The 47434-nt window shown below is 64.9% G+C and carries 42 protein-coding genes and 1 tRNA gene (1 of these 43 running past the window's edge); 24 read left to right on the top strand and 19 right to left on the bottom strand.

Going from position 1 to position 47434, the window contains the following annotated elements:
* Positions 1-463 (bottom strand): hypothetical protein (locus tag ACXJMY_RS07000; protein WP_456618575.1); only part of this gene is annotated, 463 nt, incomplete at its 3' end.
* Positions 463-882, bottom strand: a complete 420-nt coding sequence (locus tag ACXJMY_RS06995) for a hypothetical protein (protein WP_456618574.1) — start codon at positions 880-882, stop codon at positions 463-465. The genes ACXJMY_RS07000 and ACXJMY_RS06995, both read right to left, overlap by 1 nt.
* 437 nt (positions 883-1319) lie before the next feature.
* On the opposite strand from ACXJMY_RS06995, the gene ACXJMY_RS06990 reads away from it, so the two are divergent.
* The 10 genes from ACXJMY_RS06990 (at position 1320) to ACXJMY_RS06945 (ending at position 15382) form a co-directional block, all read left to right on the top strand.
* Positions 1320-2645 (top strand): UbiA family prenyltransferase, encoded by a 1326-nt coding sequence (locus ACXJMY_RS06990; protein ID WP_456618573.1) that lies wholly within the window; start codon positions 1320-1322, stop codon positions 2643-2645.
* A gap of 119 nt (positions 2646-2764) precedes the next feature.
* Positions 2765-3379, top strand: coding sequence for a ribonuclease D (locus tag ACXJMY_RS06985; protein WP_456618572.1), 615 nt, complete (start codon positions 2765-2767; stop codon positions 3377-3379).
* A 157-nt stretch (positions 3380-3536) separates the two neighbouring features.
* Positions 3537-4265, top strand: coding sequence for an LPS export ABC transporter periplasmic protein LptC (lptC, locus tag ACXJMY_RS06980; RefSeq protein WP_456618571.1), 729 nt, complete (start codon positions 3537-3539; stop codon positions 4263-4265).
* Between the two features lie 5 nt (positions 4266-4270).
* The gene (locus ACXJMY_RS06975) at positions 4271-5002 is read left to right on the top strand and encodes an LptA/OstA family protein (RefSeq protein ID WP_456618570.1); all 732 of its coding nucleotides are present in this window, start codon (positions 4271-4273) and stop codon (positions 5000-5002) included.
* Between the two features lie 223 nt (positions 5003-5225).
* Positions 5226-6212, top strand: coding sequence for an LPS export ABC transporter ATP-binding protein (gene lptB, locus ACXJMY_RS06970; RefSeq protein ID WP_456618569.1), 987 nt, complete (start codon positions 5226-5228; stop codon positions 6210-6212).
* A gap of 91 nt (positions 6213-6303) precedes the next feature.
* Positions 6304-7917 (top strand): RNA polymerase factor sigma-54, encoded by a 1614-nt coding sequence (rpoN, locus tag ACXJMY_RS06965; RefSeq protein WP_456618568.1) that lies wholly within the window; start codon positions 6304-6306, stop codon positions 7915-7917.
* 156 nt (positions 7918-8073) lie between these two features.
* A complete protein-coding gene (gene hpf / locus ACXJMY_RS06960) occupies positions 8074-8673 on the top strand; it encodes a ribosome hibernation-promoting factor, HPF/YfiA family (protein WP_456618567.1) in 600 nt (199 codons plus the stop codon).
* 230 nt (positions 8674-8903) lie between these two features.
* Positions 8904-9365, top strand: coding sequence for a PTS IIA-like nitrogen regulatory protein PtsN (gene ptsN, locus ACXJMY_RS06955; protein WP_456618566.1), 462 nt, complete (start codon positions 8904-8906; stop codon positions 9363-9365).
* Between the two features lie 322 nt (positions 9366-9687).
* Complete coding sequence (locus ACXJMY_RS06950) at positions 9688-11376, top strand: ShlB/FhaC/HecB family hemolysin secretion/activation protein (RefSeq protein WP_456618565.1); 1689 nt, start codon at positions 9688-9690, stop codon at positions 11374-11376.
* Complete coding sequence (locus ACXJMY_RS06945; protein WP_456618564.1) at positions 11324-15382, top strand: two-partner secretion domain-containing protein; 4059 nt, start codon at positions 11324-11326, stop codon at positions 15380-15382. The genes ACXJMY_RS06950 and ACXJMY_RS06945 overlap by 53 nt, the downstream gene beginning before the upstream one ends.
* Before the next feature lie 312 nt (positions 15383-15694).
* On the opposite strand, the gene ACXJMY_RS06940 is transcribed toward ACXJMY_RS06945, so the two are convergent.
* The 8 genes from ACXJMY_RS06940 to ACXJMY_RS06905 all read right to left on the bottom strand — a co-directional run bounded on the left by ACXJMY_RS06940 (position 15695) and on the right by ACXJMY_RS06905 (position 23139).
* Positions 15695-15967, bottom strand: a complete 273-nt coding sequence (locus ACXJMY_RS06940) for a BQ00720 family protein (protein WP_007598581.1) — start codon at positions 15965-15967, stop codon at positions 15695-15697.
* 51 nt (positions 15968-16018) lie between these two features.
* Entirely contained in the window at positions 16019-16444 is a 426-nt protein-coding gene (locus ACXJMY_RS06935; RefSeq protein ID WP_195801383.1) for an Hsp20 family protein, read from the bottom strand.
* Between the two features lie 283 nt (positions 16445-16727).
* Complete coding sequence (locus ACXJMY_RS06930) at positions 16728-17816, bottom strand: sn-glycerol-3-phosphate import ATP-binding protein UgpC (RefSeq protein ID WP_456618563.1); 1089 nt, start codon at positions 17814-17816, stop codon at positions 16728-16730.
* A gap of 20 nt (positions 17817-17836) precedes the next feature.
* The gene (ugpE, locus tag ACXJMY_RS06925; protein WP_456618562.1) at positions 17837-18685 is read right to left on the bottom strand and encodes a sn-glycerol-3-phosphate ABC transporter permease UgpE; all 849 of its coding nucleotides are present in this window, start codon (positions 18683-18685) and stop codon (positions 17837-17839) included.
* The gene (gene ugpA / locus ACXJMY_RS06920) at positions 18685-19566 is read right to left on the bottom strand and encodes a sn-glycerol-3-phosphate ABC transporter permease UgpA (RefSeq protein ID WP_456618561.1); all 882 of its coding nucleotides are present in this window, start codon (positions 19564-19566) and stop codon (positions 18685-18687) included. The genes ugpE and ugpA overlap by 1 nt, the downstream gene beginning before the upstream one ends.
* Before the next feature lie 45 nt (positions 19567-19611).
* A complete protein-coding gene (gene ugpB, locus ACXJMY_RS06915) occupies positions 19612-20928 on the bottom strand; it encodes a sn-glycerol-3-phosphate ABC transporter substrate-binding protein UgpB (RefSeq protein WP_456618560.1) in 1317 nt (438 codons plus the stop codon).
* Positions 20929-21316: 388 nt separating this feature from the next.
* The gene (locus ACXJMY_RS06910; protein ID WP_456618559.1) at positions 21317-22537 is read right to left on the bottom strand and encodes a CaiB/BaiF CoA transferase family protein; all 1221 of its coding nucleotides are present in this window, start codon (positions 22535-22537) and stop codon (positions 21317-21319) included.
* Between the two features lie 176 nt (positions 22538-22713).
* The gene (locus ACXJMY_RS06905; protein WP_014490914.1) at positions 22714-23139 is read right to left on the bottom strand and encodes an organic hydroperoxide resistance protein; all 426 of its coding nucleotides are present in this window, start codon (positions 23137-23139) and stop codon (positions 22714-22716) included.
* Between the two features lie 154 nt (positions 23140-23293).
* Between ACXJMY_RS06905 and ACXJMY_RS06900 the strand changes: the two genes are divergently transcribed.
* The gene (locus tag ACXJMY_RS06900; protein WP_456618558.1) at positions 23294-23752 is read left to right on the top strand and encodes a MarR family winged helix-turn-helix transcriptional regulator; all 459 of its coding nucleotides are present in this window, start codon (positions 23294-23296) and stop codon (positions 23750-23752) included.
* Positions 23753-23755: 3 nt separating this feature from the next.
* On the opposite strand, the gene ACXJMY_RS06895 is transcribed toward ACXJMY_RS06900, so the two are convergent.
* The 3 genes from ACXJMY_RS06895 to ACXJMY_RS06885 form a co-directional block, all read right to left on the bottom strand.
* Positions 23756-23992, bottom strand: a complete 237-nt coding sequence (locus ACXJMY_RS06895; RefSeq protein WP_456618557.1) for a GIY-YIG nuclease family protein — start codon at positions 23990-23992, stop codon at positions 23756-23758.
* A gap of 158 nt (positions 23993-24150) precedes the next feature.
* Positions 24151-24226 (bottom strand) — tRNA-Ala (locus ACXJMY_RS06890).
* A gap of 66 nt (positions 24227-24292) precedes the next feature.
* Positions 24293-24703, bottom strand: a complete 411-nt coding sequence (locus tag ACXJMY_RS06885) for a TIGR02300 family protein (RefSeq protein WP_456618556.1) — start codon at positions 24701-24703, stop codon at positions 24293-24295.
* 163 nt (positions 24704-24866) lie between these two features.
* On the opposite strand from ACXJMY_RS06885, the gene aroA reads away from it, so the two are divergent.
* The 13 genes from aroA to ACXJMY_RS06820 all read left to right on the top strand — a co-directional run bounded on the left by aroA (position 24867) and on the right by ACXJMY_RS06820 (position 37631).
* On the top strand, positions 24867-26204 hold the full coding sequence (aroA, locus tag ACXJMY_RS06880) for a 3-phosphoshikimate 1-carboxyvinyltransferase (protein ID WP_456618555.1): 1338 nt from the start codon (positions 24867-24869) through the stop codon (positions 26202-26204).
* Positions 26201-26839, top strand: a complete 639-nt coding sequence (gene cmk / locus ACXJMY_RS06875) for a (d)CMP kinase (RefSeq protein WP_456618554.1) — start codon at positions 26201-26203, stop codon at positions 26837-26839. The genes aroA and cmk overlap by 4 nt, the downstream gene beginning before the upstream one ends.
* Before the next feature lie 265 nt (positions 26840-27104).
* Positions 27105-28814 (top strand): 30S ribosomal protein S1, encoded by a 1710-nt coding sequence (gene rpsA / locus ACXJMY_RS06870; protein ID WP_456618553.1) that lies wholly within the window; start codon positions 27105-27107, stop codon positions 28812-28814.
* 327 nt (positions 28815-29141) lie between these two features.
* Positions 29142-30122 carry a signal peptide peptidase SppA gene (gene sppA / locus ACXJMY_RS06865; protein ID WP_456618552.1) on the top strand — a complete coding sequence of 327 codons (981 nt, stop codon included), beginning with the start codon at positions 29142-29144 and terminating at the stop codon, positions 30120-30122.
* A 172-nt stretch (positions 30123-30294) separates the two neighbouring features.
* Positions 30295-30600, top strand: a complete 306-nt coding sequence (locus ACXJMY_RS06860; RefSeq protein WP_456618551.1) for an integration host factor subunit beta — start codon at positions 30295-30297, stop codon at positions 30598-30600.
* Between the two features lie 73 nt (positions 30601-30673).
* Positions 30674-31066, top strand: coding sequence for a lipopolysaccharide assembly protein LapA domain-containing protein (locus ACXJMY_RS06855; protein ID WP_456618550.1), 393 nt, complete (start codon positions 30674-30676; stop codon positions 31064-31066).
* A 66-nt stretch (positions 31067-31132) separates the two neighbouring features.
* Entirely contained in the window at positions 31133-31792 is a 660-nt protein-coding gene (locus ACXJMY_RS06850; protein ID WP_456618549.1) for a phosphoribosylanthranilate isomerase, read from the top strand.
* Complete coding sequence (trpB, locus tag ACXJMY_RS06845; protein WP_456618548.1) at positions 31789-33006, top strand: tryptophan synthase subunit beta; 1218 nt, start codon at positions 31789-31791, stop codon at positions 33004-33006. Before ACXJMY_RS06850 ends, trpB begins: the two co-directional genes overlap by 4 nt.
* A complete protein-coding gene (trpA, locus tag ACXJMY_RS06840; protein WP_456618547.1) occupies positions 33003-33839 on the top strand; it encodes a tryptophan synthase subunit alpha in 837 nt (278 codons plus the stop codon). The genes trpB and trpA overlap by 4 nt, the downstream gene beginning before the upstream one ends.
* Positions 33840-33950: 111 nt before the next feature.
* Entirely contained in the window at positions 33951-34892 is a 942-nt protein-coding gene (gene accD, locus ACXJMY_RS06835) for an acetyl-CoA carboxylase, carboxyltransferase subunit beta (RefSeq protein WP_456618546.1), read from the top strand.
* Positions 34889-36232 carry a bifunctional folylpolyglutamate synthase/dihydrofolate synthase gene (locus ACXJMY_RS06830; RefSeq protein ID WP_456618545.1) on the top strand — a complete coding sequence of 448 codons (1344 nt, stop codon included), beginning with the start codon at positions 34889-34891 and terminating at the stop codon, positions 36230-36232. The genes accD and ACXJMY_RS06830 overlap by 4 nt, the downstream gene beginning before the upstream one ends.
* A gap of 24 nt (positions 36233-36256) precedes the next feature.
* A complete protein-coding gene (locus ACXJMY_RS06825; protein WP_456618544.1) occupies positions 36257-36997 on the top strand; it encodes a metallophosphoesterase family protein in 741 nt (246 codons plus the stop codon).
* A gap of 205 nt (positions 36998-37202) precedes the next feature.
* The gene (locus ACXJMY_RS06820; protein ID WP_456618543.1) at positions 37203-37631 is read left to right on the top strand and encodes an SRPBCC family protein; all 429 of its coding nucleotides are present in this window, start codon (positions 37203-37205) and stop codon (positions 37629-37631) included.
* A gap of 200 nt (positions 37632-37831) precedes the next feature.
* On the opposite strand, the gene trxA is transcribed toward ACXJMY_RS06820, so the two are convergent.
* The 6 genes from trxA to tsaE all read right to left on the bottom strand — a co-directional run.
* A complete protein-coding gene (gene trxA, locus ACXJMY_RS06815; protein ID WP_007598398.1) occupies positions 37832-38152 on the bottom strand; it encodes a thioredoxin in 321 nt (106 codons plus the stop codon).
* Between the two features lie 67 nt (positions 38153-38219).
* Positions 38220-41729, bottom strand: a complete 3510-nt coding sequence (gene addA, locus ACXJMY_RS06810; RefSeq protein WP_456618542.1) for a double-strand break repair helicase AddA — start codon at positions 41727-41729, stop codon at positions 38220-38222.
* A complete protein-coding gene (gene addB / locus ACXJMY_RS06805) occupies positions 41723-44869 on the bottom strand; it encodes a double-strand break repair protein AddB (protein WP_456618541.1) in 3147 nt (1048 codons plus the stop codon). The genes addA and addB overlap by 7 nt, the downstream gene beginning before the upstream one ends.
* Before the next feature lie 176 nt (positions 44870-45045).
* A complete protein-coding gene (locus ACXJMY_RS06800; protein ID WP_456618540.1) occupies positions 45046-45768 on the bottom strand; it encodes a nucleotidyltransferase family protein in 723 nt (240 codons plus the stop codon).
* A 125-nt stretch (positions 45769-45893) separates the two neighbouring features.
* On the bottom strand, positions 45894-46211 hold the full coding sequence (locus ACXJMY_RS06795; RefSeq protein ID WP_456618539.1) for a PilZ domain-containing protein: 318 nt from the start codon (positions 46209-46211) through the stop codon (positions 45894-45896).
* Positions 46212-46297: 86 nt separating this feature from the next.
* Positions 46298-47434 carry the 3' portion of a tRNA (adenosine(37)-N6)-threonylcarbamoyltransferase complex ATPase subunit type 1 TsaE gene (tsaE, locus tag ACXJMY_RS06790; RefSeq protein WP_456618538.1) on the bottom strand. The gene runs 396 nt beyond the window's last position, so 1137 of the gene's 1533 nt are visible here — the last part of the coding sequence; the start codon falls outside the window, past its right edge; the stop codon is at positions 46298-46300.

The following is a 47434-nucleotide window of genomic DNA, read 5'->3' as shown; positions in this document are numbered from 1 at the left end:
GGCCAGTTCCGCCCTTTACGGAGTGACAGGCGACAATGGGAACACTGAGAGAATGCGGACGATAGGGGCTATCATCCAAGCTTATCCGCGAATCGATTGATCCCAGGAATGGGAGCGCAACTCCATCAATGTCAGTGCGAACTTCGATCTCAATTGGGAGCTTTTCGGCATATGCTGGGCCATCCAATCGCAAGTAAGGCGAAGCACCATTCGCACCGTTTTCCACTCGGGATGGGAATACGCTGGCCAACCACTTCAGGATGGTTTCCTGATTCACGTTGTTTTGGACTTCAAGGATTATGCCCGTCCAATCAACCTGTGCTCGTACAAGACATTTCGGTCGCTGGTCCCACTCTGTCGAGACTGGCTCCAAGGTCGAAAGCTTACGAGCGACATCGATCCACGTGATCGGCTCCCGTCCGGAAGGTGCTCGTTCTGCTTGTTCTTCAGCTACGTCGGTCATTAGAGCCTTTCACGCACAAACTTCAAAACGCACTTTAACCACGTTACGACGTCAGCGTGCATTTGTATCTTGTCGCCGTATCTCCACGCTTCATGGAGATGTCGGACATTGATCGCGTCACCAGACTTGAGTTTTAGAGTCGATGGTCTGCTTGGAAGATCTTTTGGCGCTATCTTCAACTCTGCAATTAGATAATCTAATCGATGACCAAATGAACGCGCCGAACCACGAGCGCCATTGTCGTCGGACGCCAATTTCAGCGAATTGACCGACATGTACAAGGCCTTGAGACCGCATTCTGCAGCATAGAATAGTATGAGCGCGTCGGCATCCGGATCGTTGCAAGAGGTCGTTGCCGCCAATTCGATGGTCCGCCTTCTCAAGGTCTTGAACGTCGGGTTAATCAGGTCGTCGCTCATAACTTCTATTTCAAGCGCTTCCCTCGAGGAATGACTGAAACACGCTGCGAGGTGGGAAGCAAAGATGCCGCAGCCAAAGGTTGAAGAACTTAGTGTGATGTGGTCGATTGGGTAAGTAGAAAAAGGGTAGATTTTTCAAAGCCTAACTAGATGGCTCGTCCTCTCCTAGTCAATATTGTTTTTAACAACTGGAGCGAGGCAGTCGAATCGAACCATAGGCAAGAATCGGGTTCGAATTCATCTTGAATTCGCATGATTCGGCGACTCGGCGCCGGTCTGGACGGTCCGGCTCGCGGACATCCCGCACCCACCCCGCTAAACCGAATTAAGCCGCCTTTAGCGAATGCTGCCCTAGGCTCGCGGCCGTCCATTTCCCTGCTCCCCGGCCGCCCCGGCCTTTGGGCCGGTCATGTTGCGGTAAGTCAGAGCGTTTTCGGATGGAGCAGCCTGCCTGGCAGTACGAGTCTAGCGCGCCCGAGCCGTCGGCCATCCCGGCGCCGGCCCGGACCCTCGTCATTGATCTCGAAGGCGCGCTGCTGCGCTCGGAACTGCTGATGGAGGCGCTGTTCTCCAGCCCCGGCCGCATGCTTGCCCGCTTCGGCGCGGGCGGACGCCCGGGCATGGCAGCGCTCACGGCTATTCTGGCGCAGGCCGACATCGACTACGCCCATCTGCCCTATGATCCCGGCGTGCTGAACCAGGCGCTGGCGGCGCGGGCGCGGGGCGAGAAGATCTATCTGGTCGCCGGGCGCTTCGCCGATCATGCCGCGGGCATTGCCGCGCATCTCGGCTTCGACGGCGTCGTTACGCCGGCGGATCTCGTCGCGGCCGACAAGCTGCCGTTCGATCGCGCTTCGATCGCGCGCATCAGCGAAGGCAGCGGCAGCCGCGCCACCCTGAAGACCTGGGCGAAGGCGCTGCGGGTCTACCAATACGCCAAGAACACGCTGGTGTTCGTGCCGGCGATCACGGCGCATCAGATGGGCTTGGCGACGCTCGGCTCTGCGCTGCTGGCGTTTCTGGCGTTCTCGGCCTGCGCCTCGGGCGCCTATCTGATGAACGATCTGCTCGATCTCGCAGCCGACCGCCAGCACCCGACCAAGCGCCATCGCGCGCTCGCGGCCGGTGACCTGCCGATCTCGTCGGCGCTGCTCGCGATCCCTGCGCTGTGGCTGTTCGCGGTCGCAGCCAGCCTCTGTATCTCGCCCGTATTCCTCGGCGTGCTCGCCGCCTATCTCGTCACCACCATCGCCTATTCGCTCGTGCTCAAGCGCAAGATGCTGGTCGACGTGGTGACGCTCGCCGGCCTCTATACGCTGCGCATCGTCGCGGGCGCCGTCGGCGTCGGCGTGGTGCTGTCGGAATGGCTGCTGATCTTCTCGCTGTTCGTGTTCACCGCGCTGGCGCTGATCAAGCGCTTCAGCGAGCTCAGCATGCGCCAGGGCGCGGGCCTGGCCGATCCCTCCAACCGCGACTACAGGATCACCGACCTGCACGTCATCGCCGCGATGGCGGCTGCGAGCGCCATGAACGCGGTGACGGTGTTCTCGCTCTACGTGTCCTCGTCCGCCGTGACCCCGCTGTACAGCCGTCCCTGGATGCTGTGGCTCCTGAACCCGCTGCTGCTGTACTGGTTCGGCCGCGCCCTGATGATGGCGCATCGCCGCGAGATGCCGGACGATCCCATCATCTACACCTTCCGCGATGGCGCCAGCCGCATCACCGTGGCGGCGATGATCTGCATCATGCTCTTGGCGATCTGACGGCCTGCAAAACGCTGCTCCGGCGCTTGCGCAGCCCGCCGCCAGTGGATACATCGCGGACAATCCCGATTAGCCTGTTGTGCCGACGCTACCGATTCGACCCGAGGTTTTGAAACGCCATGACCGTACGCCTGCATCGCGGCGACCTGCCCGACCTCACACGCTACACCGGAGCGGTGGCGATCGACACCGAGACCATGGGGCTGAACCCGCATCGCGACCGGCTCTGCGTGGTGCAGCTCTCGCCGGGCGACGGCAGCGCCGACGTGGTGCAGATCCCCAAGGGCCACACCGACGCGCCGAACCTGAAGGCGCTGCTGGCCAATCCCGCGATCACCAAGATCTTCCACTTTGCGCGGTTCGACGTTGCGGTGCTGTACCAGACCTTCGGCGTCATGACCGGGCCGATCTACTGCACCAAGATCGCCTCCCGCCTGACCCGCACCTATACCGACCGCCACGGCCTCAAGGACCTCGTGCGCGAGGTGCTCAATGTCGACCTCTCCAAGCAGCAGCAGTCCAGCGATTGGGGCTCCGACAGCCTGACCGAGCCGCAGCTTGCCTATGCCGCCTCCGATGTGCTGCATCTGCACGGCCTGCGCGAGCGGCTGGATGCCATGCTGGTGCGGGAGGGCCGCACGGGGCTCGCGAAGGCCTGTTTCGACTTCCTGCCGACCCGCGCCATGCTCGACCTCCAGGGCTGGGAGGAAGAGGACATTTTCGCGCATTCCTGACACGTCGGGCGGCCGTTAGGCTGGGGCGGGCGCCCCGTTTCGGACACTTTCGTAACGGCCTGTCGCAGGCTGCATAATTCGGCGGTGCCGGGTACAATGCGCCACTTTCGATTGGCGCGTTTGACCCGAGAAGGCGAGCGACACCTCAGGAGCCCAGGTGAATTCGGCCCACTACCCAACCTATGACGCCGCGCTTGCGGCGCGGTTTGCCCGCGCGGCGCGCCACAGCCGCCTGGTGCGGATTCTGCGCATCGCGGTGCCGGCGACGGTGGTGGTGGCGATGGCCTCGATCGTCGCCGTCTCGACCTTTCTGAACCCCTTCCAGATCCCCCTGAAGCTCGACGCCGGAAACCTCGTGGTGACCGGCACCAGGATCACCATGGAGTCGCCGCATATGTCCGGCTTCACGCCGGACCAGCGGCCCTATGAGCTCTGGGCCAAGACCGCAACGCAGGACATCACCGACCCCGATCATGTCGATCTCGCGGATCTGCGCGCAAAGGTGCTGATGGAAGATCAATCGACCTTGTTCCTCGATGCCCGCACCGGCCGGTTCGACAACAAGCAGCAGCAGCTCGACCTGCACAAGGACATCTTCCTGCGCACCTCGACCGGCTATGAGGCGCGGCTGAACTCGGCTTTCGTCGACATGGGCAAGGGCACGGTCACTTCGGACGAGCATGTCGACGTCAAGCTGACCAACGGAACGCTGACGGCGGATCGGCTGCGAATCACGGAAGGCGGCGATCTCATTCGCTTCGAGGGCAATGTGGTGATGCACCTGGACAAGCTGGATGATCCCGCCGCCGCCCAGCCTGTGCCGGCCGAGCCCGCGCCGCCGGCAAAGACGCGCACGCTTCAGAACAAGTCTGCCAATTCAAGATGAGTTTCATGACGACTTTTTTTCCGCGCAGCGAACACAAGCGGAGCGCCATCGTCAGCGCGGCCGCGCTCCTCGTCGCGCTGGTGGCAACGGGCGCGGCGCTCGCGCAGAGCACGATGCAAGGTGTGCCCAACGCGATGCAGGGCTTTTCGCAGAACCGCGATCAGCCGATCCAGATCGAAGCCGCCTCGCTGGAGATGCGCGACAAGAAGAAGGAGGCGACCTTCTCCGGCAATGTGAAGGTCGTGCAGGGCGACACCACCATGACCTCGAAGACGCTGGTGGTGTTCTACGAATCCGGCGGCGACAAGCCGGCGACGCCGCAGCCCGCGGCTGCGCAAACCGCGGCCGCAAAGGGCGCGAAGTCGGCGCCGATGCAGTCGGCGACGCCGGGCCCGGGTGGCAGCTCCTCGATCAAGCGGCTGGAGGCGCGCGGCAATGTCGTGGTCACCCAGAAGGACCAGGTCGTGACCGGCGAGACCGCCGTGTTCGACACCAAGACCAATCTCATCACCATGCTTGGGGGTGTGGTCTTGACGCAGTGCAAGAACGTGCTGCGCGGCGACCGGCTGGCGGTCGACATGACGACCGGGGTGTCGCGTGTGGAGTCCGACAGCGGCAGGGTGCAGGCCTTGCTGCCGCAGGGCGGCGGCAATGATTGCGGATCGGGTAGTCCGGGCGCTCCGGCCAAACCCGGCGCGGGATCGCCCCTGCAATTGCCCGGTGCCGGCAAGAAGTAAATTTCAAAAGGAAGTTCAAAGGCTTGATCTGGATGCCCCCGATCCGAGGTTGAAGCTTGCCCGGCGAGACTGTATTTAGCGCGCAGGGCTTTCGAAGCGGGGTTCGCCGCTTTTCGGGCGTGTTTCACTGGGCATGAGACATCCCTTAATTCATGCTGCGTCGGCGAATCCTGAGGCCGGCGCGGCAAATCGCGCGAGCTTCGCGAAAGGCTAGAAGGCGGGGATGGTCGATCTCTTCAGCATGTTCCGTCGGCGCCCCGCCAAGCGCGGCCGGCCAGGATTTGCACGTCAGGACATTACCTCGCTCGGTGACAGCGTCGGCGGCCTGGTGACCAGCCCGCTGCGGGACGCAGCCCCAGTCGCCCGGGATCAGCCGGGCTACGCGCCGGACCAGTTCCACGCCGAGCCGCCGCGGCCGCGCCAGCCGCCGGCTCAACCGGCCAAAGCCGGCACCAACGGCTCAGGCGGGCCGCAGCTCCTGAAGCGGCCGGGCTTCCTGGCTGTGCATAGCGTGGAAAAGAGCTTTGGCAGCCGCCAGGTGGTGCGCGGCGTCAGCATCTATGTCCGCCGCGGCGAAGCCGTCGGCCTGCTCGGTCCGAACGGCGCCGGCAAGACCACCGTGTTCTACATGATCACCGGCCTGATCAAGGCCGATCGCGGCGCGATCGAGCTCGACGGCCACGACGTCACCAAGCTGCCGATGTATCAGCGCGCGCGACTCGGYATCGGCTATCTKCCSCAGGAAGCSTCGATCTTYCGCGGYCTCACYGTCGAGCAGAACATCCGCGCCGTGCTCGAAGTGGTCGAGCCCTCGCGCAAGAAGCGCGAGCAGCAGCTCGATGCGCTGCTCGACGAGTTCAACATCACCCGCCTGCGTAAATCGCCGTCGATCGCGCTGTCCGGCGGCGAGCGCCGCCGCGTCGAGATCGCGCGCGCGCTGGCGACGCGTCCGAACTACATGCTGCTCGACGAACCCTTCGCCGGCATCGATCCGATCGCGGTCGGCGACATTCAGGACCTGGTCCGCCATCTCACCAATCGCGGCATCGGCGTGCTCATCACCGACCACAACGTGCGCGAGACGCTCGGCCTCACCGATCGTGCCTATATCGTCTATGCCGGTGAAATCTTGACCGAGGGCAGCCCGGATGAGATCGTCAATGATCCGGACGTTCGCCGCCTGTACCTTGGCGAGGAATTCCGCCTCTAGCCCTTTTTTCGAATTCGTCAAGGCGTGTACATCGGGCTTGGACTAGGATAAGCAAAAATCGGACCAATTTTTTGGGAACGGTTCTTGCTTCATGGCGCTCACGCAGAGATTAGAGTTCCGGCAATCGCAGTCGCTGGTCATGACGCCGCAGTTGATGCAGGCGATCAAGCTGCTGCAATTGTCCAATCTCGATCTCACGACCTTCGTGGAAGAGGAACTCGAGCGTAATCCCCTGCTGGAGCGGGCCAATGACGAGGCCCCCGCGGGCGAGGCCCCGGCCGAGGCCGGCCAGTTCAACGATTCCGACGGCGGCCACAACGACGAGCCGGGTGGCGGTCCGGGCGAGGCGTTCGAGCCGGGCCAGGAAGAATGGATGAGCAAGGATCTCGGCACCCGCGCCGAGATCGAGCAGACCCTGGACACCGGCCTGGACAACGTCTTTTCCGAGGAGCCGGCCGAGGCCGCGGCGCGCACCGCCCAGGATGCCGCGCCGACCACCTACACGGAATGGGGCGGCGGCGCCTCCGGCGACGAGGACTACAATCTCGAGGCCTTCGTCGCGGCGGAAACCACCCTCGGCGATCATCTGGCCGAGCAGCTCTCGGTGGCCTTCAGCGGGCCGGCGCAGCGCATGATCGGGCAGTATTTGATCGACCTCGTCGACGAAGCCGGCTACGTGCCGGCGGATCTCGGCCAGGCCGCCGAGCGGCTTGGCGCCTCGCAGCAGGAGGTCGAGCAGGTTCTCGCCGTGCTGCAGAAATTCGACCCGCCCGGCGTCTGCGCGCGCAATTTGAGTGAATGTCTCGCGATCCAGCTGCGCGAGCTCGACCGCTACGACCCGGCGATGCAGGCGCTGGTCGAGCATCTCGATCTCCTCGCCAAGCGCGACATCGCGGGCTTGCGCAAGGTTTGCGGCGTCGACGACGAGGACATCGCCGACATGATCGGCGAGATCCGCCGCCTCAACCCCAAGCCCGGCATGAAGTTCGGCTCGGCGCGTTTGCAGGCGATGGTGCCGGACGTCTATGTCCGCCCGGGTCCGGACGGCGGCTGGCACGTCGAGCTCAACAGCGACACCTTGCCGCGCGTGCTGGTCAACCAGACCTACTATTCCGAGCTGTCGAAGAAGATCGGCAAGGACGGCGACAAATCCTATTTCACCGACGCGCTCCAGAACGCGACCTGGCTGGTGCGTGCGCTCGACCAGCGCGCCCGCACCATCCTGAAGGTTGCAACCGAGATCGTGCGTCAGCAGGACGGCTTCTTCACCCATGGCGTGGCGCATCTGCGGCCGCTCAATCTGAAGGCCGTCGCCGACGCCATCCAGATGCATGAATCCACGGTGTCGCGCGTCACCGCCAACAAGTACATGGCGACGAACCGCGGTACTTTCGAGTTGAAATATTTCTTCACCGCCTCGATCGCGTCGGCCGACGGCGGCGAGGCGCATTCCGCCGAAGCCGTGCGCCACCACATCAAGCAGCTGATCGATTCGGAAGCACCGTCCGCGATTCTGTCCGACGACACCATCGTGGAACGGTTACGCGCCTCGGGCATTGATATTGCCCGCCGCACGGTCGCGAAGTACCGCGAAGCCATGCGCATTCCATCCTCGGTGCAACGCCGCCGTGACAAGCAGAGCGCTCTTGGTAACGTCCTCTCGACCGCAATGTCCGATCGCTCCCGCAACACCGAGCCGGCCTGATTGCGCTGGCGCCAAATCGCGCTACTCTCAATCTCCCATCGAGACCGATCCATGCGCCCGCATGATCCGGACCCGGAGGGGCGCGCGAACGCAGAATGCGCAGCGGTTCTCCGCACGGATCATGCGCAGCCAAGAACCTAACCAAGCGAGGTTCACATGACTCTCCGCGTTTCGGGTAAGAGCGTCAGCGTCGGCGAGGCCCTGCGCGGCCGCGTGGCCGACCGCACCGACGAGGTGCTGCGCAAATATTTCGACGGCAATTATTCCGGACACATCACGCTGAGCAAGGACGGCTTCGGCTTCCGCACCGATTGCTCGCTGCATCTCGATTCCGGCATTACGCTGGAGGCCGATTCCAACGCGCCCGACGCCTATGCCAGCGCCGACCAGGCGCTGCTGATGATCGAGAAGCGGCTCAAGCGCTACAAGAGCCGGCTCAAGGATCGCTCGGCCCGCAAGGCCCATGTGGCCTCTGCGGCGCTGGCCGCGCTCGATGCCACGAGCTACGTGCTGGAGGCGCCCGGCGAGGGCGAGGACGAGGACGACGTCGCCGGCTACAACCCCGTGATCATCGCCGAGGCAACCACATCGCTCAAAATGCTGTCGGTCAGCGAGGCCGTCATGGAACTCGACCTCAGCGGGGCGCCCTGCCTGGTATTCCAGCACGGCTCGAGCGGCCGGGTGAACATCATCTACCGTCGGGCTGACGGCAATGTGGGCTGGATCGACCCGCCCGGCCCCAAATCGGGCAGTTAGGCCCGCGCAGGGGCCCCGTAGCACCCGCAGCCCTTAACAATGACCGGGGCAAAGCCGCACGCGGGAGTTGGCACCGGGATTGCGTTGGAGTAGAAGCGCCCCACATCAGGACGTACCTGGACCTGGGCTAAGTCCGCCTCCTGCTTCACCTTCTTGACGCCGGCCGGGCTCGGTTTGACCGAGCAGGCCAATTCGGAACCTGACGGTTTAATTCACCTCGGAAACCATCCATGCCGATTACCGATCTGGTCGCGCCCGAGGCGATTCTCCCGGCATTGAAAGTCAACAGCAAGAAGCAGGCGCTTCAGGAGCTCGCGGCGAGGGCCGCCGAGCTGACCGGGCAGAACGAGCGCGCGGTCTTCGAGGTGCTGCTGCAGCGGGAGAAGCTCGGCACCACCGCGGTCGGTTACGGCGTCGCCATTCCCCACGGCAAGCTGCCCAAGCTGGAAAAGATCTTTGGCCTGTTCGCCCGTCTCGATCGCCCGATCGATTTCGAGGCGATGGACGGCCAGCCGGTCGATCTCGTGTTCCTGCTGCTCGCCCCCGAAGGCGCCGGCGCCGACCACCTCAAGGCGCTGGCCCGCATCGCCCGCCTGCTCCGCGACCAGGACATCGCCAAGAAGCTCCGCGCCTCGCGCGACGCCCAGGCGATCTATTCGGTGCTCGCACTGCCGCCGGCGACCGCAGCGTAACTTCGCTTTTCCTCGTCGCCCGTCAAGAAGCGGAATCGACCCACGCAATTGCCAATGTACGCCGGCCATCGCCGTAGCGTGCGCGCGGGATGTCGTGATCTCGCAATGACCGGCAAGACAACGCGAAAAATTTCCCCATTTGAGACGTCCGGCACATCGCGCCATGTCGGAGTCCGCTAAAGACGCCCAGGAACGCAAGTGGCGTTTAAATCGACGCGCCGTCCTGCGCTTTCGCTGATGTCGTTACCTATTGCCCGAAGGTCGGGCCCGTAGGATGAAAGTGGTTGGCGCGGTGCAGTGCAGGGTTGTTGTGGTGGGGCTAGTGATAGCAGGTACCGCAGTCCCGGCCGTCGCGGAGGATGCCGGATCGCTGCTCCGCGAGATGCAGCGGCAGCAGGAGTTGCAGCGGCAGGAAAGGCTGCCGTCCCCTGACGAGATTCGACCGCAGCAGGCGCCCGCCGCGATCCCCGACCGGGGCGAGCGCATCATCGTGAAGGGCGTTCGCTTCACCGGCAAGGTGGAGCTGCTGCCGCCGGCCGATCGCGAGCAGCTCGTTGCCTCGGTTCGCGGCAAGCGCCTCGGCATCAAGGGGCTCTATGCGCTGGCCGATCAGGTGACGGCCGTGCTCCAGGGCCGCGGCCGGTTGCTGGCGCGCGCGCTGCTGCCGCCCCAGGACGTCACCAACGGCATCGTCACCATCGAGATCGCGGAGGGCGGGCTCAAGACCATCAGCCTCGACCGCGCCAAGGGCGTGCGCGTGCGTGAGGACCTGTTGCGCGCGATCATCGAGGGCCGCGTCAAGCCGGACGGCGTGACGCGGCAGGATCTGGAAGACGCGCTGTTGCGGATGAACGACCTGCCGGGCGTGTCGGTGCATGCCAAGCTCGCGCCGGGCGAGGCGCCAAACACCAGCAAGCTCGTCGTCGGCGTCGCGCAGGCGCCCGTTCTCGGGGGCGGCATCTGGGCCGATAATTACGGCAGCTCCAGCGTGGGCAAGGCGCAGGGCAACGGGCTGGTGACGTTCACCGACGTCTCCGGCTACGGCGACCTGACGCGGCTCTCCGGCACGGTATCGCAAGGCCAGGAGTTCGGCTCGCTGGCGACGAGCGTGCCGCTCGGCGCCAGCGGCTTCATTGCCAATGCGAGCTACGCCTATCTCGACTACCACAATATCGACGCCATCGGCCGCGCCCTCGGTCTCACCGGTTTTGCCCATTTCGCCAATGGCGGCGTCGACTACAGCCTGATCCGCTCGCGCGATTTCAACCTCCAGCTTGGCGGCACCGTGACCTGGAAGGCGCTGGTTGACGACAGCATCGCCGGAACGCTCCAGGACAAGCGCTCGACCTCCGGCACGCTCAGCCTCAACGGCGACCGACGCGACGCGCTGCTCGGCGGCGGCATCACCAACTGGTCGGTGAGCTGGACTTTTGGCGATCTCGATCTCGCGCGCGTGGCGAGCGCGCTCGCGGCAGACCAGGCTGGACTCCGGACGCAAGGGCAGTTCAACCGGATCAATGTCGCGGTCGCCCGGCTTCAGGCCTTGCCCGGCGACTTCGCGCTGTTCGGCCGCCTCTACGGGCAATGGGCCGACAAGAACCTCGATTCCTCGGAAGACTTTGCGCTGGGCGGCCCGTTCGGCGTGCGCGGCTATCCCGTCGGCGAGGCGCGCGGCGACATGGGCGTGCTCGGCACGCTCGAGCTCCGCTACAACGCGCCGCTGCCTGTGCGCTTCGGCAGCCTGCAACTGGCGAGCTTCCTGGACGGCGGCTACGTCAAGATCAACGTGTCGCCGAACGGCATCGCGCCGGTCACTGTTTGCGGCTGCAATGATTACGGGCTCGCCAGCGCCGGCCTCGCCGCGCGCTGGACGCGCGAGTGGCTGAACGTCTCGGCAAGCTGGGCCCATACGCTGGGCGACAATCCCGGCCGTTCCATCATCACCGGGGCGAACGCCGATGGCGTCAAGGCCAACGACCAGTTCTGGCTGCAAGCCGGCATTCGCTTCTGATGTTTCGAGGGGGCACGCGATGACATCGACCCTGCCGCGGATGCGGCTCGCACTCGTTCTGTCCGCGACCACGATGCTGACGCCGCCGGCGCTGGCCCAGACCCTGCCGACCGGCGGCCAGGTCGTGTCGGGACAGGCCACGATCAGCCAGTCCGGCAACGCCATGACGATCAACCAGTCGAGCGACAAGATGATCGCCAACTGGCAGAGCTTTTCGATCGGCGCCGGCAACTCCGTGACCTTCAACCAGCCCGGCGCCTCCTCGGTCGCGCTGAACCGCGTCGTCGGCCAGGACCCGTCAAAAATCCTCGGCAGCCTCAGCGCCAATGGGCAAGTGTTCCTGATCAATCCGAACGGCATTGCGATCGGCAAGACCGGCAGCGTGCAGACCGGTGGCTTCGTCGCCTCCACGCTCGGAATCAGCAACGCGGATTTTCTGGCTGGCCGCTACAATTTCACCGGCAGCGGCGGCGCGATCAGCAACGAGGGCAGCATCTCCGGCAAGGTGGTGGCGCTGATCTCGCCGAGCGTCAGCAATTCCGGCACCATCGCCGGCAGCACGGCGCTCGCCGCCGGCACCGACGTGCTGCTCGACTTCAATGGCGACGGCCTGCTCTCGGTCGAGGTCAAGGCCTCCACCGTCAAGACCCTGGTCGAGAACAAGGGGCTGATCCGCGCCGACGGCGGCGTTGCCATCCTCACCGCCAAGGGTGCGAGCGACGCCATGAAGGGCGTCGTCAACAACACCGGCGTGGTGCAGGCCGCGAGCATCGGCAGCCGCAATGGTCGCATCCTCCTGCTCGGCGATGCCAAGCACGGCGAGGTCAACGCCGGCGGCACGCTGCGGGCCCGCTCGGTCGAAACCTCCGCCGCCAAGGTCAATCTCGCGTCCGATCTGAAGGTCGATACGCTGGGCGGACGCTGGCTGATCGATCCTTCGAACATAACCATCGACGCCAATTACGCGGCGGCCCTGCAGACCGCGCTGGCGAGCGGCGATGTAACGGTGACGACGTCCAGCAGCGATACCGAACCGGGCGACATCTCGGTCAATTCGCCGGTCGTCTGGGGCTCGCACGTTCTCACTCTGAGAGCCGACAACAACATCATCGTCAATGCATCGCTCACCTCCACGGGAACGACGGGTAGCGATGGGCTGATTCTGCAATACGCGCAGACCACCAGCAGTGGTACCTACACCATCAACTCCGCGATCAATCTCGCTGCGGGAAGCTTGTTTCAGACCCAGAACGGGAGCGCGGGACCGATCACCTACAAGGTCATCACGGACGTGAGCGCGCTTCAGAACATGAATGCCGATCTGTCCGGTCGTTACGCCTTGGGGGCGGACATTGATGCGTCAGTGACGAGGAACTGGAATTCGGGCGCCGGATTTGCACCGGTCGGAAACAACAGCAGCGCATTTTCGGGAAGCTTCGAGGGATTGGGGCACGTCGTCAGTGGGCTCTCCATTAACCGCCCCTCGGAAAATTACGTCGGTCTGTTCGGCTATGCCAACGGCGCGATCATGATTGGCAACGTCAGCCTGAGCAATGCATCGATCATTGGCAATAATTCGGTCGGGGCTCTGGTCGGGGCGGCGAATTCCACCACCATCAATCACGCTGATGCGAACGGTACGATCATCGGCAATGATTCCGTCGGGGGGCTGCTGGGCTACGCCAGCTACTCGCTCGTGACCGCGTCGTTTGCGACCGGCGTCGTCACGGGAAGCGGCAGTCATGTCGGTGGGCTCGCCGGCAACGTCGACAACCTCAGCGCAGTCAGCGATTCCTACGCAGAGGGACGCGTCAGCGGCTCGTCTCACGTCGGTGGCCTGATCGGGTATCTCGGCGCAAATTCCACCGCGACCTACGTCTATTCGACCGGCGACGTAACTGGCGGTGCCTATGTGGGAGGGCTGGTCGGGTACAATGACGGCGCGGTCGTTCAGTCCTACGCGACCGGCAAGCTCTCCGGCGGCAGTTCTGCCGATACCGGCGGACTGATCGGATACAACAGCGCCAGCGGTACGCTGGACAGAAGCTACTGGGATATCGAGACCACCGGTGTGTCGACGGGGTGYGCCACAAACCTTGGCAGTTGTTCGGCGACCGGCTTGACCACGGCGAGCGCGCTTCTGCACCAAAGCTATCCCGGCTTCTCCTTCTGGCCCGCAGTGCCTTGGGGGCACTGGTACGGGATCCATGGCTATACCCGGCCCTTCCTGCGCTCCGAATATTCGACGATCATCCGAAACACTCATCAGCTTCAATTGATGGAGATGAATCTCAGGGGCAGCTTCGTCCTTGCCAACAATCTCGATTTCGCAGTCCTGACCGACGGCAGTCGCTCCGATATGTGGGCCACGAGCAGCCTTGCGGGCACCGGGTTTTCACCGGTGGGCTCGATCGCCTACAATTTCTACGGAACATTCGACGGCGGCAATCACACCATCTCAGGTCTCGTGATCAATCGCCCCGCCGCCGAACAAGTTGGCTTGTTCGGCATGACAAACGGCAGCTTGATCGAGAATGTTGGCTTGCGAGACGTCTCGGTCAAAGGAAGCTTCTCCACCGGAGGCTTGATCGGCCGGAGCACCAACGGCAGCATCTTGCGGAACTCCTATGTCACCGGGGACATCAACGGAAGCTACTACGTAGGCGGACTCGTCGGTTGGAATGATTGGAGTACCGTCCAGGACGTCTACGCGCTGACCCATGTATCCGGAGACACGGCGATCGGCGGACTGATCGGGGTCAACAATTTCGGTACTGTGCGAAACGCTTACGCGATTGCGACCACATCCGCGCGCCGCGCGGAGAGCGAAACGGTGGGAGTGCCCCTGGATGGAACCTATTCAGGCATATTCGGCGGGAGTTCGGCAGACGTCACCAATCCTTTTACCTTCATTGACGCAGGTTGGGATTTTAGCGGTGTCTGGGGGAAGTCGAGAGTTGGAGAAAACAACGGCAACATGATGCTGCGCTCGTTCGGCGGCACATTCTACGACAATTATGTCCGGCTATCCGGCGATACGACCAAGACCTATGGCGACGCCAACCCCTCCATATCCGGCATCGTGCTCGACGGCGTCGGGACCGGCAACGTATCTCTGGCCTGGGGGAGCGCGGTCACGACGCGGACCAGCGCGGGGTCTTACGCGTATGCGGCACCCAACGTGCTGAACGTATCCAGCAGCAGCGGAGCCACCTGGCTCGACTACGGCAGCGGCACGCTCATCGTCAACAAGGCGCCGCTGACCATCGCCGCCAACGACGCGTCCAGGATCTACGATGGCACGCGCTTTGGCGGTGGCAACGGGATCACGTACTCCGGATTTGTGAACGGTGAGGATGCGTCGGTTCTGTCGGGAACCGTGGTGTATGGCGGAAGCGCACAGGGTGCTCGTAATGCCGGACATTACAGCATTGGCGCATCGGGACTTTCGGCACAGAACTACGCGATCACCTGGGCCGACGGCACGTTGACGATCAATCGCGCGACGATATCCGCGATCACCGGCATCACCGCGCTCAACAAGAGCTTCGACGGCACGACGATGGCGACCCTCGACACCTCGGCGGCAAAGTTCGTCGGCATGATTGCGGGCGACGTCGTGACGGTAGCGACATCGATCGGTAACTTCACGGATCCTATGGTCGGCCGGAACAAGGCGGTCGACATCACCGGCCTGACGCTTGGCGGGGCCGATGGAGGCAACTACATTCTCGGCAACACGACGGCTACGGCGACGGCCGACATCACGATGAGGTCGGATGTCATCACATGCTCGTCCTATGGGGCCGGCGGTAGCGGGATCTGTGGCACAATGGCGCCCAATCCCGCGCTGGATGTCGGACGAAATGCTGCGGTCCCGCTTGAGATTGTGGCGTCCGTCTCCGGCGCGGATCGGGCCGCGGGCCTGATCACGTTCAGGACTGCACGATGCCAGGACGGCGGCAACGGCGGACAACCCTGCCGAACGCAGGACGCAGCTCATTGAAGCGAGGTGGACGAGAGCGCGAATGTCCGCATGTGTGTCATGCAAGCGTGCCCTCAGGTGGCGCTGCGCGCGGTAGCGCCATGCCCTCGTCCCTCGCGATCGCGTCACGCTCGGCTGGGGCAGCGCGGCTGCGACCGCGCTGAGCGCGGGCAGCTACCACATGCGACGTTCGAAGGTGAGTCCTCGAAACTCACGCGCAGCAACTCCGGCAAGGGCATCCTGCGTTACGAGTGGTGAGACCAAAGCAAAACGGGCACGCCTCCCTGCGAAGGCATGCCCGCTTGTATCTCTATCCGTGCGACGCGCGTGCGCTCAGTGCACGCTCACCGCTTGCAGCTCGTTGCTCCAGGCGTTGGCGATCGCGGCTTCGCGGCTGTCGGTCAACATGATCGGCGTGCCGTCGGCGGCATGGAGCGCGAACAGCTTCAGGCCCGGCGCAATTTTCGGAGCCTCGGGAAACAGCCCAGGCACATCCTCGGAGCGGATCTGCTTCACATAGGCGATATGGCCTTCGCCGAGGGTTGCCAGCGTCTCCGGAGAGACATTCTTGGCTTCGTATTCGAACGCAACGTGACCTTCACTCATGGTCTCGACTCCTTCACAGAAACTAAGCGGTCGAGTCCGCTACTCGTTCCATTATTCGTGCTCATTGATAGCGATTGTCTTAACGATCCTCTCCGGTTCAGGCCGGGCAAGATCGATCGACAACAGCCCGTTCTTCAGATCCGCACCCAGCACCAGCATCCCCTCCGCCAGCACGAAGGTGCGCTGGAAGTGGCGCGCGGCGATGCCGCGATGGATGTATTGCCGGGCCTTGTCGTCCTGCTGCCGCCCGCGGATCACGAGCTGGTTTTCCTCAATGGTTACATCGAGTTGATCGCGGGTGAATCCAGCGACCGCCAGCGTGATGCGCAACCGCTCGGGCTGGCCGTCCGATCCGCTGCACCGCTCGATATTGTAGGGAGGGTAACCGTCGGCGCCTTTGACGACCCGATCGAGCACGCGCTCGATCTCGTCGAAGCCCAGAAGGAACGGACTGGATAACGTGGGAACACGGGACATAGTTTACAAAGTCCTCTCGAAGCGACTTTGGCATTTCAGGGCCCTGAACGGCGCCCCTTGGTCAGCAATATGGTCATATCCCCGTGTGGGTTCAAGGAGCTAGCCGGGGGCCTGTGGATTGGCGATCTGCCCGCCGTCGCCCGAAATGCCTCTGGATCGTCATGGCGGGACAAGCCCGGGCATGACGAATCTGACGGGCGATTTATCTCAATGAAATCAAACCCCGTTCTACTGTGCATGGGGTTGTTTTTGCGTTTTTTGTCGGCGGGCCCGGCGGAACCGGTCAGGCCTCGAGCCGCGTCCGCCCGTCGCCGCTGAACAGGTGCAGTTTCGCCCGTACCGCCGCGACGCGGATCTTCGCGCCGATGGCGGGGGCCTCGGTTCCGGGAATGCGGACGATGACCTCGCCGGGCGGCAGCTCGCCGGGCGTGGCGGAGACGCGCTGGTCCTCCTGCTCGCGGGAACCGTAGACGAAGGTCTCGGCGCCGACGCGCTCGATCGCTTCCACGGTCAGCGGAAGTGCGACACCGCCGGCCGGGGTCTGGTCGGTGATGACGAAGTCCTCCGGGCGGATGCCGAGGATGCCGGCCTCGGCTGCACCACCGCCGCCCAGCTGCGATTTGATTTCATCGGCGCGCGTCGACATCAGATTCATCGGCGGCGCGCCGATGAAGGAGGCGACGAAGGTCGTCGCCGGCCTCTCGTAGATGGCGAGCGGATTGCCGATCTGCTCGACCTGGCCGCCGTTCATCACCACGAGGATGTCGGCGAGCGTCATCGCCTCGAGCTGGTCGTGGGTGACATAGATCGACGTCGTGTTCAGCCGACGCTGCAATTTGCGGATCTCGACGCGCATCGCGATGCGCAGTTTCGCATCCAGATTCGACAGCGGTTCGTCGAACAGGAACACTTTTGGCTGGCGCACGATGGCGCGGCCCATCGCGACGCGCTGGCGCTGGCCGCCGGAGAGCTGGCGCGGTTTGCGCTCCAGCATCGGTGTGAGCTCGAGCACGCGCGCGGCTTCGTCGACGCGGGTCTTGACCTCGGCCTCCGCCATGCCGCGGTTGCGCAGGCCGTAGGCCATGTTGTTGAAGACGCTCATATGCGGATAGAGCGCGTAGTTCTGGAACACCATCGCGATGTCGCGGTCGGCGGGTTCGATCTGGTTGACGACCCGGCCGCCGATGTCGATCTCGCCGCCGGTCACCGTCTCCAGCCCCGCGACCATGCGAAGCAATGTCGACTTGCCGCAGCCGCTTGGGCCGACCAGCACGCAGAACTGCCCGTCGCCGACATCGACGTCGACGCCCTTGATGGCCTCGAAGCCGCCGGGATAGGTCTTGCGGACGTTGCGCAGGGTGACGTTAGCCATGAAAACTCACTTCTAAAAACCTACTTCTCAGTCTCGACCAGTCCGCGCACGAACAATTTCTGCATGGCGACGACGACGAACACCGGCGGCAGCATGGCGAGCACGGCGGTCGCCATCACGATCGGCCATTCAGTCAGCGCGTCGGTGGTGGTGATCATCTTGCGGATGCCGACCTGGATGGTTTGCATGTCGTCGCGGGTGGTGATCAGCAGCGGCCAGAGATATTGATTCCAGCCGAGGATGAACAGGATCACGAACAGCGCCGCCATGTTCGTGCGCGACAGCGGCAGCAGCGTATCCCAGAAGAACCGCAAGGGGCCGGCGCCGTCGATGCGCGAGGCCTCCAGCAGTTCGTCCGGCACGGTCATGAAGAACTGGCGGAACAGCAGCGTCGCGGTGGCCGACGCGATCAGCGGCAGCGACAGGCCGGCATAGCTGTCGAGCATGTGCAGATCGGCGACGATCTTGTAGGTCGGATAGATGCGGACCTCGACCGGCAGCATCAACGTGATGAAGATGATCCAGAAGATCGCCATCCGGAATGGAAAGCGGAAATACACGATCGCATAGGCCGAGATGATCGAGATCGCGATCTTGCCGATCGCGATCGCCAGCGCCATCACCAGCGAGTTCAGCATCATGTTGCCGACCGGCTCGCGGGTCGAGCCGCTCGTGCCGACGAAGATGGTCTGGTAGTAGACCTCGAAGAAATGGCCGCCCGGCAGCAGCGACATCTGCCCGTTCGCGATCAGCGCGTTGTCCTGGGTCGAGGCGACGATTGCGATGTAGACCGGGAATGCGACGATCGCGATCCCGATCCAGAGAATGGCGTGGGCGACGTAGCGTCGAAAGCCCTCTTCCTCGACCATCAGTAGGTCACCTTGCGTTCGACGAAGCGGAACTGGATTCCCGTCAGCACGATGACCATGACCATCAGGATCACCGACTGCGCCGCGGAGCTGCCGAGATTGCCGCCGAGCAGGCCGTCGGAATAGACCTTGTAGACCAGCGTGACCGTCGATGTTCCGGGACCGCCGCGGGTCATGGTGTCGATGATGCCGAAGGTGTCGAAGAAGGCGTAGACGATGTTGACGACCAGCAGGAAGAAGATGGTCGGCGACAGCAGCGGGAAGGTCACGGTCCAGAACCGCCGCATCGGGCGCGCGCCGTCGATCGCGGCGGCCTCGAGCACGCTCTTCGGGATGGCTTGCAGGCCGGCGAGGAAGAACAGGAAATTATAGGAGATCTGCTTCCACGCCGCGGCGAGGATGATCAGTGCAGCCGCCTGGTTGCCGTCGAGCAGCGGATTCCAGTCGACGCCCAGGCCGCGCAGATAGCGCGACAGCACGCCGAGCGAGGGATGCAGCATGAAGATCCAGAGCACGCCGACGACGGGCGGCGCGACCGCATAGGGCCAGATCAGCAGCGTGCGGTAGAGCATCGAGCCGCGCAGTGGCTTGTCCGCCATCACGGCGAGCAGCAGCGCGAACGACAGCGACGACACGGCGATCGCAAACGAGAAGAAGAAGGTCCGGACGATCGCCTCGAAATAGGCGGGGTCCTTGAACAGCTCGATGTAATTCTCGAACCAGACAAAGGTGCTCGACAGACCAAAGGCATCCTGGAGCAGGAAGGACTGGATCACCGCCTGCAGGGCAGGCCAGTAAAAGAAAATCAGGACGATCGCGAGCTGCGGCGCAACCAGCGCGTAGGGCAATAGCTTCGATTGAAAAATGGCTTGCTTTTGCATGATGGGCGGCGCCGGCAGGCCGTGTGGTCTGCCGGCGCCTTCGCCTTATTTTACGGCGGTCTTTTCGAACTGCCGCAGCATCGTGTTGCCGCGCTCGACGGCGGCGTCGAGCGCCTGCTTGGCGGTCTTCTTGCCGGCCAGCGCCTGCTCGATCTCTTCCGACCAGACGTCACGGAGCTGAACCATGTTGCCGAGGCGCAGGCCACGCGAGTTCTCGGTCGGCTCCTTGTTGGTCAGCTCCAGCAGCGGGGTCTCGAGATAGGGCTGGTCCTTGTAGAAGCCCTCTTCCTTCGCCTTGGCATAGGCCGCCTTGGTGATCGGCAGATAGCCCGAGGCCTTGTGGATATAGACCTGGCGATCGGTGTCCGAGAGGAAGGTCAGGAACTTCGCGACGCCCTTGTATTCGTCGGCCGACTTGCCGCCCATCACCCACAGCGAGGCGCCGCCGATGATCGAGTTCTGCGGCGCGCCCTTGGCGTCCGGATAATACGGCATCGGCACGGCGGTGAAGTTGAACTTGGCCTGCGCCTTGACGTTGCCGAAGAACGCCGACGAGGTCAGGTAGATCGGGCATTCGCCCGACGTGAAGCGGCCTTCGCCGGTGTTGGTGCGGCCGGCATAGTCATAGACCTTGGTCTTCTGGAGCTCGACCAGGTTTTCGAGATGCTTGACCTGGAGCGGTCCGTTGAACTCCAGCACGGTGTCGAAGCCGTCGAGGCCGTTGGCCTTGCTGGCCAGCGGCACGTTGTGCCAGGCGGAGAGCTGCTCGAGATTGACCCAGGTGATCCAGGAGCCGGAGAAGCCGCAGGTGTCGTGACCGGCCGCCTTCAGCTTCTTGCCGGCCTCGAACACTTCAGGCCAGGTCTTCGGAATCTCGACATTGGCCTTCTTGAGCTCGTCGAGATTGACCCACATCACGGTCGAGGACGAGTTGAAGGGGAACGACAGCATCTCGCCCTTCGAGGTCGAATAGTAGCCRGTGATGGCGGGCAGGTAGATCTTGGGATCGAACTTCTCGCCGGCGTCGGCCATCAGCTTGTAGACCGGCTTCACGGCGCCGGTCGCAGCCATCATGGTCGCGGTGCCGACTTCGAACACCTGCATGATGTGCGGCGCGTTGCCGGCGCGGAACGCCGCGATGCCGGCGTTCATCGTGTCGGGATAGTTGCCCTTGTAGGTCGGGATCACCTTGTAGTCGGCCTGCGACGCGTTGAAGTCGGTGGCGAGCTTGACGATGACGTCGTTGTTGGCGCCGGTCATCGCGTGCCACCACTGGATTTCAGTCACGGCCAAGGCCGGCGACGCGCCCAAGCCAACCATGGCTGCAACAGCGGCAGCCGCTCCAAAGTGTCGAAGAGCCATCAAGTAAACCTCCCTTGGGCCGTCAATAAAGAAGCGCTTGCGCTAGCAGCGCCATATGACGTTCACATGACTGTGTATGCGGCCGAAACGAAAGCGGCAAGCGCTGGAAAAGGGAAGCCGTCAATTAGGCGAAGGCGGAGCGTGCGGCCGCATCCGTTCGCGGTGCACATGCGTGCCCGCGCCGCAGTGCGGCATCGCTAGAGTGAGGTTGACGCTCGGCCCGCGGGCTCGAAAACCTCTCCCGCTTGCGGGAGAGGTCGGCGCGTAGCGCCGGGTGAGGGTTCTATCCTCTGGGGGAATCTCACTGCGGAGGCACCCTCTCCCCAGCCCTCCCCCGCAAGCGGGGGAGGGAGCGCACCTGCGCTGCCGCTCGATTACGTCTGATCGCCTAGCGCTTGCGCTCGGGCCCGCAGACCACGCCCTTCTCGACCATCGCGTCGATCTCGGCCTTGGAATATCCGAACTCGCCCAGCACCTCCTGGGAGTGCTGGCTGAATTTCGGCGGCAGGCGGCGCAGGCTCGGCTTGCTGCGATCGAGCCGGATCGGCGAGGCGACGCCCTTGTACCAATCCTTCTCGATAATATCGCCGCGGTGGATCGTGTGCGGATTGGTCAACGCCTGGTCGATCTTCTGCACCGGGCCGGCGGGCAGGCCGGCGGCGAGCAGGCGATTGCACAGCGGCTCGGCCTCGTGCTGGCTGAACACGGCGGCGAGCTCGGCGCGCAGTGCCTCGCGATTGGCGATGCGATCCTTGTTGCGGGCGAAGCGCGGGTCGGTGCCGAGCTCGGGCTTGCCGATCTCCTTGGCGAGCTTGCGGAAGGTGCCGTCATTGCCGACGCCGATGAAGATGTTGTCGGTCCTGGTCGGGAAGATCGCGTAAGGCACGAGGTTGGGGTGCTCGTTGCCGGTGAGGCCGGGCGGCTTGCCATGCATGAAATAGTTCGCGGTGTGCGGATGCATGATGGCGAGGCCGGTCTCGTACAGCGTCGTCTCCAGGAACTGGCCCTTGCCCGAGCGCTGCCGCTCCGACAGCGCCATCAGGATGCCGATCGCCGCATAGAGCCCGGTGGTGATGTCGACCAGTGGCACGCCGATCCGCATTGGGCCGCTCTCGGGCGAGCCGGTCGCCGCGATCATGCCGGTCATGGCCTGGATGATGGCGTCGTAGCCGGGATTGCCGCCGCGCGGACCGTCGGCGCCGAAGCCGCAGATCCGGCAATGCACCAGGCGCGGGAATTTCTTGCTCAGCACGTCGTTGCCGATGCCCCACTTCTCCAGCGTGCCCGGCTTGAAATTCTCGATCAGGACGTCGGCCGTCTCCAGCATCTTGAGCAGCACGACACGGCCGCCCTCGGAGGCGAGGTCGAGGCCGATCGAGCGCTTGTTGCGGTTGATGCCGACGAAATAGGCCGCGTCCTCCTCGTGGAAGGGAGGGCCCCAGTCGCGCACCTCGTCGCCCGCCGGCGGCTCGACCTTGATCACGTCGGCGCCGTGGTCGGCGAGAATCTGGGTGCAGTAGGGACCACCGAGCACGCGCGTGAGATCGATGACGCGCAGTCCGCTCATTGCGCCCAAAACGGCTTCAGAACCCGCGGCTTCAGAACTCATGCCTTCGCTTCCCCTGTGTCGATCATAGATCACAGGCCTAGCGAGGTTCGCCCAAGCCAGCAATGGCCCCGGGCGTGGGGCCGCATGCACGGTCGCGGGGCAATCCCGCGGCGTGGCAAATCAACGGGAATGGCCGGCCCAAGGGGGATCTTGGGCCAGCCGATCCGCTCTTCCGATCAGACGACCGTCAGGCGAACGTCGACATTGCCGCGGGTGGCGTTGGAATAGGGGCACACCTGGTGGGCCTTCTCGACCAGGGCCTCGGCTTCGGCGCGGGCAAGGCCCGGCAGCGAGACGGCGAGATCGATGTCGAGGCCGAATCCGCCGGCCGAGCGCGGGCCGATGCCGACCGTCGAGGTCACCGAGGCGTCAGCCGGGACCTTCGGTCCGCCCTGCGAGGCCACGAACTTCATCGCGCCGATGAAGCAGGCGGCATAGCCGGCCGCAAACAGCTGTTCGGGATTGTTGCCGGCGCCGCCGCCGCCGCCGAGCTCCTTCGGCGTGGTGAGCTTGACGTCGAGCGCGCCGTCGAGCGTTGCCGCATGGCCGTCGCGGCCGCCGGTGGCCTTGGCACTGGTCTTGTAGAGGACGTTCACGGACATTTTCGTCTCCTCGGGTCTTCCGGTTGGGGTGCCGCCTGTATCGCAAGCAATTAGATTGCGCGCAATTGAATTTTGCATGCCTCACATTTAATTGTTCGCAATTGAATGTACGGCCGCCCGGTCCCAGAATGACGTAAACCGTATGAGATTCTCGATGCCCCGAAAACTATCGGCTCTCGACCCGCAGCGCCTCGACAACCAGATCTGCTTCGCGGTCTATTCGGCCGCGCATGCCTTCAACCGCGTCTACAAGCCGCTGCTCGACCGGCTCGGCCTGACCTATCCGCAATATCTGGTGATGCTGGTGCTGTGGGAGTGCGACGACGTCCCGCTCAAGGACATCGGCGAGAAGCTGTTCCTGGATTCCGGCACGCTGACGCCGCTCTTGAAGCGGCTCGAGGCCGCCCATCTGGTCAAGCGCACGCGCTCGAGCGAGGACGAGCGTCAGGTGCTGATCGCGTTGACCCCGCAGGGCCACGCGCTGAAGGAGAAGGCGCGCAGCGTTCCGCAGTCGATCCTGGCAGCGTCGGACTGCTCGGTATCGGAACTGGTGACGATGAAGGACGAGATCGTCGCGCTGCGAGACCGGCTCAATGCGGTGATCGGGGGATAGGGGTTAGAGCCGCTTCTTGGCGAAGGCGCGACCGGACGCTGACTTCAGGTATTTCTCGAATGCCACGGCCTGCTTCTCGTTGCTGAACGCGACGTAAGTCTTGAGACGCCAAGGCCCATACTTCGAGGTGTGGGGTACCTCGCCAGCATTGTGCTTTGTCAGTCGGGCGCGCAGGTCGTCGGTGATCCCGACGTAGAAGTGGAGCGAATCAAGGCTTTCAAGGATGTAGACGTACTTCACAGCACACTCCCCAGTAGTCGAGGGAGAGCTTACATCCGGTTTCGATCTGCTGACGCCCGGCTTCGCCCTTCGGGCTACGCCGCGGCAGCCTTCGCTAGCTTCGCTACGATGGAGCGGAGCTGGCTTGCCGAGCCGTAGCTGGCGAAGCCAGCGAAGGCTGGTGGAGCCAGGCGGGATCGAACCGCCGACCTCTTGCATGCCATGCAAGCGCTCTCCCAGCTGAGCTATGGCCCCTTAACCGTCCGACGCGCCGTGGGCAGCGCGTCGGGAAAGACCCAGAACCACAGTTCTGGAATTATCTCAAGTCTCTTCATCGCCTCCGACATCACCAATGATGTCGGTCACGTCCTCATCGCCCTCTTCTTCGTCGRCAATGAAGGTCGAATCGTCGTCATCGTCGTCATCGAGGGTCTCGTCGACCTCGATATCGTCCTCCGATTCGGGGACGACGGCCTTCACCTTGCCGGTGTTCTCTTCGGCATCGGCCTCCTCGAGCGAGACCAATTCTTCGGCCTCAGCCGGCTCCGGCGTGGTGTCGGCGGCCGCAGTGTGCCGGGGTTCGGCGCTGCGGGTCGCGCGGGCCGGCGCCACCGGCGCAATCGGCACCACCTCGCCGGTATACGGCGAGATCACCGGATTCTTGTTGAGGTCATAGAACTTCTTGCCCGTAGTCGGGCAAATGCGTTTGGTTCCGAGTTCGGACTTGGCCACGGCGGAGGAATCCTGGGAATGTCTGAAAAGCGGTGTTTCACTTGGCTAGTTGGCGGCCCGCTGTCAATAGCGCATTACGGGAGAAAGACATGCCCGTGACGGGCCGCAGACCATGTGGTACCTGCGCCCCAACCCTTTCGAGGGCCGATCCAAGGACACAATCTTGACCCATTCCGACCAACCGAGGCCGCTTCAGGCTCGCGCCAGCGGTCCCCTGACCGGGAAAGTGCGGGTGCCCGGGGACAAGTCGATCTCCCATCGCGCGCTCATCCTGGGCGCGCTGGCGGTCGGCGAGACCCGGATTTCGGGCCTGCTGGAGGGCGAGGACGTCCTCAATACCGCCAGATCCATGCAGGCGCTGGGTGCCAGCGTCGAGCGCATCGCCGATTTCGCCTGGTCGGTGCGTGGCGTCGGGGTGGCCGGCTTTGCGGAGCCCAGGGCGCCGCTGGATTTCGGCAACTCCGGCACCGGCTGCCGGCTGGTCATGGGCGCGGTCGCGGGCTGCCCGATTTCGGCGGTGTTCGATGGTGACGCATCGCTGCGCAGCCGTCCGATGCGGCGCATCCTGGACCCCCTCGAAAAGATGGGCGCGAAGGTGGTTTCCGGCGGTGAGGGCGGTCGTCTGCCGCTGACCGTCCAGGGCGCGCGCGATCCGCTGCCGATCACCTACAAAACCCCGGTCGCATCGGCGCAGATCAAATCGGCCGTGCTGCTGGCGGGCCTGGCGGCGCCAGGCACCACGACCGTCATCGAGACCGAGGCCAGCCGCGACCACACCGAGCTGATGCTGAAGCATTTCGGTGCCGACATCACCTCGACGCAGGAAGGGCGGCACGGCCGCCGCATTGCGCTCGCCGGGCAACCGGAGCTGCGCGGCGCCACGGTGGTGGTGCCCGCCGATCCCTCCTCGGCGGCGTTTCCGATCGTCGCGGCGCTGATCGTCGAGGGTTCCGATGTCGTGCTGTCCGACGTCATGACCAATCCGCTGCGGACCGGCCTGTTCACCACGCTGCGCGAAATGGGCGCTGCCATCGAGGAAAGCGAAGTTCGCGGCGATGCCGGCGAGCCGATGGCGCAGCTGCGCGTGCGCGCCTCGAAACTGCGCGGCGTCGAGGTGCCGCCGGAGCGCGCGCCCTCGATGATCGACGAATATCTGGTGCTGGCGGTGGCGGCGTCCTTTGCCGAGGGCACCACGATCATGCGCGGCCTGCAGGAGCTGCGCGTCAAGGAATCCGACCGGCTCGAAGCCACCGCCGACATGCTGCGCGTCAACGGCGTCAAGGTCGAGGTCGCCGGCGACGATCTGATCGTCGAAGGCCGCGGTCACGTCCCGGGCGGCGGCCTCGTCGCCACCCACATGGATCACCGCATCGCGATGTCCGCGCTGGTGATGGGCTGCGCGTCCGATCAGCCCGTGACCGTTGACGACACCGCCTTCATCGCCACCAGCTTTCCGGATTTCATTCCGATGATGCGTTCGCTCGGGGCCGAGTTTTCATGATCATCGCCATCGATGGACCCGCGGCCTCGGGCAAGGGCACGCTCGGCAAGCGCCTCGCCCACCATTACGGCTATCGTCACCTCGATACCGGCGTGATCTATCGCGCGGTGGCCTACGCCCTGATGCAGTCCGGCCATGATCTCCGGGACGAAGCGGCGGCGGTCGCTGCGGCCCTGGAACTCGATCCCGAAAAGTTCGGCAATCCCGCCCTGAAGACCCAGAAGGTCGGCGAGGGCGCCTCCATCGTCTCGGCGATTCCCAGGGTTCGCGAGGCCCTGGTCAATTTCCAGCGGCAATTCGCCGCTGATCCGCCGGGTGCCGTGCTCGACGGCCGCGACATTGGAACCGTGATCTGCCCCCATGCCGATGTGAAGATTTTCGTCGTCGCCGACCCCAGGGTCCGCGCCCATCGCCGGACCATGGAAGCGAAAGCGCGGGGCGAGGAGGCGGACGAGGCGGCCGTGCTCGCCGACATCATCCAGCGCGACGAGCGCGACAAGAACCGCCCGATCGCGCCGCTGAAACCTGCCCCCGATGCTTACTTGCTAGATAACTCCCAACTGGATATAGAAGGCGGCGTCCGGGCCGCCATCGACATTATCGAGGCCGTCCGAGCGGGCCGGTCGCGGGGTTAAGCCGCAGCCGTCATTGGAGGAAGTGCCCGCTCCCGCTCTTTGAGGTCGATACCCCCGGTCCCTGTTTTGGGGCCGGCGCGATCCAGGCTCCGGACAAGGATTTCCACGTCTCGAACGCGCGGGCCTCAGCCGGCCCGCTTCCGCTGTTCCGGTGCCAGCCGGGGCAACGAGCGGTCGCTCGAAGGTCTTGCGGACCTTCCGACACTGCGCGCCCGAGACGCCCATGAACCCAACGGCCGGCAAGACATCCGCAACTGGAGAACAAATGGCTTCGATTTCCGCTGATACCTATAGCCCCTCGCGCGATGATTTCGCCGCGATGCTCGACGAGTCCTTCGCTGGTGGCAACCTGCAGGAAAGCTCCGTCGTCAAGGGCAAGGTGGTTGCAATTGAAAAGGACATGGCCGTCATCGACGTCGGCCTGAAGACCGAGGGCCGCGTCGCACTGCGCGAATTTTCCGGCCCCGGCCGTGACAGCGAACTCAAGGTCGGCGACGAGGTGGAAGTGTTCCTCGATCGCATCGAGAACGCGCTCGGCGAAGCCGTGCTGTCGCGCGACAAGGCGCGCCGCGAAGAGAGCTGGGGCAAGCTCGAGAAGGCGTTCCAGAACAACGAGAAGGTCAACGGCGTCATCTTCAACCAGGTCAAGGGCGGCTTCACTGTCGACCTCGACGGTGCCGTGGCCTTCCTGCCGCGCTCGCAGGTCGACATCCGTCCGATCCGCGACGTTGCGCCGCTGATGAACAACTCGCAGCCGTTCCAGATCCTCAAGATGGACCGCCGCCGCGGCAACATCGTGGTGTCGCGCCGCACGGTTCTCGAAGAGACCCGCGCCGAGCAGCGTCAGGAGCTGGTGCAGAACCTCGAAGAGGGTCAGGTCATCGACGGCGTGGTCAAGAACATCACCGATTACGGTGCGTTCGTTGATCTCGGCGGCATCGACGGCCTGCTGCACGTCACCGACATCGCGTGGCGCCGCGTCAACCACCCGACCGAGGTGCTCTCGATCGGCCAGACCGTGAAGGTCAAGATCATCAAGATCAACCACGAGACGCACCGCATCTCGCTGGGCATGAAGCAGCTGCTGGATGATCCGTGGCAGGGCATCGAAGCCAAGTACCCGCTGGGTGCCCGCTTCACCGGCCGCGTCACCAACATCACCGACTACGGCGCGTTCGTCGAGCTCGAGCCGGGCATCGAAGGCCTGATCCACGTCTCCGAGATGTCGTGGACCAAGAAGAACATGCACCCCGGCAAGATCGTGTCGACCTCGCAGGAAGTCGAAGTGCAGGTGCTGGAAGTCGATTCCGTCAAGCGCCGCATCTCGCTCGGCCTCAAGCAGACCATGCGCAACCCGTGGGAGGTCTTCGTCGAAGGCCATCCGACCGGTTCGACGGTCGAGGGCGAGGTCAAGAACAAGACCGAGTTCGGTCTGTTCCTGGGTCTCGAGGGCGACGTCGACGGCATGGTCCATCTCTCCGACCTCGACTGGAAGCTTCCGGGCGAGCAGGTGATCGACAACTACAAGAAGGGCGACGTGGTGAAAGCCGTGGTGCTCGATGTGGACGTCGAGAAGGAGCGCATCTCGCTCGGCATCAAGCAGCTCGAAGGCGACCCGTTCGCCGAGCCGGGCGATGTCAAGAAGGGCGCGGTCGTGACCTGCGAAGTGCTCGAAGTGAAGGAGAGCGGCATCGAGGTGAAGATCACCGGTACCGACTTCTCGACCTTCATCAAGCGCTCGGAGCTCGCCCGTGACCGCAACGACCAGCGCGCCGAACGCTTTGCCGTCGGCGAGAAGGTCGATGCCCGCGTGATCCAGTTCGACAAGAAGGCCCGCAAGGTCCAGGTGTCGATCAAGGCGCTCGAAGTCGCCGAAGAGAAGGAAGCCATCGCGCAGTACGGCTCCTCCGATTCGGGGGCGACGCTCGGCGACATCCTCGGCACCGCGCTCAAGAACCGCGGCGACAACAAGTAAGCGAAACGTCCGTTTCGCAAGCATCAAAGCCCCGGCGCGAGCCGGGGCTTTTTTGTTGGACCCGTGGCCCGGATGGAGCGCAGCGAAATCCGGGGCCCTGCCACGATCGAAACTGGTCCCGGATTACGCTGCGCTCCATCCGGGCTGCGCGGCTCCCTGTGGTTATGGGCCTTCGCCGGGACGACAATGAGTGTGTGGCAAGGTCCTGGCTTACGCGGCTACCAGCCTTGTTTTCTTCAAATTGCGCCGCAATTGATGTATCGAGATAAGCCAATGGTCACGATGTGACGGCACAACGCGCTTGGCTTCTCATTTGGAGATATTCCGATGTCGCTCGATTCGGACATCATCGTCGATCGCCGCAGGATCCGCCGCAAGCTGACGTTCTGGCGCGTGATGGCCGCGCTGATCGCGATTGCGGCCATTGCCGGCTTCGCGCTGGTCGCGACGCCCGGTGCGCGCGGCACCTTCGCATCCGCCGGCTCGATCGCGCGGGTCCAGATCGATGGCCTGATCCGCAGCGATTCCGACCGCACCCAGGCGCTGGAGCGGCTGGAGAATTCGCAGGCCGCCGCCGTCATCGTCCACATCAACTCGCCCGGCGGCACCACCGCCGGCTCCGAGCAGCTCTACGATTCGCTGGTACGGCTGAAGGCGAAGAAGCCGCTCGTCGTCGTGGTCGAAGGCCTTGCCGCCTCCGGCGGCTACATCACGGCGATCGCGAGCGACCACATCATCGCCCAGCAGAGCTCGCTGGTCGGCTCGATCGGCGTGCTGTTCCAGTTTCCCAACGTCACCGAGCTCTTGAAGACCGTCGGCGTCAAGGTCGAGGAGGTGAAGTCCTCGCCGCTGAAGGCCGCGCCCAACGGTTTTGAGCCGACCAGTCCCGAAGCGCGCGCCGCGCTCGACGCGCTGGTGAAGGATTCCTATGCCTGGTTCAAGGGACTGGTGAAGGAACGGCGTGGCATGGATGACACGCAGCTCGAAAAAATCGCCGATGGCCGCGTCTTCACCGGACGCCAGGCGATCGATCTCAAGCTGGTCGACCAGCTCGGCGACGAGAAGACGGCCGTGACCTGGCTGGTCGAGCAGAAGGGCGTCAAGAAGGGGCTCACCGTGCGCGATTACAAGCTCCAGCCCCGCTTCAGCGATCTGCCGTTCCTCAGGACGGCCGCGGCCATCACGCTGGAAGCGCTTGGCTTAGGCTCGATTGCGCACCAGATCGGACAAACCGGCGTGGCGCAGGCGGTCGATCGCTTCGGAATGGATGGAATGCTGGCGTTATGGCAGCCGGCAGCGTCGAATTGACCGGAACCGGGCGAGCTTCGGAGGTTTTTCGCGTCTGGCGAGCGTCGGGGCAGCCCTGTTTTTTGGCATTTGTCACGCATTTTCACGACGCTCAACCTTGATTTAGCGTCTTGACAGATCAAGGTATTTTCACGGAAATGGTCATCCGCACGCTTCCGGGTCCTATCTCTCGATGATCAAATCCGAACTTGTTCAGCGTATCGCCGAGCACAACCCGCATCTGTACCAGCGGGATGTCGAGAACATTGTGAATGCGATCCTCGAAGAGATCGTAGCGGCGCTTGCGCGCGGTGATCGCGTCGAGCTGCGCGGCTTCGGTGCCTTCTCGGTGAAGCATCGCCCGGCACGCGCCGGGCGCAATCCGCGCACGGGCGCCCATGTCCCCGTCGATCAGAAGAGCGTTCCGTTCTTCAAGACCGGCAAGGAAATGCGCGAACGGCTGAATCGCGACCATCCGGATCCCGGCGGTACAGACTGAGTCCGGCGTCAGGGTTTGCCGCGGCCGGCTAGCGGTGCGGCCGGACGCTTTGATTCAAGGCGAGCGAAGCGAGATGCGAAAGTTCCTGACCGCGCTGATCGTGATTCCGCTGGGTCTGCTCCTGGTGACCTTCGCCGTCGCCAACCGGCATTTCGTCACGGTCTCCTTCGATCCCTTCATGTCGAACGACCCGTCATTGTCGGTGACGCTGCCGCTGTTCCTGCTGCTGATCCTGGTGGCTGCGCTGGGTGTCCTGGCGGGCGGTTGCGCCGTCTGGTTCGGTCAGCGGCGCTGGCGGCGCTCGGCACGCCGGCATGAGGCGGATGCGCGGGCTGCCAGGACCGAGCTCGCCGGTCTGCGGGCCTCGATGACCCCGGCGCGGCCCGAGCCGCAACGTCTCCCGGCCCCCTCCGGGGTGGGCCTTTACGGGCCCATCGGGCGAGACAAGCAGCGCGCGACGTTGTAGAAGCGGCCGCAACCGAAAACCCGGTTTTCCAGCCGCGGGCCCGCGGCCCCCATTTGCTTTGAGACCATGTCCCTGCTCGTCAAAATCTGTGGCCTGTCCACGCGCGAGACGCTCGAAACGGCGCTCGACGCGGGCGCCGACATGGTGGGGTTCGTGTTCTTTCCGCCGTCGCCGCGGCATCTGTCGCTGGAGGCGGGGCGCGAGCTCGGCCGGCAGGTGCAGCGGCGTGCGCTCAAGGTCGCGCTCACCGTCGATGCCGACGATGCCACGCTCGACAACATCATGGACGCGCTGTCGCCGGACATTTTCCAGCTGCACGGCAAGGAAAGCGTGGCGCGGCTGCGCGACATCAAGCAGCGGTTCGGCCGCCCGGTGATGAAGGCGGTGCCGGTCGAGGTCGCGGCCGATCTCGCCGTGCTGCCCGGCTACGCCGCGATTGCCGACCGCATCCTGTTCGACGCGCGCGCGCCAAAGGATGCGACGCGTCCCGGCGGCCTGGGCGCGCCCTTCGACTGGCACCTGCTCGAAAACCTCGATCTGAACCTGCCCTTTATGGTCTCCGGCGGCCTGCATGCGCAGAACGTCGCCGAGGCCCTTCGCGTGACCCGCGCCTGCGGTGTCGACGTGTCCTCCGGTGTCGAGAGCGCCCCCGGCGTGAAAGATCCGGAGATGATCAAGGCCTTCATTCGCGCATGCCGCGCCACGCAAGAGTTGAGCGTCCGATGAACATCGCCAAACCAAACTCCTATCGCAGCGGCCCCGACGAGCGCGGCCATTTCGGCATTTTCGGCGGCCGTTTCGTCGCTGAAACCCTGATGCCGCTGATCCTCGATCTGGAGAAGGCCTACACCGCGGCCAAGGCCGATCCGGCCTTCCAGGCCGAGATGAACGGCTATCTCAAGAACTATGTCGGCCGGCCCTCGCCGCTCTATTTCGCCGAGCGTCTCACCGAGCATCTCGGCGGCGCCAAGATCTACCTGAAGCGCGAGGAGCTCAACCACACCGGTTCGCACAAGGTGAACAACGTGCTCGGCCAGATCATGCTGGCGCGGCGCATGGGCAAGAAGCGCATCATCGCCGAGACCGGCGCCGGCCAGCACGGCGTCGCCACCGCGACGCTGTGCGCGCGCTTCGGCCTCGAATGCGTGGTCTATATGGGTGCCGTCGACGTCGAGCGGCAGCAGCCCAACGTCATCCGCATGGAGATGCTGGGCGCAACGGTGGTCCCGGTGCAGTCGGGCACGCGCACGCTGAAGGACGCCATGAACGAGGCGCTGCGCGACTGGGTCACCAACGTGCACAACACGTTCTACTGCATCGGCACGGTCGCCGGTCCTCATCCCTATCCGACGCTGGTGCGCGACTTCCAGTCGATCATCGGCAATGAGACCAAGGCACAGATGCAGGAGGTCGAAGGACGCCTGCCGGATTCGCTGGTCGCCTGCATCGGCGGCGGCTCCAACGCGATGGGCCTGTTCCATCCTTTCCTCGACGATTCCACCGTCGAGATCTTCGGTGTCGAGGCGGCCGGCCACGGACTGACGCAGTTGCATGCGGCGTCGATCGCGGGCGGCCGTCCCGGCGTGCTGCATGGCAATCGCACTTATCTGCTGATGGACGCGGACGGCCAGATCCAGGACGCGCATTCGATCTCGGCCGGTCTCGACTATCCCGGCATCGGCCCCGAGCATTCCTGGCTGCACGAGATCGGCCGCGTGAATTATCTCTCGGCGACCGACGACGAGGCACTCGCCGCATTCCAGCTGCTGTCGCGGCTCGAAGGCATCATTCCCGCGCTCGAGCCCGCCCATGCCATCGCCAAGGTGATGGAGCTCGCGCCGAAGCGGCCGAAAGATCACCTGATGGTCGTCAACCTCTCCGGCCGCGGCGACAAGGACGTGCCGCAGGTCGGCGACATCCTGAGGGGCAAAGCCAAGTGACCACGCGTATCGACACCCGTTTCGCCGAGCTGAAAAAGCAGGGCCGCTCGGCCTTTGTCACCTATGTGATGGCCGGCGATCCCGATCTCACGACGTCGCTCAATATCGTCAAGGCGCTGCCCAAGGCAGGCGCCGACGTCATCGAACTCGGCATTCCCTTCACCGATCCGATGGCGGATGGTCCCTCGATTCAGGCCGCAGGTCTGCGCGCGCTCAAGAACGGCATGACCTTGAAGAAGACGCTGGAACTGGTGCGCGACTTCCGCAAGGACGACAACGTCACGCCGCTGGTGCTGATGGGCTATTACAATCCGATCTACATTTACGGCGTCGACAAGTTTTTGGCTGATGCCAAGACGGCCGGCGTTGACGGCCTGATCATCGTCGATTTGCCGCCGGAGGAAGACGACGAGCTCTGCATTCCCGCGCTGAAGGCGGGCCTGAACTTCATTCGCCTCGCGACCCCGACCACCGACGACAAGCGCCTGCCCGCGGTGCTCGCGAACACATCAGGCTTTGTCTATTACGTCTCTATCGCCGGCATCACCGGTGCAGCGGCGGCGGACGCCAATGCCGTTGGTGAAGCTGTCGCGCGCATCAAGCGGCATACCAAGCTGCCGATCTGCGTTGGCTTTGGCATCCGCACGCCGGAGGCGGCGCGCGCCATTGCCGAGAAGGCCGATGGTTCGGTGGTCGGCACCGCGCTGGTCGATGCGCTCAAGAACAGCCTCGATGCGGAGGGCCGGGCGACCGCCAAAACCGTTAACGCCGTCGCCGAATTGACGGCGGCCCTGGCCCAGGGCGTCAAAGGCGCGCAACAGGCGGCGGAATAGGCCATAATTCCGCTCTCAGGGCGGGTGACACGGCGGCTTGCCGGGGGAAGCTCCGGCCGCCATATATCCCTTCAGGCGATCCAGGTGTGGATTCGCTAATCGGAGCAAATCATGAATTGGCTCACCAACGTGGTCCGGCCGAAAATCCGCAATATCCTGCGGCGGGAGACGCCGGAGAATTTGTGGATCAAGTGCCCGGATTCCGGACAGCTCGTGTTCTACAAGGACGTCGAGGCCAACCAGTTCGTCATTCCCGGCTCCAACTACCACATGCGCATGGGCGCGGTGGCGCGGATGAAGTCGATCTTCGACAACGAGACCTGGTTCGACGTCGCGTTGCCTGATGTCACGCCCGATCCGCTCAAGTTCCGTGACGAGAAGAAATATGTCGACCGCATCAAGGATGCGCGCGCCCGGACCAATCTGAACGACGCGATCAAGGTCGGCTACGGCAAGCTCGAAGGTGCCGCGGTCGTCATCGCCGTGCAGGATTTCGATTTCATGGGCGGCTCGCTCGGCATGGCCGCGGGCGAGGCCATCGTGCGCGGGCTGGAGCTTGCGGTCGAGAAGAAGTCGCCGTTCGTCGTGTTCGCGGCCAGTGGCGGCGCGCGCATGCAGGAAGGCATCTTGTCGCTGATGCAGATGCCGCGCACCACCGTTGCCGTGCAGATGCTGCGCGAGGCCAAGCAGCCCTACATCGTCGTGCTGACCAACCCGACCACGGGCGGCGTCACCGCGTCCTACGCGATGCTCGGCGACGTGCAGATCGCCGAGCCCGGCGCGCTGATCGGCTTTGCCGGCGCGCGCGTGATCGAGCAGACCATCCGCGAAAAGCTCCCCGAGGGCTTTCAGCGCGCGGAATATCTCAAGGAGCACGGCATGGTCGACATGGTCGTGCACCGCCATGATTTGCGCCCGACGCTGGCACGGCTCTGCCGTCTCCTGACCAGGTCGCCGGCGCTCGAGACCGCGTCGAAATCGGCGCAGCCGGTGTTGAGCCCGGCGCAGATCGTATCGGCCCCCGACGTGGCGCCGGCCGCGCCGCACGCGTGAACGCCTCCGCGGACAGCGCAAAACCGTCGCTCGGTGAATTGATCGGGCGGCTGTCGGCCCTGCATGATAAGCGCATCGATCTCGGGCTGGAGCGGATGCACCGCCTGCTCGAGCGGCTCGACCATCCCGAGCGCAAGCTGCCGCCGGTGATCCACATCGCCGGCACCAACGGCAAAGGTTCGACGCTCGCCTATCTGCGCGCCACGCTGGAGGCGGCGGGCCTGCGCGTTCACGCCTACACCTCGCCCTATCTGGTCCGCATCAACGAGTGTTTCCGGCTCGGCCGCGCCGGCGGCGGCGTGCTCGTCGGCGACGACGAATTGCGCGCGGCGCTGGAAGAGGTCGAACGCGTCAATGCCGGCGAGGCTGCGACCGTGTTCGAGCTGGAGACCGCCGCTGCCTTGCATTTGTTCGCGCAGAATCCGGCCGATGTGGTGCTGCTCGAAGTCGGCCTTGGTGGTCGGCTTGATTCGACCAATGTGATCGACACGCCTGCGGCCTGCGTGATCACGCCGGTCAGCATGGATCATATGGATTTCCTTGGCGATACCCTGACATCGATCGCCGCCGAGAAGGCCGCCATCATCAAGCGCGGCGTGCCCGTGATTTCGGCCGAGCAGACGGGCGAGGCGATGGCCGTCATCGAAGCGCAGGCCAAACGCATGCGCGCGCCACTGTTTGCCGCCGGCGAGGGCTGGCATGTCAATGTCGAGCACGGGCGGCTGGTCTATTCCGACGATCGCGGCCTGATGGATCTCGCGGCGCCACGCCTGTTCGGCCGCCACCAGTTCGACAATGCCGGGCTTGCGATCGCAACGCTGCGCGCCATCAGCGCCTTCAAGATCAATCAAGCGGCGTTCGAGGCCGGCATCGTCGGCGCCGAATGGCCGGCGCGGATGCAACGCATCACGGCCGGCGCGCTGCTTGGCTGGGGACCGCAGGGCTCGGAGATCTGGCTCGACGGCGGGCACAATGCCGAGGGCGGTCGCGTCGCGGCGGCCGCGCTCGGCGACCTCGAAGAGCGGGTGTCGCGGCCGCTGGTCGTGATCGCCGGCATGATGGCCAACAAGGATGCGCAGGCTTTCCTCGCCAATTTCGCCGGCCTGACCCGTCACATCATCGCGGTGCCGATTCCCGACATCGAGAATGCGATGCCGCCCGATCGCCTTGCGGATGCCGCGCGCAGCCTCAGCATGCGCGTCGAGATCATGCCCGGCGTCGAAGTCGCGCTGCGCGCGCTGTCACAGCTCGCCTACCAAGTGCCGCCGCGCATCCTGATCACCGGTTCGCTCTATCTCGCCGGCCACGTGCTCGCCATCAACGGCACGCCTCCTGCATAGAGATCCGGGCAACAGGAAATGCCAATGCGTTTTGCCGCGATTGCCGACGTCCATGGCAACCATCTCGCGCTGGAAGCGGTGCTCGCCGATATCCGCGCACAAGGCATCGCCGAGATCGTCAATCTCGGCGACATGCTGAGCGGTCCGCTGGATGCGCGGCGCACCATCGACATCCTGATGAAACTGGATGCCGTGCATGTGCTCGGCAATCACGATCGCTATCTGCTCGACCGGCCGCCCGAGGCAATGGGCTCATGGGACCGTCCCGCCCATGCGCAGCTGGATAGCCGGCATCTCGATTGGCTCCGCACGCAGCCGATGACGCGGGTATTCCGCGACCAGGTCTTGCTCTGCCACGCGACGCCCGGCGACGATGAGGTCTATTGGCTCGACACCGTGCATCCCGACGGCACCGTCGCGCTATCGCCGCTGGACCGGATCGAGCAGCTCGCGCAAGGCATCACGCAGCCGCTGATCCTGTGCGCCCACACCCATCTCGCCCGCGCCGTGCGGCTGCGCGACGGCCGGCTGATCGTCAATCCCGGCAGCGTCGGCAGCCCCGGCTATCGCGACACGCATCCGTCCCCGCATGTCGTCGAAGCCGGCACCCCGCACGCGCGCTACGCGATCCTCGAATTCGCCGACGGCGCCTGGCAGGTGACGTTCCGCCATGTCGTCTATGATCACGAGGCGATGGCCGCGCTCGCACGCCGTAACAATCAGCCGGAGCTGGCGCATGCATTGGCGACGGGGTGGATCAGCTAGCGCAGGCGCGTAGCCCGGATGGAGCCAACGGGTCGGCGCGAAGCGCCGCCCGATGACAGGCTCCGCGCAATCCGGGGGCCGACATCACGCATGGAAATCCCGGATTACGCTTCGCTCCATCCGGGCTACGAGCCGGCAATTGCCGATCTTGATATTTATGCAGGCTCGCTTGTTATAAGCAGGCTTGCATAAGGGAGGCGGCGCCATGATTGACCAAGAGGTCTGGCGGAGCGAATACGCGGTCGAGACATCGGCAGGCGCAGAGACGATCTGGAGCATCTTCCGCGATGTGCCCGGTTGGAAAACCTGGAACGCAGGTATCGAGGAGATCGACATCGACGGGCCATTTGCGGCCGGAACCTGGTTCACGATGAAGCCTCCCGGCGAGGAGGCGCTGCGCTCGCAGCTGATCGAGGTCCGCGAGAACGAGTGTTTCATCGACGAAACGCGCGTCGGCGATCTCGTCATCAAGGTCGCCCATCGCATCGAAGCCCTTGGACCGACGCGTACGCGTGTCGTTTACGCCGTCGACGCTAGTGGACCCCAGGCCTCCGAGATCGGTCCCGCTGTCGCGTCGGACTTTCCCGATGTTCTCGCCAGTCTGGCTAAACTCGCCGAAACGAGATCGGCATGACGCGGATCAGTCGCCGAGTAGCCCGGATGGAGCCAACGGGTCGGCGCGAAGCGCCGCCCGATGACAGGCTCCGCGCAATCCGGAAATCGTGCCGCAAGTGACGGCGGCCCCGGATTGCGCTGCGCTCCATCCGGGCTACCGGCAAAACAAAACGGCCGGCTTTCGCCGGCCGTTGCACAAACCTTCTGACGCGACGCGGATCAGACCGCCGACGTGATCCACTGCTGCAGCTTCGCCTTCGGCGCCGCGCCGACCTGGCGCGAGGCCATCTCGCCGCCCTTGAAGATCATCAGCGTCGGGATCGACATCACGCCATACTTCGACGCGGTCTTCGGGCTCTCGTCGACGTTGAGCTTGACGATCTTGACCTTGTCGCCCATCGCGCCGGCGATCTCGTCGAGCGCGGGGGCGATCATGCGGCAGGGGCCGCACCATTCGGCCCAGAAATCGACGACCACAGGACCGTTCGCCTTGAGCACTTCGGCTTCGAAATCGGTATCGGAAACCTTGCCAACGGCCATTGGAGTACCTCGTTCGGTTGAAAGAATCGACGCGACCTGGAATCGCGCCGGGGATCATGGCGTCAACCTATGAACGGCTCCTTGCCGGGTCAAGGACGCTCACGCCGACATGAAGGGATGCCAGCGCCGCGTCCAGCGCGGGGGCTGAAATCTCCATATATTCAAGGGCCTCGGTCCAGAGCAGGACGGCCCGGATCGGCCTTTGGGGATAAAGCCGGGCCAGCACCGCCCGGTACAGCGCAAGCTGCCGGACATAGGCCGCCGGCGCCGCGGCGGCGCTCCTCGGCGCGGCCTGGTTGGTCTTGAAATCGACGATCAGCACCTCATCCGGACGGACGACCAGACGGTCAATCTGCCCCGACACCAGCGCCGGCGGACGACCTGGGCGCTCCAGTCGGCCGGCGATGGCGACCTCGGCCCGGCTGCCGGCGGCAAAGACGGGCGCAAAGCGCGGCTCGGCGATCAGCGCGAGCACCTTGTCGGCCAGCGCGGCGCGGTCGGCCTCGGCCCAGTCCGCGGCATTGCGGGCCATGAAGCCGAGCGCGGCCTCGCGCCGGCGCCCGGCGGCGATGTCCGGCAAGGATTGCAGCAGCCGGTGCACCAGCGTGCCGCGTTGCAGCGCAAGTGCGCGCGACTGGACCGATTCGCCGGTCCGCACGCTGCGGCCCTCCTCGGCGGCCTGGCCCGACGGGCGCACCGGATCGTCGTCGAGATGTTCGCGCGGCGCCGGCGTGCGCAGCCAGGCCGGCAGCGCGACCGTCCGGTCCACCGAGGCCGCCGGCGTGCCCAGCGCCGCGACATCCGCCGGCCGGGCGAATCGCGTCACCTTGCCGAGCGGCGTCTCGACCGTCTGCTTCTCCAGGCCCGAGCCGGTGAGCCCGGTGTCGATCAGGTCGTACCAGCTCAGCTTGCGGACCGTCTTCCTGTTACCCGGCAGGCAGCCGCCGACGATCAAACGGTCAGCAGCGCGCGTCATTGCGACGTAGAGCAGTCGTCGGTACTCGTCCTCGGTCTCCTCGATCATCGCGTTGCGTGCCTCGGCGACCAGCTTCGGATCGTCGGCCTTGCGGCCGGCCCAGACCACCACCTCGCCGCCATTGCCGCGCGGGACCTGGATCAGTTGCAGCCGCTGCGAGTCCGAAGGCGAGGACGTGGTGTCGACCATGAACACGACCGAGGCCTCCAGGCCCTTGGCGCCGTGCACGGTCATCACCCGCACCTCGTCGCGCGAGATTTCCATGTCGCGCTTCACCTCGGTGTCGGCCGAGCGCAGCCAGGCCATGAAGCCTTGCAGCGAGGCCGGCGCCTTGCGCTCATAGTTCAGCGCGAGCTCCAGGAATTCGTCGAGCGCGTCGTTGGCCTCAAAGCCGAGCCGGCGCAGGATGCGCGCGCGACCCTTGTCGCCGCCGAGCAGCCAGGCATAGAAGGCGAACGGCGTCTCGTCGCGCGCACGCGCCTCGCAGGCCTCCAGGCGCCGCAGCGCTATTGCGAACTTCTCGTTTGAGCCCGCATGCTCGCCGAGCGCGCGGCGCAGCGATCCCTTGCGGTCATGGGCAAGCTGGAACAGATCGTCGTCATCGAGGCCAAACAGCGGGCTCTTCAGCGCCACGGCGAGCGCGAGATCGTCCTGCGGCAGCAGCAGCGCATCGGCAAGGTTGATCAGATCGATGATTGCGATGTGCTCGGTCAGCTTCAGCCGGTCGGCGCCGGCGACCGGGACGTTGGCGTGCTTCAACGCCTGGATCACGGCATCGAACGCATTGCCGCGACGGCGCACCAGGATCAGCATGTCGCCATAACGCAAGGGGCGGCGTTCGCCCTCGTGCCCCGTCAGCGTGCCGCTCTCGACCAGCCGCTTGATCTCGGTCTGGATGCGGCGGGCGAGCTTCACCTCGGGGCTGGTGACGGCGACGCCGTCGAACGGCGCGCGCCAGCCCTCGATATCCTGCCGGTCGTCGGCTTCGGCGAGGTCCCACAGCTCGATGACGCTCGGACCCGCGTCGGCGAGCGCATTGTGCAGGGGATGGCCGGTCTCGACCGAATGGATGCTCTTGTAGATCGCGGGCTCGCGAAAGACGTGGTCGACCGCATGCAGGATCGCGGCGCCCGAGCGGAACGAATAGGTGAAGGCGACGGGGTCGAATTTCAGCCCGGCGGCGGTGAATCTGCGGTGCAGCTCGCGCCGGCGCGCATCGAATTCATGCGGTGCCGCGCCCTGGAACGAGAAGATCGACTGCTTCTCGTCGCCGACGGCGAAAACCGTGCGGTTCAGCCCCTCGCGCGCGCCTTCGCCGGCGGTGAACTCGGAGATGATGTGGGCGACGATGTCCCATTGCCGCGGGCTCGTATCCTGGGCTTCGTCGATCAGGACGTGATCGACGCCGCGGTCGAGCTTGTAATGCACCCAGCCCGACGAGACGCGGTTCAGCATTGCCAGCGTCTTGTCGATGAGGTCGTCGTAATCGAGCAGACCGCGCTCCTGCTTCTCGCGCCGATAGTTTGCGGCGGCAGCGGTCGCGATATGCAACAGGGCAGCGGTGCGGTCGCGCACGGTGACCGCGCGGCGCTTTTCGATCAGTCCACCGATGCGTTGCGCCTCGGCCTCGAACAGGCGGGCGACGGACGGATTTTGATCGCAGAACTTCTTGGTCAGCACCGCCTTGCGCGGCAGCTTCTCGTCGGTGAGGAAGACACCGAGATAAGCATCGACCTGTGCGGCGCCGGAAAAGACTTTTGCCTCGCGCAGGCGGCCTGCCTGGTCGTTGTCCGATTTGCTGCCGTCTTCCAGCGCAAAGGCGATATCGTCCCAGCGCGATCGCGGCAGGAACGGACCATCGAGGATATCGTTCTCGACATCCTCGATGCGATCGCTGGCGTCGATGCCCAGCACCGCCGCCATCTCCGCGGCCGCGGCTTCGGCGTTGCCGGCCTGGTCGGTCCAGGCCATGAAATGATCGCGGCTCAGGCAGGCTTCGCGCACGACCTCCTTGAGGGTGACGTCGGCGGCGTTCGCCATCGCGGTCAGCAGCGCGCCGCCGGTGACACTTTCCGGATTGCGCGCGGCCTCCAGCAGCACCTTCAGATTGGCGCGCTCCATCATGTCGGTCTGGTCGCGTTCGTCGATCACGGCGAAGCGCGCCGGCACGTTGGCCTCGAACGGAAACTGCTGGAGCAGGCGCGTGCACAGCGCATGAATGGTCTGCACCTTCAGCCCGCCCGGCGTTTCCAGGGCGCAGGCGAACAATTTGCGCGCCTCGCGGCGCAGTTTGGAATTCGGGTGCGGGATGCCGACCGCGCGGATCGCCGCATCCAGCGCGGCATCGTCCAGCGTGACCCAATGGCCGAGCGTGGTGAACACGCGCTCGGCCATGTTGGCTGCGGCAGCCTTGGTGAAGGTGATGCAGAGGATCTTTTCCGGCGGGACGCCCGACAGCAGCAGGCGGATCACCCGTTGCACCAGCACATGGGTCTTGCCCGAGCCGGCATTGGCCGAGACGAAGGCCGAGGCCGTCGGATCCGAGGCGCGCGCCTGCGTCGCACGCACCGTATCGGGAATGGGACGCGGGGCCTTCACCATTCTTCAATCCCCAGTCCGCCGGCCGCGGACCATTCCTTGATGCGGGCGAGATCGTCATAGGTGCCGTAGCGATTCGTCCACATCGGCAGGTTCAGCGAGGTGTAAGGCTGGTTCTCGTCGTCGAAGGCGCGGATCAGCGCCTCCAGCTTGGCCCGCGCTTCGGCGGCCGCAATGTCCGGCGGCTGCGGCTCGTCGCCCTGCTTGTACTTGAGCTCGAGGATGCGCTCCTCGCCGGGCGGATTGTTGCCGCTGAGGCGGACATAGACGAGCTGGCTCACGGATGCGCCGGCGTCGATGTCGGGAAAGCCGCCCTCGCGCAGGATCGCGGCTTCCAGGGTGAGCTGCGGCGACAGGCCCATGCGGACCTGCTTGCCGGTCGGCGGCTGGCCGGTCTTGTAGTCGAGGATGGCGTAGCCGCCGCCCTGGCGCCGCTCGATGCGGTCGGCGCGGGCGGAGAGCTGGAAGCTGCGCTCATGGTCGAGCCTGATCGAGATCTCACCGCGGGTCTCGGCGGTGATGGCTTCGATCACGTCTCGCCGCGCCGTCTCCCATTCGCCAAACCAGCGCGCGATGCGCTGGAAGCGCGGCCACCACAGCGCCCGCGCCTCGGGCCGCTCCATCAGCGGCGCAAAATATTTTTCGCCGATCGCGCGCAGCACGCGGGCGGGATCGGCGGGCAGGCGCGTTGCATAGCTTTCCGTGAATTCGCCGAGTGCGTCGTGGATCGCCGAGCCGCGATCGGCCGCCGAGAGCGGCATGTCGACGGGGTCGAGCGCGTCGAGCCGCAAAATGTGCTTGGCGTAGATCGTATAGGGATCGCGCAGCCAGTCCTCGATCGCGGTGACCGACATCTTCAGCGGCCGCGTCGCGCGCGGCGGCCGCGGCTCGGGCTGCTTGATCGGCTTGACGTCGTCGGGCTGGTCCAGCGCGCTTGCGAACTGCACATACTGCTCGCCGGCGCGGATCGCCGCCTTCCAATGTGCGTCGCCCGCGACCGCCTCGAGCCGGTGCAGGAAGCGCGAGGCCACCGCCGGCGCGCCGCCGGCTTTCGCGGAATGAGTCAGGATCACTTCATCGGCGCCGAGCAGCTGCGCAAAATCGTGGGCGGAGAGGCCGATGCGGCGCTCCGGCAGATCGAGGCCGAGCTCATGCCGCATCGGCCGGCTCAGCCAGGGATCGATGCGCGGCGCCGGCGGCCAGACGCCCTCGATCAGGCCGCCGACGATGACACGGTCGGCCTGCATCAGGCGCGATTCCAGCGGACCGTAGATATGAAGCCGTGCGCCCGGCCTGTCCCGACGCCGCACCGCGCGATCGCCGAACGCGGTCTGGAAGACGTCCGGATAATCCGGCAGCGGAACCATCAATCCGCTGGTCGTGCCACCGCGCAAGAGATCGTCGAAGGCGCCGGCGAGCGCGAGGCCCTCGCGCTCCTCGAACGCAAGCGAAATGCCCTGCTCATCGCGCGACAGCTCGACCAGGATCTCGCGATGCCGGTGCGCGAGCTCGGCGAAGTCATATGGTTTCGACGAGGCCAGGCTCTCGATCGGCGCCAAGGCGTGTCGCAAGGCATCGATCAGCGCCTGGATGCGATCGAGGTCCTCCGCCTTGAGACGTGCGCGCGGCTCCGCGCGGTGCAAGGCGGAAACCTCGCCGCGCCACAGTTTTGCGAGCTCCTCGCGAAAACGGCCGAATTCGCGCGAGAGGCCTGCCGTGCCCGCAGGAGGCCGCGTGCCGCGCAAGACGGCAAGCTCGAGCCCCTCGATCGCCGTCTTCCACGCGCCCGGTCCGCGGCCGAGCCGGCACAGCGGATGTTTCAGCATCGCGAGCAGTGTCGGCGGCTCCAGTCCCTTGGTCGCCGCCTCCGCCGCGAGGCGCGCAAAGACGCCGGCCGAGGTTTCCATCAACACGTCGCCGCCGGAATCATCGAAAGCGAGGTTCCATCGTGTCAGCGCGGCCATCACCCGCCGCGCCAGCGCGCGGTCCGGCGTCACCAGCGCCGCCGATTTGTCGAGATGCCGCGCCTCGCGCATCGCAATGGCGATCGCAAGCGCCTCCATCTCGGGATTGGGAGATTCGACGACCGCGAGATTCGCCATGCCGGCGGTGATCTTTGCGGCCACATCCGGTTGCTTCAGGCGGTCGTGCCAGATCTCCGTCTTCGCCGATGGCCGCATCGATTCGGATGCCAGCAGATCCCGCCCACCTTCCGCCGGCGGCTGGAGAATATCGACATCGCTGCGCTTGATGCCAAAGCGCTGCAACAACGCGTGCATGGCATAWTGCGGATGGTTCGATGCCGGATGCTCGGCGAACTTGCCGAGTGCATCGCGCACGCCGCCGATGGTTCGCCAGGCGTCCTCGTCGAGATCGGTGTCGAGTCCCGGCAGCACCACCGCGCCATGCGGCAGCGATGCGACCGCGAGGAGGAATTTTGCGGTGGCTGGCATCGAGCCGGTCGAACCGGCCGCAATCACCGGCCCGCGCGGATGCGCGGTCAACCGCTTGGCCTCCGCCGCGATCAGAAGATCGCGCCGCGCCGCGGGCTCGATCCGGTTGATCTCGGCGAGATGGCCGGGCCAGGCGATGCGCGCGATGCGCAGGAATTCGAGCGAGTGCTGCCAATATTGATCGAGCTGGTCAGGCACGAGGCCGTCGAGCGCACTCCAGTCGACGCCACGCGTGACCATGTCGTCGATCAGGCGTGCGAGATCGGAGGCGAGCGCAAGCGTCGAGGCGGGGCCGCCGACCACCAGCGGTGCCAGCACCGGGCCCTTGGCCCAGGCCGCAACCAGCCGCGCCAGCGTCAGCCGCCGGTCGAGCTCGCCGAGCCGCGGCGGAATCTCGAGCGGGGCTGCGCTCGAAAACTGCTCGGCTTCGTCGGCGAAGGCGAGCTCGTCCTCGTCGATGTCGCCGAGCGCGACGATGCGCGGCAGCACCGCCGCGTCCGCCTGCATCTCGTCGAGGAAGATCTCGCGAACGACGCGCATGGCGCGCCGCGTTGGCAGATAGAGCGTGGCGTCCGCAAGCCGCGCCGGCTCGTTGCGCGCCTCGAAGCCGTCGACCAGCCGGCCGTCGAGCAGGCTCGATACGACCGTGCGCAGGAACGGAACTGAGATGGGAACGCTGAAAACGCGCATGGGCTGCCTGATTCGGGATCAGGCGCCAATATAGGGCGGCGGACTCAAATGGATATGGGCGGAGGGGAGATCGTCCCCGCTCTCCCACTGTCATTCCGGGGCGATGCGAAGCATCGAACCCGGAATCTCGAGATTCCGGGTTCGCGCTTACGCGCGCCCCGGAATGACGGGAGGCCTTACGCCACGCTCTCCAGAAACGCCTCTTCCGCCGCGTGCACGGCGTCGGGGGTGCCGACATGCATCCAGACGCCGTCGAGGCGCAGGCCGAACAGCCGCTCCTGCTCATTGGCGCGGTCGAACATCTTCGTCAGCGAGAACTCGCCCGTTGGCGCGCCGGCGAAGATCGACGGCGACAGAATGGCCGCGCCGGCATAGACGAACGGAACGACCTCCTTTTCCTTGCGCTTGCGCAAGGCGCCGTCGGGCAGCATGCCGTAATCGCCACGGCCGCCATAGCCGATGCTGGTCGCGGTCGGCGCCATCAGCAGCAGGATGTCCATCCGCGCCGGATCGAAGTTTTCCGCAAGGCGCGCCAGGTTGGAGCGCACGCCATCGATCCACAGCGTGTCGGAATTGACATGGAAGAACGGCGCATCGCCGAGCAGCGGCAGCGCCTTGACCACACCGCCGCCGGTGCCGAGCACCTGGTCGCGCTCGTCCGAAATGGTCACGCGCGGATGCCGGCGGCCCGCGACGTGGTCGATGATCTGGTCCGGCAAATAGTGCACGTTGACGACCGCCTCGGTCACGCCGGCCTGGCCGAGCTTGTCGAGCACATGGTCGAGCAGCGGCTGGCCGGCCACCGGCACCAGCGGCTTCGGCATCTTATCCGTCAACGGACGCATGCGCAGGCCAAACCCTGCGGCGAGCACCATGGCTTTGGTCGGTTTGACGGACATCCTTCGCCTTTTTCGGACCTTTTGATTTCGCGTTCGCAGCAATCCTAGCACGGGCCTCGGTCAGCTGCACCGAACCTCAACCGCCTTAATCACCCGCCGTGACGTTTGTACGACGGGTGTTGCCATCATGCTCCGACGGCTGTGGAGCGCACTTTTTTCTTTCTGTCGCCCAGCTTGAGGAAATTGACGCCGATCTGGTCGCCATTGACCCAGGCCAGCTCGCAGCGGCGGTAAGCAAGTCCGGTGGACGACAGCAGCAGAAAGAATTCCTTCAGATGGAGGCCTTCGACCGAGCCGTCGATGGTCAGCTTGGCGCCGCTCTCGGAGACGTCCTCCATGGTGCAGTCGCGCCGCCAGGTGCCGTCGATCCCCATCATCTGGGCCGCAATCCCGCGCTCGAAAACAACCCGGCTATTCCCCCGCTGGTCCGTCTTCACCGCCATCTGCCCTGCTCCAGCCCCGTCGTGATCCGGCTGCTCGCCTCCAGAATACCGGCGTCTTGGCTAACAGCCGGTAAATCGGCCTCGAATCAGGATTGGGGCGGCGGGACGTTGGCGAGATACCAATCGCGTAAAGGGCCAAGCGCGGGATGCGCCAGCGAACGCTGGAGATAGGTCCAGATCCGCGGCTGGTGGCGCAGATAATGCGGCTTGCCGTCGCGGCGGTTGAGGCGGGCAAAGGTGCCGAGCAGGCGCGTATTCCGCTGTGCCGACATGATGACATAGAGCTCGGCGAAGCCGGCCGGATCGAAGCTCGCATCTTCCGCGCGGCGCGTCTTGATGTAGCGCGACAGCAGCGTCAGCTCGAGGCTTTCGGGCACGTCGATGCGGGCGTCCTGGAGCAGCGAGACGACGTCGTAGGATTGCGGTCCGAGCACGGTGTCCTGGAAGTCGATCACGCCGACGCGTGCGATGCCGGTGCGCTCCGAGAGCCAGATCAGATTCGGCGAGTGAAAATCGCGGATGATCCACGTCTTCGGCGCCGCCAGCGGCTTCTGCAACAGCTCGCGCCACATCGTGAAAAATTCCGCGCGGGCCGCCTCGCTCAGCGGAGCATTGCGGTCGGGCAGATACCATTCCGGCATCAACCCGATTTCGATCAGCAGCGCCTCGGCGTCGAAGACCGGAATGGCGTAGGTCTGCTCAGCCAGCGGCAGCGTTTCCGGCAGCGTCCTGCCGTGCAGCGCGGCCAGCACATCGGTCGCGGCTTCGTAGCGCGCGGACATCGGACGCGGCGGATCGCCTTCGATCACGCCCTCGCTGCCGAAATCCTCGGTGATCAGGAAGCCGTGGTCGAGATCGGAGTGATGGATCGCGGGCGCGGAGATGCCTTGCGCGCGCAGGCCTTCGTCGATCGCCACGAAGGGTTTGACGTTCTCGGCGAGATGCACCGCGGCGCTGTAGGATTTCCCGCCGTAGACGGCTGCGCCGTCGGGACGCTGCGGAAAGTTCATGAGGATGACGATGCCGTCGTCGCGGATCAGCCGCGCATAGGAACGGGTCGAGGCGTCGCCGGCCATGCGCTCGCGCGTCGCGCCGATGTAGCCGGATGCGTCGAGGAATTCGCGCAGCGCCTCCAGCCGCGCGACCTGGGCTGCGCCCTTGCCGTAACCGGTGATGTCGGCGGCGCGCGCGTTCGAGCCTAGCGCCGGCCGGTGCGTCAGCGC

The organism is Bradyrhizobium sp. P5_C12 (assembly GCF_054049735.1).
This window is presented reverse-complemented; position numbering and strand designations above follow the sequence as displayed.

Excerpts from the sequence above, each read along its gene's own strand:
- ACXJMY_RS06795 (WP_456618539.1), bottom strand. The coding sequence starts at position 46,211 with ATGGCGGTGAAGACGGACCAGCGGGGGAATAGCCGGGTTGTTTTCGAG.
- ACXJMY_RS06820 (WP_456618543.1), top strand. The coding sequence starts at position 37,203 with ATGATTGACCAAGAGGTCTGGCGGAGCGAATACGCGGTCGAGACATCG.
- ACXJMY_RS06995 (WP_456618574.1), bottom strand. The coding sequence starts at position 882 with ATGAGCGACGACCTGATTAACCCGACGTTCAAGACCTTGAGAAGGCGG.
- ACXJMY_RS06800 (WP_456618540.1), bottom strand. The coding sequence starts at position 45,768 with ATGTCCGTCAAACCGACCAAAGCCATGGTGCTCGCCGCAGGGTTTGGC.
- ACXJMY_RS06860 (WP_456618551.1), top strand. The coding sequence starts at position 30,295 with ATGATCAAATCCGAACTTGTTCAGCGTATCGCCGAGCACAACCCGCAT.
- ACXJMY_RS06900 (WP_456618558.1), top strand. The coding sequence starts at position 23,294 with ATGCCCCGAAAACTATCGGCTCTCGACCCGCAGCGCCTCGACAACCAG.
- ugpA (WP_456618561.1), bottom strand. The coding sequence starts at position 19,566 with ATGCAAAAGCAAGCCATTTTTCAATCGAAGCTATTGCCCTACGCGCTG.
- hpf (WP_456618567.1), top strand. The coding sequence starts at position 8,074 with ATGACTCTCCGCGTTTCGGGTAAGAGCGTCAGCGTCGGCGAGGCCCTG.
- ACXJMY_RS06975 (WP_456618570.1), top strand. The coding sequence starts at position 4,271 with ATGACGACTTTTTTTCCGCGCAGCGAACACAAGCGGAGCGCCATCGTC.
- ACXJMY_RS06855 (WP_456618550.1), top strand. The coding sequence starts at position 30,674 with ATGCGAAAGTTCCTGACCGCGCTGATCGTGATTCCGCTGGGTCTGCTC.
- ACXJMY_RS06905 (WP_014490914.1), bottom strand. The coding sequence starts at position 23,139 with ATGTCCGTGAACGTCCTCTACAAGACCAGTGCCAAGGCCACCGGCGGC.
- ACXJMY_RS06940 (WP_007598581.1), bottom strand. The coding sequence starts at position 15,967 with ATGAGTGAAGGTCACGTTGCGTTCGAATACGAAGCCAAGAATGTCTCT.
- ACXJMY_RS06935 (WP_195801383.1), bottom strand. The coding sequence starts at position 16,444 with ATGTCCCGTGTTCCCACGTTATCCAGTCCGTTCCTTCTGGGCTTCGAC.
- rpsA (WP_456618553.1), top strand. The coding sequence starts at position 27,105 with ATGGCTTCGATTTCCGCTGATACCTATAGCCCCTCGCGCGATGATTTC.
- rpoN (WP_456618568.1), top strand. The coding sequence starts at position 6,304 with ATGGCGCTCACGCAGAGATTAGAGTTCCGGCAATCGCAGTCGCTGGTC.
- ACXJMY_RS06825 (WP_456618544.1), top strand. The coding sequence starts at position 36,257 with ATGCGTTTTGCCGCGATTGCCGACGTCCATGGCAACCATCTCGCGCTG.
- accD (WP_456618546.1), top strand. The coding sequence starts at position 33,951 with ATGAATTGGCTCACCAACGTGGTCCGGCCGAAAATCCGCAATATCCTG.
- ACXJMY_RS06990 (WP_456618573.1), top strand. The coding sequence starts at position 1,320 with ATGGAGCAGCCTGCCTGGCAGTACGAGTCTAGCGCGCCCGAGCCGTCG.
- ugpE (WP_456618562.1), bottom strand. The coding sequence starts at position 18,685 with ATGGTCGAGGAAGAGGGCTTTCGACGCTACGTCGCCCACGCCATTCTC.
- ACXJMY_RS06850 (WP_456618549.1), top strand. The coding sequence starts at position 31,133 with ATGTCCCTGCTCGTCAAAATCTGTGGCCTGTCCACGCGCGAGACGCTC.
- addA (WP_456618542.1), bottom strand. The coding sequence starts at position 41,729 with ATGGTGAAGGCCCCGCGTCCCATTCCCGATACGGTGCGTGCGACGCAG.
- cmk (WP_456618554.1), top strand. The coding sequence starts at position 26,201 with ATGATCATCGCCATCGATGGACCCGCGGCCTCGGGCAAGGGCACGCTC.
- trpB (WP_456618548.1), top strand. The coding sequence starts at position 31,789 with ATGAACATCGCCAAACCAAACTCCTATCGCAGCGGCCCCGACGAGCGC.
- ACXJMY_RS06930 (WP_456618563.1), bottom strand. The coding sequence starts at position 17,816 with ATGGCTAACGTCACCCTGCGCAACGTCCGCAAGACCTATCCCGGCGGC.
- trxA (WP_007598398.1), bottom strand. The coding sequence starts at position 38,152 with ATGGCCGTTGGCAAGGTTTCCGATACCGATTTCGAAGCCGAAGTGCTC.
- ACXJMY_RS06910 (WP_456618559.1), bottom strand. The coding sequence starts at position 22,537 with ATGAGTTCTGAAGCCGCGGGTTCTGAAGCCGTTTTGGGCGCAATGAGC.
- ptsN (WP_456618566.1), top strand. The coding sequence starts at position 8,904 with ATGCCGATTACCGATCTGGTCGCGCCCGAGGCGATTCTCCCGGCATTG.
- ACXJMY_RS06985 (WP_456618572.1), top strand. The coding sequence starts at position 2,765 with ATGACCGTACGCCTGCATCGCGGCGACCTGCCCGACCTCACACGCTAC.
- sppA (WP_456618552.1), top strand. The coding sequence starts at position 29,142 with ATGTCGCTCGATTCGGACATCATCGTCGATCGCCGCAGGATCCGCCGC.